This window comes from Rhodococcus sp. 05-2254-2 (genome assembly GCF_002259095.1).
Lineage (GTDB): Bacteria > Actinomycetota > Actinomycetes > Mycobacteriales > Mycobacteriaceae > Rhodococcoides.
In genome coordinates this window covers 344383-402053 of record NZ_NOZJ01000019.1, presented here as the reverse complement: position 1 = coordinate 402053, position 57671 = coordinate 344383, and the positions used below count along the sequence as shown (strand labels likewise).

Genomic DNA, 57671 nt, shown 5'->3' with positions numbered 1-57671 from the left:
ATCTCGTACATCAACAACTCCACCTCGTCGATTCACCCGGTGGCGTCGAAGATCGAGATTCGCAAGGAAGGCAAGATCGGCCGCGTCTACTACCCGGCACCGTATCTCGACAACGACAACCTGGATTTCTACCAGGACGCGTACGAGATCGGGTACGAGAAGATCATCGACACCTACGCTGCCGCAACGCAACACGTCGATCAGGGCCTGTCTCTGACGCTGTTCTTCAAGGACACGGCCACCACTCGTGACATCAACCGCGCGCAGATCTACGCATGGCGTAAGGGCATCAAGACGCTCTACTACATCCGCCTGCGCCAGTTGGCCCTCGAAGGCACCGAGGTGGAGGGTTGCGTGTCCTGCATGCTGTAGTCGACTCGGTCGGTCGGCCTGTGGCGAATACCGCGATATCGCGGTGCGCCGCGGAGCATAATCAGGCATGGACACCGAAGCGGGCGACGAGGTCGAATCCGATATCGATGTGACGATTGCTCGGAAGGACGCACGTCCTTCCGAGCAATCGTCGCGTGGTCGACACGCCCGACGGCGCGTACCCCGCCGCGGGTTGGGCGAGTGGGATCCAGCCTCACGTGGCCATGATGCGCTCGAAACGGTGCTGGCGCAGAACACCATTCGAGTGCCGGAGCTACTCCCGATCCGCTACGCCCGCATGTCCGCGTCGCCGTGGACCTACTTCCGTGGGGCCGCGGCCGTGATGGCGGCCGATCTCGCGTCGACTCCGCACACCGGCATCGAGGTCCAGTTGTGTGGCGACGCCCATGTGTTGAACTTCGGATTGTGGGCCACCCCCGAACGGAACCTGTACTTCGATCTCCGCGACTTCGACGAAACGCTGCCGGGCCCGTTCGAGTGGGATCTCCAGAGGCTGGCGACGTCTCTGGTGGTTCTCGGTCGCGAGAACGGGGTCGATGCGCGGCGCTCCGATCGGGCGGTCGCAGCGATGACAGCGGCGTACTGCAGAAAGATGAGGGCGTACGCGAAGACCCCGGAGATCGACATCTGGTACGACCGCATCGACGTCGCGGGTTTGCTCGGTCACTTCTCGTCGGGCATCGCCCGCCACGCCGAGAAACTCATCGAAACGAAAGCCGAGCGTCGTACCAGCCGTGGAGCGTCCCGCAAGTTCACCGAGACGAGGGACGGGCGTCGACGAATTCGCGAGGACCCGCCTTTTCGCACCCACGTGGGTGATTCCCAGATCGAACTGGTGCAGGCGGTCATCGCCGGTTACAGCGAGTCGGTCGACGACCATATCTGGAGTCTGCTGTCCAGGTTCCGAGTTCTCGACGTGGTTCGGCAGGTGGTCGGCGTCGGGAGCGTAGGGATGCGGGTGTATCTGGCGCTGCTGGAAGAACGGCGGACGGGCGATCCGTTCTTCCTGCAGATCAAGCAGGCGGGGCCGTCGGTGTTCGAGCGGTTTCTCGAACCGAGCAGGTACGACAATCACGGTGCGCGCGTGGTCAGCGGACAGCGAATGCTGCAGAGTGCCACCGATATGTTCGTGGGATGGACTGCAGTGGGGGACATGAACTTCTACGTTCGGCAGTTCCGTGACATGAAGGTCATTCCCGACGGCGAGATCATCGGGCCGTACCTCACCGAATTCGCAACCGCATGCGGTGAGGTGCTCGCACGAGCGCACGCCCGAAGTGGTGACGCGGAGGCGATCGCCGACTACCTCGGCCGAGGAGACAAGGTCGATCGGGCGATGGTGGCTTTCGCCCACGCCTACGCCGATCAGAACGAGCGCGATCACGCGCAGTTGGTCGACGCCATCGAAGCCGGAACCGTCCCGTGCTCGGTGGGGTGGTGACAGACCGAAGCAGGCGTAGGGGTCGTCTCTGCGGGCAACACTCGCGGCACACTTTGTAGTGCCTACCGGACTTGTCGGACACAACGGGTAGTGTTCGTGTCAGCGACTTTTCACGCAGTTCCGTCCCAGTTCTCGCTCATCGACCTGTAGGTAGGCACCCATGGTAAAGCTCATCGATCGCGTCTCCGCGATCAACTGGAATCGGGTCCAGGACGACAAGGACTCCGAAGTGTGGGAGCGCCTCACCAGTAATTTCTGGCTGCCGGAGAAGGTGCCGGTATCCAACGACATTCCGTCGTGGGCAACGCTGACCGCCGTCGAGAAGCAGTTGACGATGCGTGTGTTCACCGGATTGACACTGCTCGACACCATTCAGGGCACCGTCGGCGCCGTCAGCCTCATTCCTGATGCCATCACTCCCCACGAGGAGGCGGTGTACACCAACATCGCGTTCATGGAGTCGGTGCACGCCAAGAGCTACAGTTCCATCTTCTCCACCCTCAGCTCCACCCGCGACATCGACGACGCATTCCGCTGGTCCGAGGAGAACGTCAACCTCCAGCGCAAGGCCGAGATCGTCCTGAACTTCTACCACGGTGACGATCCGCTCAAGCGCAAGGTCGCGTCGACGCTGCTCGAATCGTTCCTGTTCTACTCCGGCTTCTACCTGCCGATGTACTGGTCCTCACGGGCCAAGCTCACCAACACCGCGGACCTGATCCGTCTGATCATCCGCGACGAGGCCGTGCACGGGTACTACATCGGGTACAAGTACCAGAAGGGTCTCGAGAAGGTCAGCGAGGCGCAGCGCGAGGAACTCAAGAACTACACCTTCGAGTTGCTGTTCGAGTTGTACGACAACGAGGTCGAGTACACCCAGGACCTCTACGACGAGATCGGCCTGACCGAGGACGTCAAGAAGTTCCTGCGCTACAACGCCAACAAAGCACTGAACAATCTCGGCTACGAGGGCCTGTTCCCCAAGGACGAGACGGACGTCAACCCGGCGATTCTGTCGGCGCTCTCACCCAACGCCGACGAGAATCACGACTTCTTCTCCGGTTCGGGTTCCTCGTACGTCATCGGCAAGGCCGTCAACACCGAAGACGAGGACTGGGACTTCTGAGCCCGTTCGCCACGCCGAGACGCTCACGAATTCGGTGGGCGTCCCGGCGGGCGAATGTCCTCGGCGTCCTTGGGCATTCGGCCCTTCTCGCTCAGAGCGCGGCGCAATAGGAACTCGATCTGAGCATTGGTGCTCCGCAACTCGTCGGAGGCCCAACGGGCGAGAGCGTCGTGCACAGCTGGGTCCAACCGCAGCTCTTCTTACGCTCGACGGCCATGGCTCACTGGTACAGCGATCCGGTGTTGACGACTGGTTGCGTGTCTCGGTCGCTGCACAGGACCACGAGCAGATTCGACACCATCGTGGCCTTGCGCTCCTCGTCGAGTTCGACGACGTGCTTTTCCTCCAGCTTCCCGAGCGCCATCTCCACCATTCCGACGGCACCTTCGACGATCTGCTGACGGGCGGCGATGACCGCACCTGCCTGTTGCCGCCGCAACATTGCCTGAGCGATCTCCGGTGAGTAGGCCAACCGGTTGATTCGGGTTTCGATCACCTCGACACCGGCCGAACGTACCCGTGCGTGCACCTCCTCCGACATGGCGGCGGTGATCTCGTCGGCGTTCTCCCGCAACGACATTCGCCCTTCGGCGTCGTACGGGTAGCTGCCGGCGATGTGCCGGACGGCGGACTCGGTCTGGACGGCGACGAACTCCTCGTAGTCATCGACCTGGAACGATGCCAGTGCGGTATCGGCAACCTGCCAGACGACGATGGCGGAGATCTCGATCGGGTTGCCGTCGGCGTCGTTGACCTTGGATTGTCCGGTCTCGTGGTTGCGGATTCGCGTCGAGATGGCCCTGGGACAGGTCAACGCGGTTCGGTCGAACTGTGTCCTCGGTGCGGTCGGGAGTCAGCGCCGGAACCACGCCGACGGCTCGTCGGCGATGGCCTTCTTGATTCGCAATCGCGAAGTGGCCGTGAGGTTTTCGGGGAGCTCGTCGAGTGCGAACCAGGCAACGTCGAGATTCTCGTCGTCGGCCACATGCGGGATGCCGCCGGTGTATCGAGCGAGGAACGTGATGTCCAGATACTGCGCGACGTCGCCGTTGGGGTAGGTGATCGGCTCCGTCACGTCGACGCTCGTCAAGCGCTCGATCGAGGCGTCCACCCCGGTTTCCTCGCCGATCTCACGCAGCGCTGCCGGGGCGGGTTCCTCGCCCGGCTCGAGAATTCCCGAGACTACGGCCCAGGTGTTGTTGTCCGCTCGCAGCGTCAGCAGCACGCGCCGGTTGTCGTCGAGAACGACTGCGCTGACACCGGACAGCCACAACGGCGACGTTCCGACGACACTGCGCAGGGCACGGACGAATTCGGGAATCGGCATCGCGTCAGGAGACGTAGGCGTTCAGGGAGGCGGACAGGTCGTCCAGAACGGCCCGTGCCGCGACGACGCCGCTCCCCGACCAAACAGTGTCGTTGACGGCGAAGACCCGACCGTCGGTGACCGAACCGAGAGCGTGCCACGCATCGGAGTCCATCACCTCGCGCCCGAAGCTCTCGCCGTCGGGGCCCGCGAATCGCACGTAGACGATGTCTCCCTCGACCGGCGTGAGGTTGTCCGACTCGACCGAGAACGTGGCGTCGCGCTGGCTCTGGGGCCGGCCGACTCCGACCTCGTCGAGTATCTGGCCCGCGAACGAGTTCGGTCCGTCCACTTCGATGGAGTCCGCCGCGAATCGGACGACGGACGCCTGGGTCTGGGTGGCGTCGATCTCACGACCTACTCGTTCGGCGTCCGCGGAGAACGAGGCGAGTGCCTCGAATGCCGCCTGGCCGCGACCGAGCGCCGCCGCGGACTGCAGAAAGGTGTCCTTCCAACCCTGCCCCGTTGCGGTGAAGACGGTCGGGGCGATGGCTGTCAGCTCGTCGTACGTAGTCGATCCGAGCGACTCGGCACCGAGGATCAGATCGGGGTCGAGGGCAGCGATGGCATCGATGTCGGGTGAACCCACCGGCCCGACGGACGGAACGGACGCCAGTCCGGTGCCCAGGTACAGCGGTTGGTCTCCGTCGCCCCGGAAATCGGGGTCGATCGTGGCCGCCCCGACGACGCGCTCCCAGATGCCGACCGCGCAGCTCGCGTCCAGGCCTGCGCCATCGAGCACGACGATGCGCTGGGGGTCGGCCGGAAGGACGCTGATGCCCTCGGCATGTCCGACGGGTCTGGTGTCACCCTCGATACCGGTCGGATCGAGTGGTGCCAGTGCGGGGCACAGACCCGCGGTGTCCCGGTTGTTGCCGACCACTCCGGCACCGGCGATGTTCGTGGTGGTGCGAACGATGGTGGATGCGTCGTCCTGCGCCTCGGAGTCGGAACAACCGACCAGCGCCACGGCGGCGGCGAGGCACACGGAGGCGACGGCGCCGATCCTGCGCGGCGCACACGAACGGGGGACTCGTGGATGGAGTGGCAACGCGGGACTTCCTTCGACGGGTCGGGTGGTCTCACACAGTATCGGAAGGCGGCCGTCGCAGAACACCCGAACGGACACCGCGGAGCGTGCGGAATCGGCAACTCCCGCGGCGTCCCCGACTGCGCCGGAAAGGCCGACAGCGCAGGCAGATCGCGCGATCCGGGCACGGCCGATCGGGCCCAATACGACACACGGTAGGACCGGTTCGGCAAGCGTCGGTCCGAAGGTCTACGATTCGAGGAGCGCACGACTAGATGACGTCGCCTCGTGGTTCGAGGTCCGACGCGCAATCAGGAGGATCTGTGACTGCCCTAGCGCCTAGGCCCGCACCTGCGGTGGATGCTGCTCGGCCGTTCCCGCCGCGGACGGGACCGAAGGGGTCGTTCCTGCACAAAGCGGTGACGACAACCGATCCCAAGGTGTTGGGAATCATGTACATCGCGACATCGTTCGCGTTCTTCCTGGTCGGTGGACTCATGGCGCTGCTGATGCGCGCCGAGTTGGCCATACCGGGAATGCAGTTCCTGTCCAACGAGCAGTACAACCAGCTGTTCACCATGCACGGCACCATCATGCTGCTGCTGTACGCGACGCCGATCGTGTTCGGATTCGCCAACTACATCCTGCCGCTGCAGATCGGTGCCCCCGATGTCGCGTTCCCACGGTTGAACGCGTTCTCGTACTGGCTCTACCTGTTCGGTGCCCTGATCACCACGGCCGGGTTCATCACTCCCGGTGGCGCAGCGGACTTCGGTTGGACCGCGTACACCCCACTGACGTCGGCTCTGCACTCGCCGGGCGTCGGCGCGGACCTGTGGATCATGGGCCTGGCGGTTGCCGGTCTCGGCACCATCCTCGGTGGCGTCAACATGATCACCACGGTGATCTGCCTGCGCGCCCCCGGTATGACGATGTTCCGTATGCCGATCTTCACCTGGAACATCCTGGTGACGTCGATCCTGATCCTGCTGGCCTTCCCGCTGCTGACGGCGGCGCTGCTCGGCCTGGCGGCCGACCGCCACCTGGGCGCGCACCTGTTCGATCCGGCCACCGGTGGCGTGTTGCTGTGGCAGCACCTGTTCTGGTTCTTCGGCCACCCCGAGGTGTACATCATCGCGCTGCCGTTCTTCGGAATCGTCTCCGAGGTGTTCCCCGTCTTCTCGCGTAAGCCGATCTTCGGCTACTCGGGTCTGATCTACGCGACGATCGCGATCGCCGCGCTCTCCATCGCCGTGTGGGCGCACCACATGTACGCCACCGGCGCTGTACTGCTGCCGTTCTTCTCCTTCATGACGTTCCTCATCGCGGTGCCCACCGGTGTGAAGATCTTCAACTGGGTCGGCACGATGTGGCGAGGCCAGGTGACACTGGAAACGCCGATGCTGTTCTCGATCGGGTTCCTGATCACCTTCGTCTTCGGTGGTCTGACCGGTGTTCTGCTGGCATCGCCGCCCATCGACTTCCAGGTCACCGACACGTACTTCGTGGTAGCCCACTTCCACTACGTGGTGTTCGGCACCGTGGTGTTCGCGACGTACGCCGGCATCTACTTCTGGTTCCCGAAGATGACGGGCCGGATGATGGACGAGGCTCTGGGCAAGTGGCATTTCTGGCTGACGTTCTTCGGATTCCACGCCACGTTCCTGGTGCAGCACTGGCTCGGAAACGAGGGCATGCCGCGTCGGTACGCCGATTACCTTCCCTCGGACGGGTTCACCGAGTTGAACGTCATCTCCACGGTCGGTGCTTTCATTCTCGGTGCCTCGACACTGCCGTTCGTGTGGAACGTGTTCAAGTCCTACCGATACGGCGAGGTCGTCACAGTCGACGATCCGTGGGGCTACGGCAACTCGTTGGAATGGGCCACCTCGTGCCCGCCGCCGCGACACAACTTCACTGAACTGCCTCGGATCCGTTCCGAGCGTCCGGCATTCGAGTTGCACTACCCGCACATGGTCGAGCGGATGCGCGCGGAAGCGCACGTCGGGCCGGGAGCACACGGCGGTAAGACCACCGCAGTACTCGAACAGGCCCGCCGGGCCCCGATCGCCACCAGCGATCACGAAGGATCCGGAGACCCGGACCCCAAGTAGTCCACAGCGCAGCGAGAGCCCCTCCCGGCTACCGGGTGGGGCTCTTCGCTTGCGACAATCTCGTGGCGTGTTCGGGCTCGCTCGTCCACGACAGGTGACACGAAGACCTATCCGGCCGCTGGGGCCGTGCACGAAAGGGAGATTCGGTGACTTCGAGCGACACCGCAGTGCTGGTGACGGTGACGGGACCCGACAAGCCGGGCGTCACATCGGTGCTGTTCGCAGCACTGTCACGGCACAACGTCAGTCTGCTCGACGTCGAGCAGGTGGTCATCCGCGGCAGATTGACACTGGGCGTTCTCCTGTCCTGCCCGCGCGATCCCGAGGCGCTCCAGGAGGAGCTCGAGGACGCGATGGCGACGGTCGGCGTTCACGTCGATGTCGAGATCGACACCGCGCGGGGCGGTGGTCAGAGCTTGGCCACCCACGTCGTCGTCGTTCTCGGACGACCCGTGACAGCGCGTGCTTTCAGCACCATCTCCCGTGAACTCGCCCGCCAGGGCGCGAACATCGATTCCATACGCGGAATTGCCGACTATCCCGTCACCGGCCTCGAACTGCAGGTGACCGCGACCGACACGTCGCCGGATGCCGACCTGCAGTTGCGCACGGGGCTCGCGGCCATCGCAGCCGGAATCGGCGTCGACATCGCCGTGCAGCGCGGCGGAATCGCACGGCGATCCAAGCGACTGATCGTGTTCGACGTCGACTCCACGCTCGTCCAGGGTGAGGTCATCGAAATGTTGGCTGCCCGCGCGGGACGCGAGGACGAGGTACGTGCGGTCACCGAAGCTGCCATGCGCGGTGAGATCGACTTCGCGGAGTCGCTCGAACAGCGGGTCGCCGTGTTGGCGGGACTCGACGAATCCGTCATCGACGAAGTGGGCGAAAGTCTGGAACTGACCGCGGGGGCCAGAACCACCATCCGCACCCTCCGGCGTCTCGGCTTCGCCTGCGGCGTCGTGTCCGGGGGATTCCGACAGGTCATCGAGGGCCTCGCTCACGAACTCGAACTCGATTACGTCAAGGCGAACACTCTCGAGATCGTCGACGGCAAGCTCACCGGACGGGTCATCGGGGAAGTGGTCGATCGTGCTGCGAAAGCGACCGCACTCCGTGAATTCGCGGCGCAGTCGGGAGTGCCGATGGAGCAGACCGTCGCCGTGGGCGACGGAGCGAACGACATCGACATGCTCACCGCAGCAGGCCTCGGGGTTGCCTTCAACGCCAAGCCTGCGTTGCGAGAGATCGCCGACACCGCCATCTCCCATCCGTACCTCGACGCGGTCCTGTTCATCCTCGGCGTCACCCGCAACGAGATCGAAGCCGCGGACGCAGTGGACGGGGGAGTCCGCCGCGTCCCGATCCCGTGACCGGCGATCCCGTGACCGGCGATCCCACGACCGGCGACACATCGGATGATGTGGTGGCCGAGACTGCAGTCGAGGAATTCTCACCGGAGAACACGTTCGTCTCGCGCCACGCCGAGCTCGCTGGTGGGTACGGCGGAGCGGAGGACCCGGCAGATCCGGCACAGGTTCTGGCGATGCCGTTGGTGCTGCACATCCCCAAGATCGATCCGCCCCTGCGCAGCGAGTTGCTCGAGGCGGCTGCACGAGCAACCGTTGCGTTGTGCCTGGACCCACGAGTGGGCGTGGACGCGTCCTGGAACGAGGCCTTCACCGAGTGGACGTCGGCCCGCATCCGGAAGGTTGCCCGACGTGCACGCGGTGCGCAGTGGCGTGCGGCGCAGGACGTTCCTGGTGTCACGGTCGACGTCGGGGGAGCGTCGGCACGTGCATTCGTGCCCGGTCGGGTCGGAGATCTGGATCCTCGGATCAAGCGGCTGCAGATCGGCGGAACCGACGTGTCGGCCGACGACGAACCTTCGGTCTCGGCCGGACCGGTGCTGTGGGTCGACGCCTCCCTGTCGATGACGGTGGGCAAGGCAGCCGCTCAGGTGGGACACGCGTCCATGCTGCTGGCGGGTGCGATGAGCACAGCGCAATGCCGCGAGTGGGCTGCGTCGGGCTTCGAATGTTCGGTCCGATCCGCGAACCCGGAACAATGGACGCGTGCACTGGGCGAGGTTCGTGCCGGTCGCGCCGTCGCGGTGCGGGATGCAGGCTTCACCGAAGTGACACCCGGTTCGACAACCGTCATCGCTGTTCCGTAGCTCTGGGGTCCACTGTCGTACAAGTGGCTATGCCGAACATATCCAGTAGCCCCGAGACTGGAAGCATGTTCACCTCACCACGTCGTCTACTAGCCGGTCGCCGACTCCCTGCTCGGTTGGCTGCCCTCTACGTGGGGCTGTGGCTGTACGGGGCGTCGATGTCGTTCATGATCGCCGGTGGACTGGGCGTCAACCCGTGGGACGTCTTTCATCAGGGGCTCGAAAGCCACCTGTCGCTCAGCTTCGGAACCATCACCGCGATCACCGGCGCGGCCGTACTGCTGATGTGGATCCCGCTACGGCAACGTCCTGGCCTGGGCACCGTGAGCAACGTGGTGGTGATCGCAGTTGCGGTGGACACGACGTCGGCGATGTTGCCGGACCTGGACGGGCTCCCGGTGAGGACCCTGGCCATGGTGTCGGGCATCGTGGTCAACGCGTTCGCCACCGCGCTGTACATCGGTGCCGGGATGGGTCCGGGGCCGCGAGACGGACTGATGACCGGTCTGGTGGCCAGGACCGGATGGTCGATTCGCCTCACCCGCACCGGAATCGAGTGCACGGTGGTGCTCACCGGTTGGTTGCTCGGCGGGACGCTCGGCGTCGGGACGGTTCTCTATGCGCTCGGAGTCGGTCCGCTCGTGCAATTGTTCATGACTCACCTGCCTGCGCTGCGCAGCACGAGGACCGTCGATCCGGTCACCGATATCGTCGAACCCGGTTCCAGCGCAGTGGTATCGGAGGGCACACCGTCCACACTCGAGGAATCGAGAACCGGAACGAACCGGGACGACGACCAACTCGGGCACGCCAGAACGATATCGGCTGGCCCTCCGGAATGGAGAACGAGGAGCGAGCTGGCATCGTCGACCTGCCCGCCGTCGGAGGCGAAGGAGCGGACGTCGGAACCGTCCACCCAGGCCTGAATGGTGCGCACCGAATCGTCGTTCCATCGGTCCGTGTCGAATTCGACTCCGGCGGAATCGAACCACACCAGATCGGGTCGGCCGGTCGGTGTCGCGCGGCCGGTGAAGAACTCCTGCTGACGCAGTGTCGGAGCGCTCGCTCGGACACGAAGGAGTCGACCCACGAAGCGAATCATGTTCTGATCGGCACTGTCCCAGTCGATGGCCCAGGCATCGGCCGCCGGTGCATCCTCGGCGATGCAATACGCGTTGTTGTTGCCTCCCTGACTGTGTCCCAGTTCGTCGCCGGCAAGGAGCATCGGTGTTCCGGTCGAGAGCGTCAGGGTTGCCAGAAGTGCCCGGACATGGCGTCCCCTGGCCTCGGCGACGGATGGATCCTCGCTCGGACCCTCCACTCCGTGGTTGACCGACGAGTTGTTGTCGGTACCGTCCCTGTTCTCTTCGCCGTTGGCCTCGTTGTGCTTTCGGTCGTACGACACCAGATCTCGGGCGGTGAACCCGTCGTGCGCGGTGACGAAGTTGATAGACGCCCATGGCAAGCGTCCACTGCTCGCGAAGAGGTCCTCCGAACCGGCCAGGCGCGAGGCCAATTCGCGGACGCCGTGCTGGCCCGCCCAGAAGCGTCGGACCGTGTCACGGTAGCGATCGTTCCATTCCGACCAGGCCACTCCGAAGTTGCCGACCTGATAGCCGGCACCGGTGGCATCCCACGGCTCGGCGATCAATTTGACCCGAGCCAGGACGGGATCGGTGGTGATGGCGGTCAACAACGGTGCGCGAGAATCGAATCGCCAACCGCCGGGTCGGCCGAGAGTGCTGGCGAGGTCGAATCGGAACCCGTCCACGCCCATGTCCTCGACCCAGTACCGAAGGCTGTCGCACACCATCCGCACGACCGCGGGCGACGCGGAATCGAGAGTGTTGCCACAGCCGGTCAGATCGACGTCCGATCCGCGTCCGTCCAGCAGGTAGTAGCCGGGCGCATCGAGCCCACGCCAGCTGATGGAGGGGCCGTCGATCGCGGATTCGCACGTGTGGTTGTAGACGACGTCGAGGATCACCTCGATTCCGGCAGCGTGCAGCGCGTCGACCATGGTGCGAAATTCGTCCACCTCGTCACCGGGAACGGCGGCGAAGCGCGGATCCGGTGCGAAGTACGCACCCGTCGAGTACCCCCAGTGGTTTCGCATCCCCCTGGCACGGACGCCGGGTTCGGTGAATGTGGTGTGTACGGGCAGCAATTCGACCGACGTGATGCCGATGCGCGCGAGATGTTCGAGGACGGCCGGCTCGGCCAGGCCGAGGTACGTACCGCGAAGATGCTCGGGGACAGCAGGATTGCGGGCCGTGAACGATCCCACGTGCAGCTCGTACAGGACGGTTCTGTCCCACGGAACCTCGGGACGAGCGGGACGGCCGACGCGATCGGGGGCTGCGCGGACGACGCCGAGCGGGAGGTGGCCGAGCGAGTCGCGAGAACTGGGCGCACCGAACGGGTCGTCCTCGTAGGCGAGCAACGCCGACGGGTCTCCGAATGCTCCGATCACCTGGCGTGCCGCGGGATCGAGCAGAATCTTCGCACCGTTGAACCGGCGCCCGGAGTGCGGATCCCATCTTCCGTGGGCACGGAAGCCGTATCGATCACCGGGCCGCACTCCCGGGACGAAGGCGTGTCGAACTCCGAATGTCCGGGTGTTCAGTTCCACCCGTCGTTCGCCGCCGTCCGGATCGATCAGGCATACCTCGACTCCATCGGCCTCGGGTGCGTGGACTGCAAATTGCGTGCCAGTCGGCAACGCGGTGGCACCCAGTGGGAACGGTGATCCGGGCGGGTTCGAGGCGGACTCGTCGCCGGTGGTCCGGTGGGAGCTACGAGGCAGATCGTCATTGGGCGACACGCGTGCACATCCTGCCGTGAATGCGCGGTCGATGTGCGGGAAGATAGGCGTCGTGTCTGAACCGGATCCCGACCTGCTCGTAGATTTCACCGACGTAGTCGTCCGCCGCGGCGGTGCGACCCTGGTGGGACCCGTCACCTGGAAGGTGGAACTGGACGAACGGTGGGTTGTCCTCGGCCCGAACGGTGCCGGAAAGACGTCCCTGCTGCGTATCGCAGCGGCCGAAATTCATCCCACGTCCGGTGTCGCCCACGTTCTCGGCGAGGTCATGGGCAAGGCCGACGTCTCCGAACTCCGACCGCGGATCGGTCTGTCGTCCTCCTCGCTGGCGCAGCGCATTCCGGCCGACGAACTCGTATCCGATCTGGTGGTGTCCGCCGGCTACTCGGTGTTGGGGCGCTGGCGTGAGAAATACGACGCGGTCGACACCGAGCGTGCAGTGGAAATGCTCGAGAGCCTCGGTGCCGAGCATCTCGCCACCCGCACCTACGGCACGCTGTCGGAAGGCGAACGAAAGCGCGTTCTCATCGCCCGCGCTCTGATGACCGATCCCGAACTGCTGTTGCTGGACGAGCCTGCGGCAGGTCTCGACCTCGGTGGACGCGAGGAACTGGTGGCGCGGCTGACCGACCTCGCTGCAGATCCCGACGCCCCCGCGACCGTCCTGATCACCCATCACGTGGAAGAGATTCCGCCGGGATTCAGTCACGCGTTGCTGCTCAAGGAAGGCGGGGTGGTGGCGCAGGGACTGGTCGACGACGTCATCACCGCAGAGAATCTGACCGAGGCGTTCAGTCAGTCGATCGCACTCGATCGCGTCGACGGTCGCTTCTTCGCGCGGCGGACCCGCGCTGCCGGGGCGCACCGCCGATAGAGCGGACCGATCGACTCCGCTGCACAGTGCAGCGGTACGTTCCCTTTCATGAGCTCGAACAGTGCTGCCGATCACGTACAGGCCCGGGACGCCTCGACGGTCATCTTGATTCGTGACGGCCTGTCACGACCCGACATCGAGGTGTTCCTGCTCGAACGTGTCGGTGGCATGGCCTTCGCGGGTGGCATGACGGTGTTTCCCGGTGGCGGCGTCGACCCCTCGGACGCGGCAGCGGACGTCCGCTGGGCAGGACCGCCGCCGTCGTGGTGGGCCGAGCGCTTCGGAACCGACGAGGGCAAGGCGCAGGCCCTTGTGTGTGCCGCGGCGCGCGAGACGTTCGAGGAGTGCGGTGTGCTGCTGGCCGGCTCGACACCGGATTCGATCGTTGCCGACACCGCTCCGTTCGCGCTGGAGCGGGGTCGGCTCGAGCGCCGTGAGGTGTCGTTCGCCGAATTCCTCACCGCCCACGACCTCGTTCTGCGATCGGATCTGCTCCGGCCGTGGTCGCACTGGATCACCCCGGTGGGCGAAGCTCGACGGTACGACACCCGGTTTTTCGTCGCAGTGCTGCCGGAGGGACAGAATGCGGACGGCGAGACCAGCGAGGCGGCGTCGGTGAGTTGGCGGTCCACCGGTGACGCACTGGCGGACTGGCGGTCGGGGAACACCATCCTCCTTCCGCCCACCTGGAGCCAACTCGACGCACTGTCTCGGTTCGACACCGTCGCACAGGTCGTCGACCACGACCGCGAGATCGCCCCGGTTCTACCGATCCTCACCCGCGACGAGGGGACGGTCCGGGTGCTCTTCGACGGCGACGACGCGTACTACGCCGGAACGCGCCATCCCTGGTCGGATCGCTAGTCCTCGGCCCGGTAGCCTTTCGGCCCATGGCTGAGTTCGTGAATCTCGAAGTGTCCGACGGCATCGGCACCATCCGCCTCGACCGTCCGCCGATGAATGCGCTCGATCGGCAGATGCAGGACGAGATCCGAGCGGCGGCACGCGAGGCCACGGTGAATGCCGACGTCAAGGCCGTCGTCGTCTACGGCGGCGAGAAGGTCTTCGCCGCCGGTGCCGACATCAAGGAGATGGTGGCGCTGTCCGCGTCGGAGATGGCCGCGATCGCCGGAGATCTGCAGTCGGCCCTCGGCTCGCTCGGTACCATTCCCAAGCCCGTGGTCGCGGCCGTGACCGGGTACGCACTCGGTGGTGGGCTGGAGGTTGCACTGGGTGCGGACCGTCGGATCGCCGGCGACAACGCCAAGTTCGGTGTCCCCGAGGTGCTGCTCGGTGTCATCCCCGGCGGCGGCGGAACGCAGCGGCTGGCTCGGCTGATCGGCCCGAGCCGTGCGAAGGACATGGTCTTCACCGGCCGCTTCGTCGGTGCCGAGGAAGCGTTGCGTATCGGATTGGTGGACGAGGTGGTGGCACCGGACGAGGTGTACAACGCAGCGCGCGCCTGGGCCATGCAGTTCACCACGGGTGCATCGCGAGCGCTCGCAGCGGCGAAGGCGTCGATCGATCAGGGGCTCGACGTCGATCTCACCACCGGTCTTCGGATCGAGGCTCAGCAGTTCGCGGCGCTGTTCGCCACCGAGGATCGCACGATCGGGATGACGTCCTTCGTGGCCGACGGCCCTGGTAAAGCAACCTTCACCGGACGGTGAAGCAACGGTCCCGCAGAGCAGAGTTGTTCCACAGCTACCGGATAGTAGGCTCGCCTGATGACTGCAAGCCCCCACGACGGTGTCAATCGATCGATCTCGAACGCGGTGCCTTCGGCGTCGTCCGAGACCGATGACCGCCAGGTCGATCCAGCCCCGAACCCGCACGCCACTGCCGAGCAGGTCGAGGCCGCACGGTCGGACACCAAACTGGCTCAGGTGCTCTATCACGACTGGGAAGCCGAAACCTACGACGACAAGTGGTCGATCTCCTACGACGAGCGATGCATCGACTACGCGCGCGGCAGATTCGATCAGGCGGTGTCCGGTGACGCGTCGGCGCACTCCGCACTGCCGTACGGCCGCGCCCTCGAGCTGGGCTGCGGTACCGGGTTCTTCCTGCTCAACCTGATGCAGGCCGGCATCGCAGACAAGGGCTCGGTCACCGACCTCTCGCCCGGCATGGTCAAGGTCGCTCTTCGCAACGCTGAGCACCTCGGCCTGGACGTCGACGGCCGGGTCGCCGATGCGGAGACGATTCCGTACGACGACAACACGTTCGATCTCGTCGTCGGGCACGCCGTCCTCCATCACATCCCGGACGTCGAACAGTCCCTGCGCGAGGTGCTGCGGGTACTCAAGCCGGGCGGTCGCTTCGTTTTCGCGGGCGAACCCACCACGGTCGGCAACTTCTACGCGCGGTGGCTCGGACGCATCACGTGGGAGGCGACCACCCGCGCGACCAAACTTCCGTTCCTGGCGAGCTGGCGCAAGCCGCAGCAAGAGCTCGACGAATCCTCGCGAGCGGCGGCACTGGAGGCCGTCGTCGACCTGCACACGTTCGATCCCACCGATCTCGAGCACATCGCGCTGTCGGCCGGTGCCGAGTCCGTGCAGGCGAACACCGAGGAGTTCGCCGCCGCTCTGCTCGGGTGGCCGGTACGGACCTTCGAGGCCGCAGTACCCGAGGGCAAGCTGGGATGGAACTGGGCGAAATTCGCCTTCGGCGGTTGGAAGACACTGAGCTGGGTGGACGAGAACGTGCTGCAGCACGTGGTCCCGCGCGGACTGTTCTACAACGTGATGATCACCGGCATCAAGCCCGCCCCTCGCGCTTGATCGGCTCGGACCGCCGCAGGCTCTGCACTCGAGTCCGCTAGTGGGCTACGAATTCACCGGCACCGACCTCGACTTCCTTTCGAGCGAGGCCGGTGCCGGAGCTCTTGCTGCGGTCGACGATCTCGAGCTCAGCGCTCGAACGTCGGTGCGCGACACGGCCTCGGTGCGCGCTCGCTTCCCGGACCACGCGAGTGCACTGATCGAAACCGTCACGGTCCGGCGCAAGGCCCGAGTGAAGTTGGTCGACTCCGATCGGTGGCTGGTGACCGACGAGGCGGTCCAGCAGGCCACGCCGACGCTCGTCGCGCGGAGGCGGGCCGCTCGACTCGCGGGCCGACGGGTGCACGATGTCACGTGTTCGATCGGCAGTGAATTGTCCGTCCTCGTCGCTACGGCGGAGTTGGCGGTGGGCAGCGACCTCGACCCGATTCGGCTTCGGATGGCCGCACACAACGTCCCTGAGGCCACTCTGCTGTGCGCCGACGCACTGACCCCGACGACGCGTGAGACCGTCGTCGTTGCCGATCCCGGCCGCCGAGCAGGTGGGCGGCGACGCCACGACCCGGCGGCTCTGCAGCCGCCGCTCCCGGATCTGTTCGACGCCTATCGAGGCCGAGACCTGGTCGTCAAGTGTGCGCCCGGCCTGGATTTCGACGCGCTCGACTGGGCCGGCGAGATCGAGGTGGTCTCGCTCGACGGGGGAGTGAGAGAAGCGTGCCTGTGGTCGATGGGGTTGAGCGAGCGCGGTGTTCGGCGCCGGGCAGCGGTTCTTCGATCCGACGGCAGTGTTCTGGAATTCACCGATGCCGAGTCGGACGACATTCCGGTTCGGCCCCCCGGCCGCTATCTGGTCGATCCCGACGGGGCGGTGGTCAGAGCCGGCTTGGTTCGGCACTACGGAGCCAGATTCGGTCTGTGGCAACTCGATCCGAGAATCGCGTATCTGACCGGCGACACCGTTCCGGCCGGGGTTCGCGGCTTCCGAATTCTCGAGCAGTCCAAGTTCTCGGAGAAAGTGCTTCGGCAACAACTGAATCGGATGGATTGCGGCTCGGTGGAGATTCTCGTCCGCGGGGTCGACGTGGATCCGGCGATACTGCGGCCCAGGCTCAAACTGCGCGGCTCCGTGGCGTTGTCGGTGGTGATCGCCCGAGTCGAACGGTCCGCGGTGGCGTTCGTCTGCGCTCCGGGCGCTGTCGCTCAGCCCGTGTAGGTGAAGATCTCGCCGAGGTAGCTCGCGGTGACGACCTGGCCGTCCGGGCCGATGGACGTGCCGACGGTGGTGCCGACGACGTCGGGAACCGGTTGCACGTCCACCGTTTCTCCGGTGGCCGCATCGAACGTGAGCAGGGCCAGCCCGTCGTCCTCGCGTACGACGGTATGGCCGCGTCCGTCTGCGGATTGGGCTGCGCTGCCTGCCTGTTCGATGTCGTCGCGGACCCACACTCGCTCGGCCGAATCTCCGTTGTCGCGCACGCCCATGAGGGTGCCGTCTCCGCCCGACGGCACGATCGTGCCGTCGAAAGCGATCGAGGGACTGGCACCGATGCCGAGCCCGGTGCCCTCGGTCCACTTCTGTCGCCCGTCGGCGGTGTCGAACGCGGTCAACCTGCCGTCGACGTCGGCCAGGTAGACCGTCGACCCGTCCTCGGACAGCACCGGACTCGACGCGACTCCGGCGGGCAGCAGGTCCGAGGACCAGCGTTCGACGAGTCCGGGAGAGCCGTCCCGGTCGTACTGCACCGAAACGAGTTGTGGTGCAATCGAACCCGGACGCCACAGTGTCAGGTACATCGTTCCGGTCGCACTGTCCACCGCGGGTGCTGCGGGTACGGGGCATTCGGATCCACCCGAGCTGCACTGGGCGAGTCCGGTGTCCATCGGCTGAAAATCGGAGTTCGGCTCGGTCAGGAAATCCGGCGTCGGAACCAGATCCAGAATGGGCACTCGAAGTTGCCCGTTCTGCGAATCGAGAACGCTGACCTGGCCCATCTGGGTGATCGAGAGCAGGCTGCCGTCCCCGAGGAACTGGGCGGACTTGGGCACTCCGTACACCGGTGTGCGCCAACGCAGTTGTCCGTGGTCGTTGTACGAGTTCATGCCGCCGTCGTCGCCGATGTAGACGTTGATGGCCGAATCGACGGTCGGCGTGGCAGTGACGACGGACGGCCCGACTCGATTGCACCAGCGCTTGCGGGCGGAGTCGATCTCGAACGAGAAGAGGTTGCAGCCGGATTCGGTGGCGGCAGTGACGAACATCTGGCCCGTCGATCCTATGGACACCGGAGAGGTCACCGTGCCGCCCGTGGGGCGCGTCCAGTCCAGGGACAGCGGTGTCGACACCGACACGTCCGTCGAGCCGCTGTTGTGCGAGTTCGCATGCGCTGCGGGCCACGAATCAGGGGAGAGCGGTTCGATGGCCGAGGTGTCGGCGCTGCAACCGCTCACGGTCACCACGACTATCGCCGCAGCGACCGCAGTGACCCTTCTGCCGGTCCTGCCCTTGGCCGTGACGCCGCGCATCGATCGCTCCCCGTGTCTTGATTTCCGTGCCCGACGTGGTGCCGGTGCGTCCGTGTTCGTCTCGTCGACGAGCAACAGTCGACAGGCAACCCTAGCCCGCGCAAGGGTGCCGGCAGAGAGCGGGCGAACGAGAAACTAGGGTGAACGTCCATGACGAGTATGTGGAACGCGCCGCTGCGGACACGCTGGCGCGGGTCGAGACGACGCGACACCGAGCAGGCGCGGTTCCTCACGCGCTCGTCCCTCGACTGGGTGCTCGCCAACAAGGCGTACACGCCGTGGTACCTCGTGCGGTACTACCGCCTCGCGAAGTTCAAGCTCGCCAATCCGCACGTGATCCTGAGGGGCATGGTGTTTCTCGGCAAGAACGTGGAGATACATTCGACCCCGGAACTCTCTCGTCTCGAGATCGGGCGCTGGGTCCACATCGGCGACGGTAATGCCATTCGCTGCCACGAGGGCTCGCTGCGGATCGGCGACAAGGTGGTGTTCGGTAAGGACAACGTCGTCAACACCTACCTCGACATCGAGATCGGCGCATCGACGCTGGTGGCCGACTGGTGCTACATCTGCGATTTCGATCATCGGATGGACGACGTGAACATGCCCATCAAGGATCAGGGAATCGTCAAGGGCCCGGTGCGGATCGGGCCGGACACGTGGATCGCCGCCAAGGTGACGATCCTGCGCGAGACCAGGATCGGGCGGGGCTGCGTGCTCGGAGCCCACGCCGTCGTCAAGGGTGAGATCCCGGATTACAGCATCGCGGTCGGGGCCCCGGCCAAGGTCGTCCGCAATCGCAAGGACGCGTGGGAGGCCGGTGCCGCCGACCGCGCGAAATACATTGCTGCGCTGGAGGATATCGCCCGCAAGAAGGCGCTCGGACAGGCCGAGGCGGCGCGGGAGATCTGACTCCGGTGTTCTCAGGTACGGCCGGGGATCGCGCGCTCGGCGATGTGTGGGCGGGCCAGGGGATGCCGAACCTTGCGTTTGGCTTCCAGGTAGACCTGGGCCGTCGACTCGGCGACGTGCTTCCAGTCGAAATCCACGGTGAGCCTGTCGCGGGCGGCCACGGCTCGTTCCTGCGCGGCGTCCGCGTTGTCGATAACGCGCCGCACGGCGGCAGCGAGCCCACCGACGTCGCCGGGCTCGAATGACAGGCCGGTCACGCCGTCGACGATGGCTTCACCCAGACCGCCTGCGGTGGACGCGACCAGTGGGGTGCCCGCAGCCGCCGCCTCGAGCGCGATGATGCCGAACGGTTCGTATCGACTGGGTAGGACGATGGCGTCGGCTCCGTGCAGCCAGCCGAGCAGTTCGGTGTGGTCGAGATTGCCCAGAAACGACACTGCGCGCGCAACCCTGTGCGTGCGCGTCAGCCCTGCCAACCAGGCGAACTGTGTTCCCTCGCCGGCGATGTGCAGGGTGGTGCCCGGGTGGCTTCGTCGGATGCGGGGCAGGGCGGCGATGGCATCCTGGATGCCCTTCTCGTACTCGAGTCGGCCGACGTAGAGCAGTTTGGCCGGCTCCGATCGGGGCTCTCGTCGACGAAAGTGCCAGGTGGATCGGTCGATTCCGTTGCGAATCACCGTCACCGCCGACTCGGATACTCCGAACAGGGTGGTGACCTCGTCCTTCATCGACCCCGAGCAGGTGATCACTGCATCGGAATCGCTGGCGAGCCACCACTCGACGGAGTGCACCTGACGGTTGACGGGGCCGGAGATCCAGCCGCTGTGGCGGCCGGCCTCGGTGGCGTGGATGGTCGAGACGAGCGGTACGTCGTAGAACTCGGCCAGTGCGATCGACGGGTGCGCGACGAGCCAGTCGTGCGCATGCACGACGTCGGGTTGCCAGCCGTCGCCCAGACCCGGCTTTCCCAGCGCGACGCCGGCACGCACCATCGCGTGCCCCATCGCGAGGGTCCATGCGAGCATGTCCTCCCCGAAGACGAAGTGAGCCGGGTCCTCGGCTACGGCGACGACGAGCACCCCGTCCTCGATGTGGTGCGACGTCGGATGGGTGGCGGCGTCGGTTCCGGTGGGTCGACGCGACAGCACCACGACCTCGTGGCCGCATCGGACCAGTTCGGTTGCCAGGTGATGAACGTGCCGACCGAGACCGCCCACCACCACGGGTGGGTACTCCCACGACACCATCAGAACCTTCATCGACGCCCCCCTGCATCTTCTCTCTCGCCGCCGACGTGTGTACCGGGCAGTCGGCGCGCGTCCAACGCAGGAAACAGCCCGTCCGCGCGGTTCCACTGCCGAGCCAATTCGTCCGCTCGAACAGGTGACCCACCCGCGGCCGCGGCAGCGATCTCGCGCAACGCATGTGCGTGAACGTGTGCCCGTTCCCGCGCGTAGCCTGCGGCGGAATCCTTGCTGACCATGAATGCCCAGTCGCTGGCCACGGCCATCAGTGTCTCACGCAGTATCTGATCGTTGACGCGATTGCGGAGTTCGGGTCCACCGGCGCGACGCTGTGTAGCTCGGGCGGTATCGACGGCGTCGAGAGCGGTCCGAGAGACCTCGGCATTGAGCGCGACCAGGTCCGCGACGTCGTCGCCCGCCCACACCCGCCAGTCCTTGCCCGATCCCCACGACGAATCCTGCAGTTCCAGTGGCGCTCCGACGTATCCCTGCTCGCGGGCGTCGCCGAGCGTGCCGACGGTGATGCCTGCGGCGGGAAGCGCGCGCATCAGCTTGCCGAGCCACTGCGGACCCTCGTGCCACCAGTGCCCTAACAGCTCGGTGTCGAATGCCGCGACGACGAGGGCGTCGCGACCGATCCGCTCGGACTCCGAGATCAGGCGCCGACGAACCACATCGACGAAGTCGGCCACGTGACGGTCCACCGTCGCTGCCGCCCGCTCGGGATCGTAGGGAGCCTTGTCGTTCGACGCGACCGAGCGGCCGGTGACCCGGGCCGGTTTGAGACCGGTCGCGTGATCGTAGGTGTGGAAATCCCGATAGGAACCGTGGCCGGGATAGCCGGACTTCGGTGACCAGACGCGGTAGCTGACCGGCAGGTCGCGTCCGAACGCGACGACGTCGGAGTCCCATACCGGCCTGCCGAGGGAGGTGTCTCCACGCATCGCGGGCCCGTCGACCATGAAGTGCGAGACCCCGGCGGCGGCGTATTCGGTCTCCATGCCGGGGGTGAATCCGCATTCGGGTGCCCAGATGCCTCGGGGCGTGGTGCCCCACCGGGAGCGGGCGTCGAGCAGACCTTCGCTCAGTGAGAACTGCCGAAGCCGCGGATCGAGCAGCGGCTGGAAGGGATGCGCCAGCGGCCCACCCAGCAGTTCGACGGTGCCGGTGTCGACCAGCGGCCGGAGTACCGCCGAACCGCCGTGTAGCCACCGGGCCTCGAATCGATCGAGCGCCGCGGCAGAACCTCGGTGCTCACGAACGGACAGGTCGGGATCTGTTGCCTCGTGGGCCCTGAGCTGCCAGTTCCCGAGCCAGTGGTGCATTCCGGACAGGCAGTGTGGATCGTCGAGTTGAGCGGCCAGAACCGGGGTGATCCCCAGCGACAGCACGTCGGTGTGACCGTCCTCGGCCAGTTGCTCGAGCACCGCGGTGAGCGGCAGGTAGCAGTCGGCCCAGGACTGATACAGCCACTCCTCGCCTACCGGCCACCTGCCGTGATTGGCCAACCACGGCAGGTGGGAGTGCAGAACGAGAGAGAACATGCCCGGCACGGTTGCACCGGATGTCACCCGATCACCGTGCTCGAGCTCTTGCGGGCAACGGCGACCAGGTCGAGGCTGTCGTCGATGCGGTCGGCGGTGATGTCGAAATCCTCGATCGAGACAGCCGCGACGTCCTCGGTGAGTTCGGCAGGCCAGGGTTCGCCGGCCAGGGCTCGTTCGATCTGAGCGTCGATGAACGAACCGCCGTGCTTGGCATCGAGGGCGGCCAGAGTGCGTCCGTGCCTGACCCCGGTGAGTTCGTCGACTTCGAGCCGAGCGTCCACGAGTAGTTCGGTGAGTTCGGCCGCGTCGAGTTCGCGGGTGTGGAAGGGATTGAGCGGGGTGTCGCGGCCGGGCGAGAACGTGATGCGGTTCGGTGTGCTGATCAACAGAATGCCGCCGGGCGCGAGCACCCGGTGCACCTCGGCGAGGAACGCACCTTGATCCCAGAGGTGCTCGATCACCTGGAAATTGACGACGACGTCGATCGAGGAATCGGCCAACGGAAGGCGGTCGAGGTTGCCACGCAGCATGGTCACCCTCGGGTAGCGGGCATGCACGTGTGCGGCGGCCGACGCGTCGTAGTCGAGACCGAGAACGTTCGACGCGACATCGGCAATCATGTTGGCTCCGTAGCCTTCTCCGGATCCCGCTTCGAGCACCGTTCGGTCGCGGCAGCGCTCGACGAGTGCGCGGTAGACCACCTCGTGGCGGCGGAACCAGTAGTTCTCCTCGGCGATGCCGGGCACGGTGCGCTCTCCGGTGAGGGGGAGTGGTTCCGGTGCCGGTGCCTGAGCCGATGAATCGTTCACCGCCGAAAGGTTAGTGGAGGCGCGCGGGAGGTAAGCCAACGTGGTCTCCATAACAGTCGGGGTGCAGATGTATGGTCGGACAGGCAGGGAGGTAAGTTACCCACGAGTAACTACGGTGAGGTAACCTCGTCCCAGACCGTAGAACTGCACCAACCAGTACTGCACCAACCGTTAGAACACTCACGATCAGCAGAACATGACCAGGAGGTCGACGCAGACCCATGACGAACATCGTTGTTTTGATCAAGCAGGTTCCAGACACGTGGTCCGAGCGCAAGCTCACCGACGGTGACTACACCCTCGATCGCGAGGCTGCCGACGCCGTCCTCGACGAGATCAACGAGCGGGCCGTCGAAGAAGCACTGCTCATCAAGGAAGCCCAGGGCGGTGAGGTCAAGGTTCTGTCCGCAGGCCCCGACCGTGCCACCGATGCCATTCGCAAGGCCTTGTCGATGGGTGCAGACAGTGCAGTGCACCTCAACGACCCGACCCTGCACGGCTCCGACGCGATCCAGACCGGATACGCGCTGGCCGCAGCGCTCGGCAACGTCGCATTCGAGAACAACGAGCCGGCCGATCTCATCATCGCCGGCAACGAGGCCACCGACGGCCGCACCGGTGCCGTTCCCGCGATCATCGCCGAGTACCTGCAGATCCCGGCCCTGACGCAGATGCGCAAGCTCGTCGTAGCCGACGGCAAGGTCACCGGCGAGCGGGAGACCGACGAGGGCATCTTCGGCCTCGAAGCCGCGTTGCCCGCCATCGTGAGCGTCACCGAGAAGATCAACGAACCGCGATTCCCGTCCTTCAAGGGCATCATGGCCGCCAAGAAGAAGACGGTGCAGACCATCACGCTCGCCGACATCGGTGTCGAGGACGGCATCGTCGGCGTCGACAACGCGGGAACGACCGTCACGTCGTCCACCCCCAAGCCTCCCAAGACTGCAGGCGAGCGGCTCACCGACGAGGGCGACGGCGGCGACAAGATCGCCACCTACCTCGTCGGCCAGAAGATCATCTGATCCCGCCCCACCGAGCAATCGAAGACAAACGAGGAGCAAGTCATGGCAGAAGTACTCGTGCTCGTGGAGCACGTCGAGGGAACACTGAAGAAGGTCAGCACCGAGCTGATCACCGCCGCTCGTGCGCTGGGTGAGCCGTCCGCGGTCGTCACCGGCCCGGTCGGCACCACCGACAAGGTCGCCGACGCACTGACCGAAGCCGGTGCCGAGAAGATCTACGCCGCCGAATCCGACGCGGTCGACGGATTCCTCGTCACCCCGAAGGTCGACGTGCTCTCGGCACTGGCGGAGTCGGTCTCGCCGGCAGCGATCATCACCGCTGCCACGATCGAGGGCAAGGAAGTTGCGGGACGGCTCGCAGCACGCCTCGGCTCGGGCTACCACAACGACGTCGTCGCAATCAACGGCGACGGCAGTGCCGTCTACTCCATCTTCGGTGGCGCGTTCACCGTCGAGGCCAAGGCCAACGGCGACGTTCCGGTCATCTCGCTGCGCCCCGGTGCAGTCGAGGCCGAGCCGAAGGCCGGAGCGGGCACTCGCGAAACCGTCGAGGTTCCCGCGCAGGAAGAGGGGGCCGTCAAGGTCACCTCGCGTGACCCGATCGTCGGCGGCGACCGTCCGGAGCTCACCGAGGCATCGGTCGTCGTGTCCGGTGGACGTGGTGTCGGCAGCGCCGACAAGTTCACCGTCGTCGAGGATCTGGCCGACTCGCTAGGTGCCGCAGTCGGTGCCTCGCGCGCCGCTGTCGACTCCGGCTACTACCCCGGCCAGTTCCAGGTGGGTCAGACGGGCAAGACCGTCTCCCCGCAGCTGTACGTCGCGCTGGGCATCTCCGGAGCCATCCAGCACCGTGCAGGCATGCAGACCTCGAAGACGATCGTCGCGGTCAACAAGGACGAGGAAGCGCCCATCTTCGAGATCGCCGACTACGGCATCGTCGGTGACCTCTTCAACGTCGCACCGCAGCTGACCGAGGCAGTCAAGAAGCACAAGGGATAGCCTCCAGCGCTGTTCGACGACAGGCCCTCACCGCTCGCGCGGTGGGGGCCTGTCGTCTCGGGCAGCGCAACCTTGTTCACACAAACTCTTCCGACACGTTTCCCCGACGATGCCCGGTGGCCTTCCCCGCTCGTTAGACACACCTCATGACCACTTCCGTCATGAGCTCGACTGCATCGATCGTCCCGGCCACCGACCGTTATTCGCTGGTGTTGTCCACCGACCCGGAGCACCGACTCGCCGCGCAGCGTCTGCGCTACGAGGTGTTCGCTTCCGAGCCGGGGTTTTCCATTCCCACCGACACCGACGGCCTCGACGCCGATCGGTTCGACGAATTCTGTGATCATCTGCTCGTTCGTGACCAGTGGACCGACACGTTCGTCGGCTGCTACCGCATGTTGCCTCCGCAGGCCGCCGTGTCCGCCGGCGGGTACTACACGGCAACCGAATTCGATATCTCCGCGCTCGATCCAGTCGGCATGAACATCGTCGAAATGGGAAGGGCTGCAGTTCATCCCGATCACCGGTCCGGGTCCGTGCTCGGGCTGATGTGGGCCGGAATCCTGCACTACCTCGATGTGACGGGATACGAGTGGGTCATGGGGTGCGTGTCGGTGCCCATGCAGTCGGCACCAGGGGATCCGATCGGGGCCAACGTTCGCGGTGTTCGAGACCGCCTGTTGGACAGGCACGCCACGCCGCCCGACCGTCGGGTCCGGCCGTACGCTCCGGTCGTCGTCGACGGGGTGGATCTGATCGACATCGAACCCGCGAAGCGAACGTCGATGCCGCCGTTGATGAACGGCTACCTCCGGCTCGGTGCCTCCATCTGCGGTGAGCCGGCTCATGATCCGGAATTCGGTGTCGCCGATTTCGTCGCATTGCTCGGGCTGCACGAGGCCAACACTCGCTATCTCGACCGGTTGCGTTCGGCAGCAACGACGTTCGAGTCGGGTGTCCGGTGACACGACCGATCGTGCACGCGTGGATGCCGTCGTCGCCGTGCAGTGACGGCTGTCTGCCGAAGAACCCACCGACGGTGGGACGAATCGTCCTCGCGCTCCGAATCGCACTGGCGATGGTGGCCTTCGGGTTGCTGCCGGTGTTGGTCGTCCTCGGGGTTCCGTTCCCGCGGGTTCGCCGCTCGCTGACGCGGATCGGTGCTCGCACTCTGCTGTTCGCCATCGGGATCGATCTGACCGTGCTCGACGCTCGCTCCGACCGCGAACGCTCCCGCACCGCCGCAGGTGCACTGCACGTCGCCGGTCACATCTCCTGGACCGACGTCGTCGTGCTCACCGCGGTACAGCCGTCGACCTTCGTGGCGCGTGCCGACCTGATCGACTGGCCGCTGCTCGGTCGCCTGGCGCGGGCCATGAAGGTACTTCCGATCGATCGAGCTCGACTCCATCAGCTCCCCGGCGTCGTCGATCAGGTTGCCGATCGTGTCCGCGCAGGCGGGTCGGTCGTCGTCTTCCCCGAGGCCACCACCTGGTGTGGTCGTGCATACGGCTCGCTACGGCCGGCGCTGCTGCAGGCCGCGATCGATTCGGAGACCTGGGTACAACCGATTCGGCTGCGCTACGTCGACCGGACCGGCGAGCAGACCACCGCCACCTGCTTCGTGGGAGACGAAACGATCGGTGCCTCCATCGGCCGGATCTTCCGACTGCGAGGACTGCGCGCCGAGGTGGAGTTCACGGCCCCGGAGGCACCCGGCGGCGATCGACGCGACCTCGCCCGGCGGTGCGAGGTGGCGATTCGCCGGGACGACGTCTACGACCCCGCTGTGCACGAGGTCGTGGCCGAGGCCGAACGCAGCCCGGTGCCGCCGAAGGTCGCGGCGGCCTGACCGAGCATCGATCACCGTGACCGCGGACCCACCTCGCGCAGGTAGGTCCGCGGTCACGGCAGCGGGTATCGTCTAGCCTGTTATGCCTTCTGTGCGCAGTACGACTGCTCCCGTCCCGCCGCGGCCACCGGTGTACCTCGATCACGCAGCGACGACCCCGATGCTGCCGAGTGCGATCGAGGCGATGACATCTGTGTTCGCCACGGTGGGCAACGCGTCCTCGCTGCACACCTCCGGTCGTTCCGCTCGGCGTCGAGTGGAGGAATCCCGCGAGTCGATCGCTGCGGATCTGGGCGCGCGCCCGTCCGAGGTGATCTTCACCTCCGGCGGTACCGAGAGTGACAACCTCGCCGTCAAGGGCATCTTCGCGGCCCGTCGAGACTCCGATGCGGCGCTGACCAGGATCATCGCCAGCTCGGTTGAACATCACGCGGTACTCGACGCAGTGGAGTGGCTCGTCGCACACGACGGTGCGAGTGTCACGTGGCTCCCGGTCGACGCCGAGGGGCGGGTCACCCCGGATGCCCTGCGCGCCGAGCTGGCCCTGCATGCCGACGAGACCGCGTTGGTGACGATCATGTGGGCCAACAACGAAATCGGCACCGTCATGCCGATCGCCGAGCTCGCAGCCGTGGCCGCCGAATACGGGGTTCCGATGCACAGCGATGCGGTCCAGGCCGTGCCGCATCTGCCCGTCGGGTTCTCCGAGAGCGGCCTGTCCGCCCTCAGCATCGCCGCGCACAAGTTCGGCGGACCCCAGGGCGTCGGAGCGTTGTTGCTCGGCCGCCAGGTCCCGTGTGTTCCGCTCTTCCACGGCGGGGGGCACGAGCGAGACGTTCGATCGGGCACTCCGGACACTGCAGGCGTCGTCGCGATGGCGGCTGCGCTGCGTTCTACCGTCGAGGACTCCGCGCGGCACCGAGCAGAACTCGGAGCACTACGAGATCGGTTGATCGCCGGAATCCGAGACGCCGTTCCCGACGCGATCCTCAACGGTCCGGAAGGCGACGACCGGCTGGCCGGGAACGTGCATTTCACCTTTCCCGGGTGCGAGGGTGATTCGCTGTTGATGTTGCTCGACGCGGCAGGCATAGAATGCTCGACGGGCTCGGCGTGCACCGCAGGCGTCGCCAGCGCCAGCCATGTACTGATTGCGCTCGGGTGCGATCCGGCCGTCGCCCGTGGATCACTGCGGTTCTCGCTGGGAGCCGGCTCGTCCGAATCGGACGTCACCACTGTGCTTGCGGTTCTGCCGCAGGTCGTCGAACGTGCTCGCGCCGCTGGAATGGCCGGCGTCGGAGCTCGAGGAGGAAATCGCTGATGCGTGTTCTGGCTGCTATGAGCGGGGGAGTCGACTCGGCCGTGGCCGCGGCCCGTGCCGTGGACGAGGGCCACGACGTCGTCGGCGTGCACCTGGCTCTGTCGACCGCTCCGGGAGCTCTGCGCACCGGTTCGCGTGGTTGCTGTTCCAAGGAAGACGCGGGTGACGCTCGTCGCGCTGCCGACGTACTCGGAATCCCCTTCTACGTATGGGATTTCGCCGATCGCTTCAAAGAGGACGTCATCGACGATTTCGTCGCGTCCTATGCTGCGGGCGAGACCCCGAATCCGTGCCTGCGCTGCAACGAGAAGATCAAGTTCTCCGCTCTGGCGGACCGCGCTCTCGCGCTGGGCTTCGACGCCGTGGCGACCGGGCACTACGCGCAACTGCACGACGGCGTCTTGCGACGTGCCGTGGACGCGGACAAGGACCAGTCGTACGTATTGGCGGTACTGAACCAGGCACAGCTCTCGCGTGCGATGTTCCCCATCGGCGACACCCCGAAGTCCGAGATTCGCGAGGAAGCTGCCGAGCGAGGGTTGGCCGTTGCCGACAAGCCCGACAGTCACGACATCTGCTTCATCCCCTCGGGCGACACTCGCGCATTCCTGGGCGCGCGCATCGGCGTGCGCCCGGGCAAGGTCGTCGACTCCGAGACCGGAGCCGAACTGGCCGATCACGAGGGCGTGCACGGCTTCACCATCGGGCAACGCAAGGGTCTCGGTGTGGAAGGACCGGCCGCCGACGGCCGTCCCCGCTACGTGACGTCGATCGAACCCGACACTGGCACGGTCATGGTCGGCTCCGCGCAGAAGCTCGACGTCTGGGCGATCAGCGGTGACCGCGCGGTGTGGACCGAAGGTACCGCCCCGACCGGCCCCATCGAGTGCGTCGTCCAGGTTCGCGCGCACGGTGGACTGACCGAGGCCGTCGCCGAGGCAGCGGGCGACGGCATGGAGATCCAACTGCGGTCTCCACTGACCGGTGTGGCCAAGGGGCAGGCAGCGGTGCTGTACCGCAAAGACATTCACGGAGACATCGTCATCGGCAGCTCGACCATCTCGGGCACTCGATCCGAGCGCGAGTGACCCCGAGCGTTTTCGCGGGGCTCGCGACCGGTATCGGTTCGTGGCCGGGCACCGACATTCGTGAGGCCGCGGCGGTCGTCGTAGGGGAGTTCACCGAGCTTCCACACATCGTCGAACTTCCGGCCCGCGGTCTGGGCGCGGACATGATCGGGCGCACCGGAGCCATCATGGTCGACGTCGAACTCGACGTACGCACCTCCGGCTATCGCGTCGTGCCACGTCCGATGCTCGCCGGCCGTCGGGCGACCGATTTCCTGGCCGAGGACCTCGATGTGCTCGAGGAACTGTGGGAGGTCTCGGGGCTTCGCGGTAGTGGCCGCACCATCAAGGTCCAGGCCGCCGGTCCGTTCACGATGGCAGCGCAGGTCGAACTTCGGCACGGGCATCGGGCCCTGACCGATCGCGGGGCGCTGCGGCACTTCGCCGAATCTCTCGGCGAAGGGCTGCGTCTGCACTGTGCGGAGTTGACGCGTCGGCTGGGGGTCGAGGTCGTCGTTCAGCTCGACGAACCCAGTCTCGCAGCCGTTCTGGCCGGCAGCCTGACGGGGATCACCGGGCTCGATTCGGTGCGCGCAGTCCCGGAACCGGACGTTCTCGACCTGCTGGATTCACTGATCGAGACGATAGACCTTCCCGTTGCGGTGCATTGCTGCGACGGCGACGTTCCCTTCGATCTTCTTCGCCGCTCGCGTGCCGTTGCGGTTTCCGTCGACGCGACTGCGCTGCGCCGCAGCGACTTCGACGGAGTCGGCGAGCTGCTGCAATCCGGCAAGACACTGATGCTCGGGTTGATTCCGTCCGAAGCCCCCGCGCGGCCACCCCAGTGGCGCGAACTGGCCGAGCCCGGTGTCACATTGATCGACCGACTCGGTTTCGACAGGTCGGTTCTCGCCTCCCGGATTTCTGTGACGCCTGTATGTGGATTGGCGGGCAGCACACCGGAGTGGGCCCGTCGCGCAACAGGACTCGCCCACGACGTGGCCGCCGCGTTCGGAGATTCACCCGATTCGTTGTGAGATCACACAGCCGGACGGAGTGAAACACCGCGGACTCCGGAGGATCGAGCCCACTACAATTAGTACGTCGAACAGGTGTGACACTATTCACATGGCCGTTGGGGGTCTGTTGAATACGTGGGAGTTCGGAAATGGCATCAGGTGGTCGCGACTTCGACGAGGTTGCCTCCCTCCGGCGTTCCGGCAGGCACCGCCGAGGTCTCCTGGCGAAACTGGCCGCGGCCACCTCCGACTGGTACGGGGCTCCGCACGATTTCGAGTGGATCCTCAATCACAGATCGACCCGTCCGCTGACCGGGATCATTCGTGCCGTGTTCGGCACCGCCACGATGATGTACGCCGTCACGTCGATCCTGATGCTGTTCAGCGATCTCGGTCCTCAGGGCAGTGTGGCCATCGGCTGGGTTCTCTTCGTTCTCGTCACCCAGGTGTTCGTCGCCGCACGGTGCGTGTTCGGGCCGATCCCCGGGAAGAAGTTCTTCGTCGCGTTTCTGGCCTTCGGGGACATTCTCACGACATCGGTGTTGATTCTGTACGCACCTGTCGCTTCCCTGATCGGAACGGTGTTGTTCGCCGTCACGGGGGCGTTCTGCACCTACTTCCTCAGTCCGCGGCTGCTGGTGGCGCACCTGGTATGGACCGCCACGTTCATCATCGGGTTCGGTGTCCGCGTGTTCCTGGCAGTGATGAACGGCGAGGTCGGATACATCGACGGGCCTTCGGTGGCGACGGCCACCGTGGTTCTCCTTCTCGCCACCGTCGGTGTGCCGGTGTTCGCTCAGGTGGCGTGGACGACGCTGTCCAACGACGCCAAGCGATCGGTTCTCGATCCTCTGACCGGGGTGTACAACCGGCGCGGCATCGACAGCGAATTGCTGGACCTGTGGCATCAGGCCAGCAAGCGGGGCATGTCCATGGCATTCCTGGTTGTCGACATCGACAAGTTCAAGTCCGTCAACGACCGATTCGGGCACAGCCGCGGCGACGAAGTGATCGTGCGCGTCGCCGATCGGCTGCGCCGCTTGGTCCGGCATCAGGGCGGAGTGCTCGCCCGAACCGGTGGCGAGGAGTTCCTCGTCGCCATGGTCGGTGATGCGCGGGGGATGGTCGATCTCGGCTTCGACGCGGTTCGGATGCTCTGCGACCACCGCGACGACATCCCCGTCACCGTCAGCGTGGGAATGGCGTTGTTGCGCGAGGATTCGGCTCTGTGGGACGTGGGGAAGTCCGTGGTCGGCAGAGCAGCCCGTACGGCGGACGCGGCGATGTACCGGTCCAAGCAGTCCGGAGGAAACAGCTTGGTCATCGACGAGATCTGAGCCATAGCACCACGTCGCTCGATGCGCCGGTGTGCCTGGGTGGGACCTCTGCGATGATCGTGCGATGTATCGGCTATCGGATGCTCAGCGACGTGGACTGCCTGCCGGAGTGCTGTTGTCGGTGATGGCCTCCGTGCTCGGCGGAATCTACGCCGACTCCTTCGTGACCGGATTCGCCTTGACCGCCGGTGTCTGCGCGGTGGCGATCATCGCCGCGACGCTGTTGCTGGGTCTGCTGGGGCGGTAGTCGCTGCGCTGCAGCCCGTGCTTCTCTGTCGGTGGGTTCGGATAATCTTCGACACGTGCCAGAAGCGACCGAACCGCCCGCAGGAAACGACGAGACCGCAGGGACCGTCGGTGTCGAACTCGATGCCGCGTCGTCGGCGGATCGTGAGCGATGGCAGATGCTGGCCGAGGAAGTACGCGGTCATCAGTTTCGCTACTACGTGCGCGACGCCCCGATCGTGTCCGACGGCGAGTTCGACGCGTTGCTGCGTGAGCTGAACGAGCTGGAAGAAGCACACCCGGATCTGCGCACCGCGGATTCACCGACGCAACTCGTCGGGGGAGGCTTCGCAACGGAATTCACCGCCGTGGACCATCTCGAACGAATGTTGAGCTTGGACAACGTGTTCGATCACGACGAGTTGCGTGCCTGGGCCAAAAGAGTCGAGACCGAGGCAGGGCCTGATCTGGAGTACCTGTGCGAGGTCAAGATCGACGGCGTCGCCCTGAATCTGGTGTACGAGAACGGGACGCTAGTGCGCGGTGCCACCCGAGGTGACGGGCGGACCGGTGAGGACGTGACGCTCAACGCACGCACGATCGACGACATCCCGGACACTCTGACGGGTAGCGAGCAGTACCCCGTGCCGGAGTTGTTGGAAGTGCGCGGCGAGGTCTTCTTCCGGCTCGAGGATTTCCAGGCGCTCAACGCCTCGCTCGTGGCAGAGGGCAAGCCCCCGTTCGCGAATCCACGAAACTCGGCGGCGGGGTCGCTGCGACAGAAGAATCCGGCGGTCACCTCCAAGCGACGTCTGGGAATGATCTGCCACGGCTTCGGTCGCATGGTGGGTTTCACCCCGGAGTCGCAGTGGCACGCCTACGAGGCGCTTCGCTCCTGGGGGCTGCCCATTTCCACCCACACGACCCGCGTGCAGGGCGTCGACGCAGTCGTCGAGAAGGTCGTCTACTGGGACCAGCACCGTCACGACGTCGAACACGAGATCGATGGCCTGGTCGTCAAGATCGACGACATGTCGCTGCATCGTCGACTGGGGACGACGTCTCGCGCGCCGCGGTGGGCCATCGCGTACAAGTACCCACCGGAGGAAGTCACCACGACGCTGCTCGACATCCGCGTCAGCGTGGGCCGGACGGGCAGAGTGACGCCGTTCGCGTACATGACGCCGGTGCTCGTGGCCGGGTCGACAGTGTCGCTGGCGACGCTGCACAACGGTTCGGAGGTCAAGCGCAAGGGCGTTCTGATCGGTGACACCGTGACCATTCGCAAAGCGGGAGAGGTCATTCCGGAGGTTCTCGGCCCGGTCGTCGACGCCAGGACCGGCGATGAGACCGAGTTCGTCATGCCCACCGAGTGCCCGGAGTGCTCGACGCCACTTGCACCGGCCAAGGAGGGTGACGCCGACCTGCGGTGCCCCAACTCGCAGTTCTGCCCGGCGCAGCGCCGCGAGCGAGTGTTCTTCGTCGCCGAGCGGCAGCGATTCGACATCGAGGGCCTCGGGTACGAGGCCGCATCCGACCTGTTGGCCACCGGGGCCATCGAGGACGAGGGCGATCTGTTCTCGCTCACCGAGGACGACCTGATGAAGACGGCGATCTTTCGCACCAAATCCGGGTCGTTGTCCGCCACCGGTCGAAAGTTGCTCGACAACCTGGCCACCGCACGGAATCAGCCGCTGTGGCGGGTGCTGGTCAGTCTGTCCATTCGGCACGTGGGGCCGTCGGCAGCCAGGGCACTGGCAGGGGAGTTCGGCAGCCTCGAGCGGATACGGGCGGCGTCGGTCGAGGAACTCTCGGCGGTCGACGGGGTGGGCGGCACCATTGCGGCCGCAGTCTCCGAGTGGTTCGAGGTCGACTGGCACCGCGCCATCGTCGACAAGTGGCAGGCAGCAGGCGTGCGGATGGAAGACGAGCGCGATGCGTCGATCGAGCGGAACCTGGAGGGGCTCTCGATCGTGGTCACCGGGTCGCTGACGTCCTACTCGCGTGACGAGGCCAAGGAAGCGATTCTGTTGCGAGGTGGCAAGGCTGCAGGTTCGGTGTCCAAGAAGACGGCGTTCGTGGTCGTCGGCGAGGCTCCGGGGTCCAAGCACGACAAGGCAATCGAGCTCGGCGTGCCGGTACTCGACGAAGCGGGTTTCACCCTGCTGTTGACCGAGGGACCCGAGGCCGTGGCTCCGACCGAAGCAGAACCCGGATCGGCGGACTGACCGAGCCAGGACGCGTCAGTGCATCGGTGCGTCAGTTCAGTACCGTCGCGACGATGCCGGCGAGATAACCGAGGCGGGCGACCTCCGAGGGCCTGAACTCCGGGCCGCCCGGCCTGCCCAGCATCAGCACGGTGCCGGTGGTACCGAGGGGAGCAGCGGCGATCTTGGTGTCCATGTCGCGCCATACCTGGGGCACCCACTCGGCGTCGGAGTCCAGAGCAGCGGGGGCGTTCAGCGGAAACCACGGTAGCTCGGCGGCGTGAGTCTCGGGAGCACCGGAGCTGCCCACCAGCCGGAACGGGCCGTGCGCGTTGGTGGCAACGACGGTGCTCCACCCCACTCGAAGGACACGGGGCGCTCCGTCGACGAGCACCTGGAGTCGATCGTCGGACGCCGCGGCGACCCGATCGATCAGTTCCAGTTCGCGATGCGTGTCGAGGACGCCGGTGTACGGGCGGATGGAATCGACCCGGACATCGGTGAGGTTCTCGGCAGCAGTGATCAGCGTGTCCGGAAGCGAACCCGGAGCAACGTCGACCACCAGATCGTCGACCGCATAACCGTCGCCGCGTTCGATGACGTCGAGGGAGAGGATGTCCGCCCCGACCGACCCGAGCGCGACGGCCAACGATCCGAGGCTGCCCGGACGATCCGGCAGTTGGACGCGGAGCAGGTAGGACATGTCACGCTCCCTTTCGACTTCTGGCGTACTGCGGCCACCCCAGCGTCAGCGGTCGTTGCTGGCTGGCAGAAGGGAACACTGTGCACCCCGGCGCGAGCAATCCTTGCATCTTCGACCTGTCCGGTACGTCGCGCAACGCGGGCCGTGACAATTCCGACACTCGACGCAAGCCACGAGGCGTGAGTGAAGCCTGCGTAATGCTGCGCACTAGGCTGGACCGCGTTCGCGAACCCGTGAGGTTCGCTCTGCACGAATACGGGGCCGCTTCTGCGGGCTCCGCTCCTCACGTCTGAAAGGGGTCTACGCGGTGCCAGACATCTCCCGCGACGAGGTCGCTCACCTCGCCCGGCTGTCGCGCTTGGCTCTCAGCGACGCCGAACTCGACGAGTTCGCCGGTCAGTTGGATTCGATTCTTCATCACGTCAAGGCAGTGGCGGAGGTGGCGACGGACGACGTTCCGCCGACGGCCAACCCCAGTGACATCGTGAACGTCACGCGTCCCGACGTGATCGTTCCCGGCCTGACGCCGGAGCAATCGCTGTCCGGTGCACCGAACGCCGAGGAGGGCCGTTTCGCGGTGCCGCAGATTCTGGGAGAGAGCGAATGACCGACCTGACGAAGCTCGACGCGTCCGAGCTCGCGACCCGCATCCACGCGCGTGAGATCAGCGCCGTCGAGGTGACCCGGGCGCATCTCGACCGGATCTCCGAGGTCGATGGTGACCTGCACGCATTTCTGCACGTCGCGGGGTCCGAGGCACTCGCAGCAGCGACCGACGTCGATGCGGGATTGTCGGCGGGAGACGCACCTGCCTCGGCTCTGGCCGGCGTGCCGCTTGCTCTCAAGGACGTGTTCACCACGACCGACATGCCGACGACGGCCGGATCGAAGATTCTCGACGGGTGGATGTCGCCCTACGACGCAACGCTGACCACGAAGCTGCGGGCCGCGGGCATTCCGGTGCTGGGCAAGACCAACATGGACGAGTTCGCGATGGGCTCGTCCACCGAGAACTCGGCGTACGGTCCGACGAAGAACCCCTGGGACACCACTCGCATCCCCGGCGGCTCCGGCGGCGGCAGTGCTGCGGCGCTCGCGTCGTACCAGGCCCCGCTGGCCATCGGCACCGACACCGGCGGATCGATCCGTCAGCCGGCGGCTCTGACCGGCACCGTGGGAACCAAGCCGACCTACGGCAGCGTCTCGCGCTACGGACTGATCGCCTGTGCCTCGTCACTCGATCAGGGCGGCCCGTGCGGTCGGACCGTGCTCGACACCGCGTTGCTGCACGAGGTCATCGCCGGATACGACGCGCGGGACTCCACATCGGTCGACACGGCTGTTCGACCGGTCGTCGCAGCGGCACGAGAGGGTGCTCGTGGTGACCTGACGGGCGTGCGCGTCGGTGTGGTGAAGGAATTGCACTCGGACAAGTACCAGCCCGGTGTGATCTCGTCGTTCGATGCTGCGGTCGCCGCACTCACCGAACTCGGTGCCGAGGTGGTCGAGGTGTCGTGCCCCAACTTCGTGCATGCACTGGCCGCTTATTACCTGATCCTTCCGTCGGAGGTGTCGTCCAACCTGGCTCGGTTCGACGGCATGCGGTACGGATTGCGTGCGGGGGACGACGGCAAGCACAGCGCCGAGCAGGTCATGGCCACCACGCGCGCGCAGGGGTTCGGGCCGGAAGTCAAGCGTCGCATCATGATCGGGACGTACGCCCTCTCCGCGGGATATTACGACGCCTACTACGGCTCTGCTCTGAAGGTGCGCACGCTCATCGCACGTGACTTCGATGCCGCATACGAGAAGGTCGACGTGCTGGTGTCGCCGACGACCCCGACGACGGCATTCCCGTTGGGGGACAAGGTCGGCGACCCGATGGCGATGTACCTCAACGACCTCTGCACGCTGCCGACCAACCTTGCCGGTCACTGCGCGATGTCGGTTCCGTCGGGTCTTGCCACCGAGGACGGACTACCCGTGGGTCTGCAGATCATGGCTCCGGCGTTCGCGGACGAGCGGCTCTACCGCGTCGGTGCCGCATACGAGGCCGCTCGCGGCGATCTGAGGTAGTTCGAGGTGCTGCATCGGTGGGCTGCCGATCTGGCTCATCTGCCCTTGCTCTCCGGTGCAGTGCCCGTGCTCGCGTCGACGGCGGCCGTTGTCGTGACGTCGGTCCTGGCCGTCGCTGTCGTCCTGCGGGTCCGGCGAGGCCGCGCACTGGGAGCGGTGTTCGGCCCGCTGAGCGCTCTCGGTCTCGTGGCGTCGCTTCTGTTGGCGGCGACGGTGCTCACCAATCTGACCGTCACTCGATACCCGACGGTGGCCGTGGCGCTGGGCCACCGTCCGGCCGTGACCGAGGGCACCGGAAGGTTGGTCGATGTGGACGTGCCCGGCACTGTGTCGCACTTCGCCGCGCGGCCCGCCACCGTCTACGTTCCGGCGTCGTACGACGCCGGAGCGAGCGATCTACCGGTGCTGGTGCTGCTCACCGGCCAACCCGGCCACGTCGTCGACTGGATCGAGGGTGGTCGTCTGGCGCAGACGATGGACGCCTTCGCGGCGCGGCACGGCGGTGCGGCTCCGATCGTCGTGGTGGCCGACGGTCTGGGTGACACCGAGGCGAATCCGATGTGCATGGATTCGAATCTCGGAAATGCCGCGACGTACTTGTCGGTCGATGTGCCGCACTGGATTCGGTCGAATTTTCGGGTGTCCTCGGATCCGAGGGCCTGGGCGGTCGGCGGGTATTCCTACGGGGGAACGTGCGCGCTGCAGCTGGCGGTGACAGCACCGTCGGTGTACCCCACCTTTCTCGACATCTCGGGTGAGGACGAGCAACGTCGGGGCACGAGAAGCGAGTCCGTTGCAGCGGCATACGGCACGGACACCCCGGCGAACGAGGCGCGGTTCGAGCGCATGACGCCGCTGAACATACTCTCGCGCAACAGCTTTCCCGATTCGGCCGGTGCCTTCGTCGTGGGAGCCGACGACGAAGAGTTCCGGCCGCAGACCGAGCGAACATACAGGGCCGCAGAGTCCGCGGGTCTCGACGTGCACTACAGCGAGCTGCCCGGCGGGCATTCGATGCAGGTCTGGGCCCCGGCGCTGGAACAGGAGATGGACTGGCTCGGCGAGCGTGTGGGTCTGCTCGACTGACGCACGGCCTCGCCTCGACGAAGTGAGCACCGAACGGTACCGACGCGCGCAGCATCCCACGCCCGATTAGGCTGACGTCCGTCACCGGGTCCGCTTCACGGACCTGCGAGCAGAGAGGCGAAAATCGATGCGCATCGGAGTTCTGACCGGAGGCGGCGATTGCCCAGGGCTCAATGCGGTGATCCGCGCAGTCGTACGCACCGCGGACGCCCGGTACGGCTCCACCGTCGTCGGTTTCCAGGACGGATGGCGCGGTCTTCTCGAAGACCGTCGAGTGCAACTGCGTAACGACGACCGCAACGACCGGTTGCTCACCAAGGGCGGCACGATGCTCGGCACCGCCCGCACCAATCCGGATGTGTTGCGCGCCGGACTCGATCGGGTCAAGCAGACTCTCGAGGACAACGGCATCGACGTGTTGATCCCGATCGGCGGCGAAGGAACCCTCACCGCTGCCGCGTGGTTGTCGGAAGAGGGTGTGCCGGTGGTCGGTGTGCCCAAGACGATCGACAACGACATCGATTGCACCGACGTCACATTCGGCTTCGACACGGCTCTGACCATCGCCACCGATGCGATCGACCGACTGCACAGCACCGCAGAATCCCATCAGCGCGTGATGCTCGTCGAGGTGATGGGACGGCACGCGGGGTGGATCGCTCTGCACGCCGGCCTGGCGTCCGGTTCGCACATGACGCTCATTCCCGAGCAGCCGTTCGACGTCGAAGAGGTGTGCACGTTGGTGCGCAAGCGTTTTCAGCGCGGAGACTCGCACTTCATCTGTGTCGTCGCCGAGGGTGCCAAGCCGATCGAGGGCTCGATGCAGCTTCTCGACGGCGGAATCGACGAGTTCGGCCACGTTCGATTCACCGGAGTTGCCCACCAGCTCGGCGTCGAGATCGAGCGCCGTATCAACAAGGAAGTACGCACCACGGTGCTGGGCCATGTCCAGCGCGGTGGAACGCCGACGCCGTACGACCGTGTTCTCGCAACACGATTCGGCGTCAACGCGACCGATGCGGCGCATTCGGGAGACTTCGGCAAGATGGTCTCGTTGCGCGGCACCGAGATCGGCCTGGTGTCTCTGGCCGAGGCCACCAAGCAACTCAAGCGGGTACCGCAGACCCGATACGACGATGCCGCCGCATTCTTCGGCTGAATTCGGTGTGGCGTCGTGAGCCGTCAGATGCGACCGGCTGCCTCCTGGATTTCGGCCTCGCGTTCCTCGGTCTCGCGGCGTAGTTCGCGCCGTCGCCGCGCTGCCTCGAAGCGCTGAGCACCGACTTCGGTGGTCGGCGTCAACTGGGGCAATGTCTTCGGCTTGCCGTCGTCGCCGATCGCGACCATGGTGAAGTAGCAGCTGTTGGTGTGGCGCAATTCACCGCGCTGAATGTTCTCGGTTTCCACGCGGATACCGACCTCCATGGAGGTGCGGCCGGTGTAGTTGACCGACGCAGAGAACGTGACCAGTTCTCCGACGTGGATGGGTTCGCGAAACACGACGCGATCGACCGACAGAGTCACGACATAGGCCCCCGCGTAGCGGCTGGCGCAGGCGTACGCCACCTGGTCCAGGAACTTGAGAATCGTGCCGCCGTGGACGTTGCCCGAGAAGTTGGCCATGTCGGGTGTCATCAGCACGGTCATGGACAGTGTCTGCTTCTCTGGGGGAGTCACCCGTGCACGGTAACGAGTGCACGTGGTTACTCGCGCGTCGTACGGGAGTGGAGCCTGCAGGAACGACCCAGGTAGTCGGTGCATAAACTACTGACCATGACTGCTGCAACCGTCGATCTGATCGATTACGACGATGTGCTCGCCAAGTTCGACCCCGTGTTGGGCATGGAGGTCCACGTGGAGTTGGGCACGGCGACCAAGATGTTCTGCGGCTGCCCCACCGAATTCGGTGCCGAGCCGAACACCCAGGTGTGCCCGGTGTGCCTGAGCCTTCCCGGCGCGCTTCCGGTGGTGAATTCGGCTGCGGTGGAGTCGGCGATTCGGATCGGGCTGGCGCTCAATTGCTCGATCACCCCGTGGGGACGGTTCGCTCGCAAGAACTACTTCTACCCGGATCAGCCGAAGAACTATCAGATCTCGCAGTACGACGAGCCCATCGCCACCGAGGGCTACCTCGATGTGTTGCTCGACGACGGCAGTACGTTTCGAGTCGAGATCGAGCGCGCGCACATGGAGGAGGACACCGGTAAGTCGACGCATGTGGGCGGTGCGACCGGCCGTATCGAGGGGGCGTCGCATTCGCTGCTCGATTACAACCGTGCCGGGGTTCCGTTGGTGGAGATCGTGACCAAGACCATCACCGGAACCGGTGCCCGTGCGCCCGAGGTCGCCCGGGCGTACGTCACCGCGTTGCGCGACCTGTTGAAGTCGCTGAACGTGTCCGATGTGCGGATGGATCAGGGCTCGTTGCGCTGCGATGCCAACGTGTCTCTGATGGAGAAGACGGCAACCGAATTCGGCACGCGCACCGAGACGAAGAACGTCAACTCGCTCAAGAGCGTCGAGGTTGCCGTTCGGTACGAGATGCGGCGTCAGGCAGCGGTTCTCGAATCGGGCGGAGAGGTGACGCAGGAGACTCGGCACTTCCAGGAGTCGGACGGAACCACCACCGCCGGCCGCAAGAAGGAGACCGCCGAGGACTACCGCTACTTCCCCGAGCCCGATCTTGCGCCCGTCGCTCCCGACGCGGCCTGGATCGAGGAGCTTCGGACGACGTTGCCCGAGCTGCCGTGGTTGCGCCGCGGTCGGATTCAGAAGGAGTGGGGTGTCTCCGACGAGGAGATGCGCGATCTGGTGAATTCCGGTGCGCTCGAGCTCGTCGCGGCGACGGTCGAGGCGGGTGCGTCGGCGCAGGCGGCGCGGTCGTGGTGGGTGTCGTACCTGGCGCAGCAGGCCAACATCGCCGGAGTCGAACTGACCGATCTGTCCATCACCCCGGCTCAGGTCGCCGAGGTGGCGGCGTTGGTCGCGGACGGCAAGCTCAACAACAACGGTGCCCGTCAGGTCGTGGACGGGGTGCTGGCGGGCGAGGGTGAGCCTGCAGAGGTCATGGCTGCGCGCAATCTCGTACTGGAGAAGGACGACACCAAGTTGCAGGCCGCCGTGGACGAGGCGCTCGCAGCGAATCCCGGTGTGGTGGAGAAGATCCGCAGCGGCAAGGTTCAGGCCGCCGGGGCCATCGTCGGTGCGGTGATGAAGGCGACACGCGGCCAAGCCGATGCCGCTCGCGTCAAGGAACTCGTACTAGAGGCCTGCGGCCAGCCCTGATCACGACGGAAAACGACCGAGGCCGAGCGCAATCGAGCGCTCGGCCTCGGTCGTTTCTCGTTCAGTCGAAACCGCCTCCGCCGCCGCCGGGGAACGGCACTTTGACGACGCGGTCGTCGGTGGGTCCGGGCTCCGCACCGTTCTTGTTGACGGTGCCCACCAGAATCTGTCCATCGGCCGAGCTCGTCGCGCCGTTCAACTGGCCGTACTCGTCCTGGATCAGCAGTGTCGGTTCGGCCGAGACAGCTCCGGTGTTCGCGTCCGTGGTCAGTGCTGCAACAGCTTTGGCCGTTGTGAGTGCAACCGCCACGCCACCTTCTCCCGCTGCGCATCCGGCAACACCCGGACGGTCCGGCCACGTCCACACAGGGTTGAACACTGCGCCCAGTGAGTCGATGCGCTGCAGGCGATCCTCGAGCGCGGTGCGGTCGGTGACGTAGATGTTTCCGGTGCCGTCGGTGCAGACGTCGCCCGCCGTACCGATACCGCTGAGCGCGATCTGCGGCCGCGGCGGGTTCGTTGTCGGCGACAGTGAGGTCACCCGTAACAACTTGCCGGACAATGAGTTCGGGCTGGCAGCCGCACCCGGATCGCCGTTGTCGCCGGTGAGGACGAGCAATTCGTTCGGCGTGTAGAAGTCGATCGCCCCGCGATTGCCCGTCGAGCCGCGGGGGATACCGGTCAGGATGTCCTTGGGTACATCGCCCTGAGCCAGGCGGACCACCCTGGTGTCTGCGGATGTGGTGATGAGGGCGTAGAGCAACCCGTCCTCGATGTACGTCGGAGACAACGCGATGTCGAGAAGGCCGCCGTCGCCGGTGCCGTCGACATCGATTCGCGCCACCTCGACCGGCGTCCGGCCGGCGGTGACCTCCATGATGCGACCGGTGCGACGCTCGGCAACCAGCGCCGACTGTCCGTCGGGGAGCGCTACCAGCCCGCCCGTGGTGTCCAGGCATGTCGCGATGACCGCCGGATCGGGGTCGACACACGGACCGGACGGCGGTGGCGGTGCATCGGGATCGGACGGCGGCGTCGTCTCGCTGGGGGTCGTCGGCTCCAGTTCGGCCGCGCCCACCTCCGGCGCAGGAGTGAACGGCGACGCATTCGAGTCGTCGAATCGGGCGCACCCGGCGAGCAGGGCAGCGGTCATCGACAGGGCGACGACGGCAGCGGTTGCAGTTCGTGGCGACGCTCCGACCGGCTTCATACTTCGAACGGTACGGAACGTCGGGGGAGACTCGCCACGCGGCCGTGAGCGTCAACGTCGGTGAGGAGCACTCATCGGCTCTAGTGTGGAGAGGTGACCGATACACCGCGCGACCCCAACCGGCCGGATACGCCGTACGAACCGGCCGAGAGCCCGTACGACAACCCCACGGAGAAGATTCCACCCTCGCGTTCCACCTCCGAGACGCCGGCGTCCGACCGCACCGACACCTCGGGTGCGCCGACCACGGCGTTCGGCGCTCAGCGTTCGGACCGACTGCCACGAACCGACGACGAACTCGACTTTCCGCACTCGTCCTCGTCCGATGCACGCTCGTCCGATGCACGCTCGGCCGATGCACAGCCGACGGAGAAGATGCAGGCATATCGCCCGTCCGCCTTCGCCGATTCGCCGACCGACCGCCCATCGGCCTCCGACAACACGTCGTCGAGTGCCTATTCCGATCGCTCCACCGAGTATCTGGGCACCACCGCAGCCGCGGCTCCGGCAGCAGCAGTCGCGTCAGAGCCGGAGATTCGTACGGAGACCGTCGAGGTTCCCGCGCGCCGCGGCAGCACCGACCTGGGCCTGTTCATCCTTCGCGTCACCATCGGCGCGGTGTTTCTCGGTCACGGACTGCAGAAGCTCGTGGGACTGTGGAACGGCCCCGGCCTCGACGGATTTCAGAACCTGCTGGAGACTTCCGGATTCCGCTACTCGGAGATCCTCGCGATCGCGGCCGCGGCAGGCGAGACTCTCGGTGGAGCGCTGCTGATACTCGGTCTGGCAACGCCACTGGCGGGTGCCGCTGTGCTGGCCACGATCATCAACGCCTGGTGCTTCAAGCAAGCCGTCGAGCCCGGACTGCAGTTCTCGGGCACCGGCGGCGTGGAGTACGAGACGGTTCTCGGCTTCGCCGCTGCCGCGATCATTCTCACGGGCCCGGGCAAGATCGCATTCGACGGCCGACGCGGATGGGCCACCCGGCCGCGGATCGGTTCGTTCCTCGCACTCGTCGTCGGTATCGCCGCGGGCGTGTGCATCTGGATCTTCCTCAACGGGGCCAACCCAGTCGTCCGCTGACTCCGGATACGGTCCAGACCACGTGAGCGGAACTTCGTAGCCTGCTACGACGTTCCGCTCACGTGCGTTTCACCCTCAGGGGACGTAGCGAACTGCACCCTTGTCCGCCGATGTCGCCAACGCGGCGTACGCGCGCAGAGCGGTGGTGACCGTGCGCTGGCGGTCGACCGGCTGCCAGGGGCGCTCGGACGCGTTCATCTTCGCGCGTCGCGTCTCGAGGGTCTCCTCGTCGACGAGGATCTCGAGGGTGCGGGTCGCGACGTCGATCCGGACCTGGTCGCCGTTCTCCACGAGTCCGATCACACCGCCGGCCGCGGCCTCGGGGGAAATGTGTCCGATGGACAGTCCCGACGTTCCGCCGGAGAAGCGGCCATCGGTGATCAGTGCGCAGACCTTGCCCAGACCGGCACCCTTGAGGAAAGCCGTCGGGTGCAGCATCTCCTGCATGCCCGGACCGCCCTTAGGGCCCTCGTAGCGAACGACCAGCACGTCACCGGGCTGAATCTTCTTCTGCAGGATGGCCGAGACGGCTTCTTCCTGCGACTCGACGACCAGTGCCGGACCCTGGAAGGAGAACAGGTCCTCGTCGATGCCTGCGGTCTTGAGGATCGCACCGTCGACGGCGATGTTGCCGCGCAGTACCACCAGGCCACCCTCGACCGTGTAGGCATGTTCGAGATCGCGGATGCAGCCGCCTGCGGCGTCGGTGTCGAGCGAGGACCAGCGGTTTCCCGTGGAGAACGGTTCGACGGTGCGCACACCACCCGGGGCGGCGTGGAACAACTCGACGGCCTCGGCGGACGCCTTGCCGGATCGGATGTCCCACGTGTCGAGCCATTCGTCGAAGCTCTTCGTGTGCACGGTCGAGACGTCGGTTTCGAGCAGGTTCGCGCGCCGCAGTTCGCCGAGGAGAGCCGGGATTCCGCCGGCGCGGTGCACGTCTTCCATGTGGTAATCGGAATTGGGGGAGACCTTCGACAGGCACGGGACCTTACGGCTGATGGCGTCGATGGTGTCGAGGTCGAAGTCGACCTCGCCCTCCTGTGCGGCGGCGAGGGTGTGCAGCACCGTGTTGGTTGACCCTCCCATCGCCACGTCGAGAGCCATCGCGTTGCGGAACGCGGCCGGAGTGGCGATGTTGCGAGGGAGTACGGATTCGTCCTCGTCGCGGTAGTACTTCAGAGCGGCCTCGACGATGGTGGTGCCGGCACGCGTGAACAGTGCTCGACGGGCCTGGTGAGTGGCCAGGGTGGAGCCGTTGCCGGGCAGTGCCAGGCCGAGCGCCTCGGTGAGGCAGTTCATCGAGTTCGCCGTGAACATGCCCGAGCACGAGCCGCACGTGGGGCACGCGCTGCGCTCGACCTCGTCGAGCCCTGCCTCGGACACGGCGTCGTTGGCGCTGGCGGAGATCGCGGTGATCAGGTCGGTCGGTGCCTGCGCGACGCCGTCGACGACCACGGCCTTGCCCGCCTCCATCGGTCCACCGGAGACGAACACGGCCGGGATGTTCAGGCGCATTGCAGCATTGAGCATGCCGGGAGTGATCTTGTCGCAGTTGGATATACAGACGAGCGCGTCGGCGGTGTGCGCATTGGCCATGTACTCGACGGAGTCGGCGATGATCTCGCGGCTGGGCAGCGAGTACAGCATGCCGCCGTGGCCCATGGCGATCCCGTCGTCGACGGCGATGGTGTGGAACTCCCGGGGAACTCCGCCTGCCGCTCGGACGGCGTCGGCGACGATCTCACCGACGTTCTTCAGGTGCACGTGGCCGGGGACGAACTGGGTGTACGAGTTCGCGATGGCGACGATGGGCTTTCCGAAATCCGAATCGGTCATTCCGGTGGCGCGCCACAGCGAGCGCGCGCCCGCGGCATTGCGTCCGACAGTGGTGACCCGTGAGCGTAGCGGCGGCATAGTGCGTTGTCCTCGTTCGTTGCGGCGGTTTCTCGCAGCGACGAGGTTACTCGCCGCCGACTACTGCTCCTTCGCTGCCTGTTCGTCGCCGTTCTCGCGGTCCTCGCCGTCCTCGAGGTCTCGAGCTTCGGCCTCGGCTGCGGCTGCGGCTGCGGCAGCGGCATAGGGGTCGGTGATCCGGCCGCCGCTGGCCGCGGCGAGTTGGGGGAGCAGATCGAATCGCACCAGCGGCAACGACTTCTCGCTCTTGTCGGTCAGGACCACCCGCGCCCAGCGGCGATCCGGGAAGTGCAGACCCGCCACCGATTCCCACGCGATCACATCCGAACCGACGAACCGTCGAGCCGTGATCGCCTCGGGAGAGATGACCGTGCGCACTCGAAACACCCAGATGCCCGCGACGATCGGCAGGATCAGCAGCCATCCCATGGCCGCGGGCCAGCTGGCGGCAGTCAGTCCGGTGCCGAACAACAGCAGGCCGACGCCGAGGAGCGCGAGGCGCGGGACTCGAATGACCTGGGTTCTCGATGGTTGCGCTCCCTCGGCACCGTTCGGTGACTCGGATGCGGTGTGGGATGATGGCCGAGGTGGTTCGGACTGCTGCGAAGACGACACCCATTCATCTTCGCATTGCATCTACGCGATCTCACATAATGGGATTGCGTCGTGACGAGTTTGACTCTTCCCTGTGCGCGCGCCTACCGTCGAGCGCGTGAAGCGGAATTGGATACTCGTAATCGGCCGGCGCGTCAACGCCTGAGCCGGTTGTTCAAACTCGCATCGACGCGCCACCCTCGTACAGCTCAGGCTGACGGGGGTTTTTTCTTGCCCAGAGATCGCCCAGCAATTTCACATTCCTGAGGAAGCAATCAGTGAGCGCACCAACCGCACGCCCAGGGCCCACGACCCGTAAGTCGGGGACAGCCTCCAGCCCGTCGACCAGCCCGTCCGCAGAAGCGGCGACCAACGGTTCGCGACGCCACGTCGCACCGGAGAAGGTCACCGGCGCACAGTCGGTCGTCCGAGCCCTCGAAGAACTCGACGTCGACACCGTATTCGGCATTCCCGGTGGCGCGGTTCTCCCGGTCTACGACCCGCTCTTCGACTCCGTGAAGGTGCGCCACATTCTGGTGCGCCACGAGCAGGGTGCGGGCCACGCCGCGACGGGCTACGCCCAGGCGACCGGCAAGGTCGGCGTCTGCATGGCGACGTCCGGTCCCGGCGCGACCAACCTCGTGACCCCATTGGCCGACGCTCAGATGGATTCGGTTCCGGTCGTCGCGATCACCGGTCAGGTCGCCCGCAGTCTGATCGGAACGGACGGCTTCCAGGAAGCCGACATCTCGGGTATCACGATGCCGGTCACCAAGCACAACTTCCTCATCACCGACGGTGCCGACATCCCGCGCATCATGGCCGAGGCGTTCTACATCGCCTCCTCCGGCCGTCCCGGTGCCGTGCTCGTCGACATCCCCAAGGATGTGCTGCAGGCGCAGACCACGTTCTCGTGGCCGCCGGAGATGCGTCTGCCCGGATACCGTCCGGTCACCAAGCCGCACGGCAAGCAGGTCCGCGAAGCGGCCCGCTACATCGCCGACGCCAAGCAGCCGGTGCTGTACGTGGGCGGCGGCGTCATCAAGGCCGACGCCTCGGCGGAACTGCTCGAGCTCGCCGAACTGACCGGAATCCCGGTCGTGACCACTCTGATGGCTCGCGGCGCGTTCCCCGACTCGCACAATCAGAACCTCGGAATGCCGGGTATGCACGGCACCGTCGCCGCGGTGGCCGCGTTGCAGCGGAGCGATCTGCTGATCACGCTCGGTGCCCGGTTCGACGACCGAGTCACCGGTCAGCTCTCGTCCTTCGCCCCCGATGCCAAGGTCATCCACGCCGACATCGACCCGGCCGAGATCGGCAAGAACCGCTACGCGGACGTGCCGATCGTCGGCGACTGCCGTGAGGTCATCACCGAACTCATCGAGGCGCTGCGGGCGGACCGCGCGACCGGAACCACGCTCGACCTCGAGCAGTGGTGGGTCTACCTGAACGGCATCCGCAAGACCTACCCGCTGAGCTACGACCGCCCGGCCGACGGATCGATGTCCCCGGAGTTCGTCATCAGCTCGGTCGGCAAGTTCGCCGGACCCGACGCGATCTACTGCGCCGGCGTCGGTCAGCACCAGATGTGGGCCGCGCAGTTCATCAACTACGAGAAGCCGCGCACGTGGCTCAACTCGGGTGGCCTCGGCACGATGGGGTACGCGGTCCCGGCCGCAATGGGTGCCAAGAGGGGCCTCCCCGACGCCGAGGTGTGGGCCATCGACGGTGACGGATGCTTCCAGATGACCAACCAGGAACTCGCGACCTGTGCGGTCGAGGGCATCCCGATCAAGGTCGCCCTCATCAACAACGGCAACCTCGGCATGGTCCGCCAGTGGCAGACGCTGTTCTACGAGGAGCGCTACTCCAACACCAACCTCGGTACCCACGGTGCCGTCCGCATCCCCGATTTCGTGAAGCTCGCCGAGGCGCTCGGTTGCGTCGGGCTGCGGTGCGAGCGGGAAGAGGACGTCGATGCGGTGATCGCGCAGGCACGAGCGATCAACGATCGTCCGGTCGTCATCGACTTCATCGTCGGAGCCGACGCGCAGGTGTGGCCGATGGTCGCTGCCGGAACGGGCAACGACGAGATCATGGCCGCCCGCGGAATCCGTCCGCTGTTCGACGAGGACGAGACCGTGGGCAGCGAGCCAGGCCTCGACGAGGCCATGGAGCGCGAGCAGGCCCCGCACCCGCAGATCGACGACGTGAAAGGCACCGACAAGTGAGCACGAGCCATACCCTCAGCGTCCTCGTCGAGGACAAGCCAGGTGTGCTGGCCCGCGTCGCCGCGCTGTTCTCGCGCCGTGGATTCAACATCTCCTCGCTTGCCGTCGGCGGCACCGAGATTCCCGAGATCTCGCGGATGACGATCGTGGTGACCGTCGACGAATTCCCGCTCGAACAGGTGACCAAGCAGCTCAACAAGCTCATCAACGTCATCAAGATCGTCGAGCAGGACGACGACTCCTCGGTGGCTCGCGAGTTGGTGCTGATCAAGGTCCGCGCCGACGCCAGTGTGCGCAGTGAGGTCATCGAAACGGTGAACCTGTTCCGCGCCAAGGTGATCGACGTGTCTCCCGAGGCCGTGACGGTCGAGGCGACGGGCACCCGCTCGAAGCTCGATGCGTTGTTGAAGATGTTGGACCCCTATGGAATTCGAGAAATAGTTCAGTCGGGAGTCGTTGCCGTCGGACGTGGACCGAAATCGATCACAGCGTCGCGCTGAGCGGCGGACGTGATTTTCAGCGAAATCGAAGAGGAAAGGTTACAAACAGTGGCAGTCGAGATGTTCTACGACGACGATGCTGATCTGTCGATCATTCAGGGCCGCAAGGTCGCTGTGATCGGTTACGGAAGCCAGGGCCACGCGCACTCGCTGAGCCTGCGCGACTCCGGTGTCGATGTGCGCATCGGCCTGGCAGCGGGCTCGAAGTCCCGCGCCAAGGCGGAGGAGCAGGGCCTGAAGGTCGGCACTCCCGCCGAGGTGTCCGAATGGGCCGACGTGATCATGGTGCTCGCACCGGACACCGCACAGGCCAAGATCTTCTCCGAGGAGATCGAGCCCAACCTGAAGGACGGCGACGCGCTGTTCTTCGGCCACGGTCTCAACATCCACTTCGACCTGATCAAGGCTCCGGAGTTCGTCACCGTCGGCATGGTCGCACCCAAGGGCCCCGGCCACCTCGTGCGTCGCCAGTTCGTCGACGGCAAGGGTGTTCCCGCGCTCATCGCCATCGACCAGGACCCCAAGGGCGAAGGTCAGGCACTGGCCCTGTCCTGGGCCAAGGGTATCGGTGGAACGCGCGCAGGCGTCATCAAGACCACGTTCAAAGAAGAGACCGAGACCGACCTCTTCGGCGAGCAGGCCGTGCTGTGCGGTGGCACCGAGGAGCTCGTCAAGACGGGCTTCGAGGTCATGGTCGAAGCCGGCTACGCGCCCGAGATGGCGTACTTCGAGGTGCTGCACGAGCTCAAGCTCATCGTCGACCTCATGTACGAGGGCGGCATCGCTCGGATGAACTACTCGGTGTCCGACACCGCGGAGTTCGGTGGCTACCTCTCGGGCCCGCGCGTGATCGACGCAGGCACCAAGGAGCGCATGAAGGCCATCCTGGCCGACATCCAGTCGGGTGAGTTCACCCGTCGCCTGGTCGCCAACGTCGAGAACGGCAACACCGAGCTCGAAGGCCTGCGCAAGGCAAACGCCGAGCACCCCATCGAGGTCACCGGCAAGAAGCTGCGCGACCTGATGAGCTGGGTCGATCGCCCGATCACCGAAACGGCTTGATTCTCATCGAATCACGTTCGCACGCATGCTGATCGAAGGGCACCCCTGCATCGGTAGGGGTGCCCTTCGGTGCGTGCACCAGGTGGCGTCGCAGCTCGACGTCTCCGGCCTCTAAACTGTTTCTGCTGCACCAGCTCCGAATTTTCATCGACAACAGTCTCGAACCGACATAGGGAGTTTTTCACGTGAGCCAGCCAGGCCGTCCTGTCGTTCTGATCGCCGACAAACTTGCGCCGTCCACCGTCGAGGCATTGGGCGACGGCGTCGAGGTCCGTTGGGTCGACGGCCCGGATCGCCCCGCGCTGCTCGCCGCGGTTCCCGAGGCCGACGCGATCCTGGTGCGTTCCGCGACCACGGTCGACGCCGAGGTTCTGGCCGCCGGAACCAAGCTCAAGATCGTCGCCCGCGCCGGTGTCGGCCTGGACAACGTCGACGTACCTGCAGCCACCGAGCGCGGTGTCCTCGTCGTCAACGCCCCGACGTCCAACATCCACACCGCTGCTGAGCACGCGGTGACGCTGTTGCTCTCCGCCGCGCGCCAGATTCCCGCTGCCGACGCCACCCTGCGTCAGCACGAGTGGAAGCGCAGCAAGTTCAACGGTGTCGAGATCTTCGGCAAGACCGTCGGCGTCGTCGGACTCGGCCGCATCGGTCAGCTGTTCGCGCAGCGTCTCGCTGCATTCGAGACCCACATCATCGCCTACGACCCCTACGTCTCGGCCGCGCGTGCCGCCCAGCTCGGCATCGAGCTGGTGAGCCTGGACGAGCTGCTCGAGCGCGCCGACATGTTCTCGGTTCACCTGCCGAAGACCCCGGAGACCAAGGGAATCATCGGCAAGGAAGCCCTCGCCAAGACCAAGCCCGGTGTCATCGTCGTCAACGCCGCTCGCGGTGGACTGGTCGACGAGCAGGCCCTGGCCGACGCCATCACCAGTGGCCACGTCTTCGCCGCGGGAATCGACGTGTACGCCTCCGAGCCGTGCACCGACAGCCCGCTGTTCGAGCTGCCTCAGGTCGTCGTCACCCCGCACCTCGGCGCGTCGACGACCGAGGCCCAGGACCGCGCGGGCACCGACGTCGCCAAGTCCGTATTGCTTGCTCTCGCAGGCGAATTCGTGCCCGACGCCGTCAACGTCAAGGGTGGTGCCGTGGGCGAGGAGGTCTCCCCGTGGCTCGAGATCGTGCGCAAGCAGGGTGTGCTGCTCGGCGCTCTGTCCACCGAACTTCCCACCTCGCTGTCGGTCGACGTTCGCGGCGAACTCGCCACCGAGGACGTCGAGATCCTCAAGCTCTCGGCGCTGCGCGGACTCTTCTCCGCCGTCATCGAGGACGCGGTCACGTTCGTCAACGCCCCCTCGCTCGCCGAGGAGCGTGGCGTCACCGCCGAGGTCACCACAGCCTCCGAGAGCGAGAACCACCGCAGCGTCGTCGACATTCGCGCCGTCTACGGCGACGGTTCGGTGCTCAACGTCGCGGGCACGCTGACCGGCACCACGCAGGTCGAGAAGATCGTCAACATCAACGGTCGCAACTTCGACCTCCGTGCCGAGGGCAAGAACCTGATCGTCAACTACGCGGATCAGCCCGGCAGCCTCGGCCGGATCGGCACCCTGCTCGGCGATGCCGGCATCGACATCCAGGCCGCCGCCCTGAGCCAGGACTCCGAGGGCGACGGTGCAACGATTCTGCTGCGCGTCGACAAGGACGTTCCGGACGAGCTGAGCGCGAGCATCGCATCGGCGGTCGGCGCGTCCACCATCGAGCTGGTCGACCTGTCCTGAGCATCGCTCGCAGTCGATCGAACGAAGTCGAACAATCACGAGGAGTGAGATGAAGCTGGCCGTCATCGCCGGGGACGGAATCGGACCCGAGGTCGTCACCGAGGCGCTCGCCGTGCTCGACGTGGTTGCACCCGGAGCCGAGAAGACCGAGTACGACCTCGGTGCTCGTCGCTACAACGCCACCGGAGAACTGCTGCCGGACTCGGTGTTGGCGGAACTGCGTGAGCACGACGCAATTCTGTTGGGAGCCATCGGAGATCCGTCGGTGCCCAGCGGCGTGCTCGAGCGTGGACTGTTGTTGCGAGCTCGGTTCGAGCTCGATCACCACATCAATCTGCGTCCGGCCAAGCTGTACCCCGGAGTGGTCGGGCCGTTGGCCGGTGACAAGCAGATCGACGTCGTGGTCGTGCGTGAGGGCACCGAAGGTCCGTACACCGGAAACGGTGGAGCGCTTCGCGTCGGCACGCCGCACGAGGTGGCCACCGAGGTCAGTGTCAACACCCGCTACGGCGTCGAGCGGGTGGTGCGCAACGGGTTCGAGCGGGCTCTGACACGGCGCAAGCACCTGACGCTGCTGCACAAGACCAACGTGCTCACGTTCGCCGGCAGCCTCTGGGCTCGCACGGTGAACGAGGTCGCGACGGAGTTCCCGGACGTCGAGGTCGCGTACCAACACATCGATGCCGCGATGATTCACCTCGTGACCGACCCGGGCCGGTTCGACGTCATCGTCACCGACAATCTGTTCGGCGACATCGTGACCGACCTCTCGGCGGCGGTGACCGGTGGAATCGGTTTGGCCGCAAGCGGAAACATCGATGCGACCGGTACCAATCCGAGCATGTTCGAGCCCGTGCACGGCAGCGCTCCCGACATCGCAGGGCAGCAGAAGGCCGATCCGACGGCGGCCATCCTGTCGGTGTCGTTGCTACTCGATCATCTCGGCGATGCGGCGGGAGCGGCGCGAGTGGAAGCCGCTGTCGCCTCGGACCTCGCGCAGCGAGGAACCACGACTGCGTCGACGAAAGAGATCGGCGCACGAATCGCCGCTCGCCTCTAGCCGAACCGACACGAATGCCACGGTAGGCCGACCGGCCACCGTGGCATTTCGTGTTTCCGGACATCCCCACCGTGCTGGATCAGCCGGCGCGATCGGAATTCTTTTCGGGACTGTCGGCCTTCTGGTCGGGACTTTCGGGACGTGGATCGTCGGGGACGATCGGTACGGAGAGTGCGGGGAAGACCGCCGACACCAGGAATGCGACGGGAAAGCTGACCGCCGCGAGGGCCCCGAACACCGGCGGCACGGCCGACGCGAACACGTATTGACTCGTGTTCTGCACGCCGAGGGCGCGTCCGCTCCAATACGGTCCTGATATCTCGGCAACAGCGGTGAAGGCAAGACCGTTCGGGGCAACGGTGGCGACCGACGCGACGACGAGCATGACGATCGCGACGGGGGAGTCGAACCAGTCGGCCACTCCGAGTCCGAGCATGCTGATTGCGGCGGTCACCGCGACCCATCGGAGGGGCCGCATGCGGCTGCCGACTCGATCGGACAACGCGCCGACGCTCATCCGGCCCAGTGCGCCGAGAATTTGCGTCACCGTGACGAGGACGCCCGCCGCCGCTGCCGTCCATCCTCGGTCGGTCATCAGCCATACGAGCGCATACGTCCAGACCACGTACTGCGGCACCACCAACAGGATCGAGGTGGCGTGAATGCGCCACAGCTGCCTGCTGCCCCGGTACGGATTGTCGAGCAGACCCTGCTCCGCTGCATCGATGCGATTGGGACGCGGGGGGTCGACGACTGCCAGACACATCACTGCGGCTGTTGCGCACACGGCCGCGGGTACGAGCAGTGCCGCTCCGACGCCGTGGTCCCGGGCGATGGGTGGGATGGTCAGGGCTGCGATGGCGACGCCCAGAGGGACCGACATCTGTCTGATTCCCATGGCCAATCCACGACGCTGCGGCGGAAACCAGCCGACCACCACACGTCCGCTGGCGCTGTTCGCACTCGCCGCTGCCATTCCGCCGAGCAGGAGCAGGATTGCCAGCAGAGCAACGGAGGTGGTGAACACGGCGGCTGCAGCGGCGAGCGCCGTCAGGCCGAGCCCGACTGCGAGAACCAGTCTTTCGCCGATCCGATCGACCAACACACCCCAGGCGATCAGGGTGAACATGATGCCCACGGTGGGCATGGCGACGACGAGTCCGGCGGCGGGCAGGCTCAGGCCGCGGTCGTCGTGCAGGGCGGGAATGAGAAACGCTGCGCCGTTGATGAACACCGCGCCTGCGGTCTGCGCGAGCATGCCGAGGGCAAGCATGAACCATCGCCTGAACTCGCCGATGTCGGACAGCTGCGCGGTGGCGTCCATCAATTCTCCATCTCAATATATGGACGTTGTTTCTTGCGATATGGAACCGGAGTTCGACCCTACACCTGACCGAACCGCGCTGAACGGACGGTGGCGGAGTGCACACCACGCTTGTCGATAGACTTCCGACATGCGTCTCGGTCGAATTGCAAGTCCTGATGGTGTGGCATTCGTGAGTATCGAAGGTGAGGGTGACTCGCAGACTGCGAAGGAAATCGCCGAACATCCTTTCGGCACACCCACGTTCACGGGTCGGTCGTGGCCACTGGCCGATGTGCGACTGCTCGCGCCCATCCTCGCCAGCAAGGTCATCGCCATCGGTAAGAACTACGCCGCGCACGTGGCCGAGATGGGCGGTGAAGCACCGAAGGACCCCGTGATCTTCATCAAGCCGAACACCTCCATCGTCGGCCCCGGTGCGTCCATCGTGTTGCCGCCGTCCTCGAACGAAGTGCACTTCGAGGGGGAACTGGCGATCGTCATCGGCCGTCCGTGCAAGGACGTCCCCGCCGCCAAGGCGTACGAGGTGGTGCTGGGATACACCGTCGCCAACGACGTCTCGGCCCGCGATCACCAGAAGCACGACGGACAGTGGACGCGCGCCAAGGGACACGACACCTTCTGTCCACTCGGGCCGTGGATCGAGACCTCCCTCGACCCGACCGATCTCGAGATCAAGACCGAGGTCGACGGCGTGGTCAAACAACGGAGCCGCACTTCGCTTCTGCTGCATGACATTCCGAAGATCATCGAGTGGGTGTCCGCGGTGATGACGTTGCTCCCCGGAGACGTCATCCTCACCGGAACCCCCGAGGGAGTCGGACCCATCACCGACGGAGACAGCGTGTCGATCACCGTCGAGGGAATCGGTACCCTCACCAACCCCGTCGCAGCGAAGAAGTAGGGCGAACATGACCACACCAACAGATGTCCGCGTTCGGTTCTGCCCGTCGCCCACCGGTACCCCGCACGTCGGCCTGGTCCGCACCGCACTGTTCAACTGGGCGTTCGCCAGGCATCACGGCGGCACCTTCGTCTTTCGCATCGAGGACACCGACGCCGCACGCGACTCCGAGGAGTCCTACGCCGCCCTGCTCGACGCGTTGCGCTGGCTGGGCCTCGAATGGGACGAGGGTCCCGAAGTGGGTGGCCCGTACGAGCCGTACCGTCAGTCGCTGCGTCGCGACCAGCACCTCGCCGTCGTGCAGCAGTTGCTCGACGCCGGGGAGGCCTACGAGTCCTTCTCCACGCCGGAGGAAGTGGAGGCCCGTCACAAGGCAGCCGGACGCGACCCCAAACTCGGCTACGACAACTTCGACCGCGACCTGACGCCGGAGCAGCGACAGGGATTTCTCGACGAGGGGCGCGGAGCCGTCGTGCGACTGCGGATGCCCGATCACGATCTGACGTGGAACGACCTCGTGCGCGGGGAGACCACGTTCAAGGCGGGGACGGTGCCGGACTTCGCCTTGACCCGCGGTAACGGAGTTCCGTTGTACACGTTGGTCAATCCGGTCGACGACGCATTGATGAAGATCACCCACGTCCTGCGCGGCGAGGATCTGCTGTCGTCGACGCCTCGTCAGCTCGCTCTCTACGAGGCATTGATCCGGATCGGTGTCGCAGAACGCACCCCCGAATTCGGGCACCTGCCGTTCGTCATGGGCCAGGGCAACAAGAAGCTGTCCAAGCGTGACCCCGAGTCCAACCTCTTCATCCACCGTGATCGTGGTTTCGTGCCGGAGGGATTGCTGAACTACCTCGCGCTTCTCGGATGGGGTATCTCGGACGATCACGACGTGTTCACGCTCGACGAGATGGTGGCGGCGTTCGAGATCTCGTCCGTCAATTCCAATCCGGCGCGCTTCGATAATAAGAAAGCCGACGCGATCAACGCCGAGCACATCAGGATGCTGGCAGCGGAGGATTTCGCGGCGCGTTTGCGCGAATACCTCGTCGCTCAGGGCCATCTCACCGAGCCGGTCGACGAGAAGGTCTTCGCTGTCGCGGCCGATCTGGTGCAGACCCGCATCGTCGTCCTGTCGGACGCATGGGGACTGTTGAAGTTCCTGTTCGTCGACGAGGCGGACTTCGAGATCGACCCCGCAGCCGCGGCCAAGAACCTCGGTGCCGATGCCGCACCCGTTCTCGACGCCACTGTCGAGGCACTGACGGCGTTGCAGACCTGGACCACGGCCGACCTGGAGGCGACTCTCAAGGACGTGTTGATCGAGAAGCTGGAGCTCAAGCCGCGCAAGGCTTTCGCCCCGATCCGGGTGGGAGTGACCGGGTCGCACATCAGCCCACCGCTGTACGAGTCCATGGAATTGCTCGGACGCGAGAAGACCTTGGCGCGCCTGGCTGCGGCACGCGCCCAGGTGGCGTGAGGGCGCACGGCCGCCGGCGCACCCCGGTCCTCGGGGAGAGCCTCGAATGAGTTTTTCCGATCGACTGGATCGACTCCAGCGCAGGCGGCCGGTTCTCGGATACCCCATTGCGGTGGTGTACAAGTTCGTCGACGATCAGGGTGGCTACCTCGCTGCCCTGATCACCTACTACGCCTTCGTCTCGCTGTTTCCCGCACTGTTGCTGTTCTCGACGGTTCTGGGAATCGTATTGGCCGGTAGCCCGGAACTGCAGCAACAGATCCTGAACTCGGCACTCGGTCAGATCCCGGTGATCGGGGACGAACTGGGCAGGCCCGACCGCATCGGTGGAGGCACCGTGGGTCTGGTGGTGGGTGTCCTGGGTTCCCTGTACGGCGGGCTCGGGGTAGCCGTGGCGCTCCAGAACGCGATGAACACGGCGTGGACGGTGCCGAAGAACCTACGGCCCGATCCCATCCGCGCCCGCGTGCGCGGCTTGGGTCTGCTGAGCACGGTCGGTCTGGCCGTCCTGGCCATCACCGCACTCAATGTGCTCAGTGCCGCAGGATATTTCGGTCCGGAATCGGGCCTCGTGGTGTTCGTGGTCGGCACGTTCTTCTACGTCGGTGTGTTCGTCGTGGCGTTCAGGCTCGCCACCGCGAGGTCGGTGTTGATCCCACAGGTTCTTCCCGGGGCCGTCGTTGCCGGTCTGATCTGGCAGCTGCTGCAGACCTTCGGCAGTGTGTACGTGAAGTACGTCGTCAGCAACGCGACCGTCACCAACGGTGTGTTCGCTGTCGTTCTGGGACTGCTGGCGTTTCTGTACGTGACGTCGGTGTCCATCGTGATGTGCATCGAGATCAACGTGGTTCGCGTCGATCGGCTCTTCCCGCGCGCGCTGCTGGCCCCGTTCACCGACGACGTCGAACTGACCCAGGGCGACAAGCTCACGTACACCGGGCAGGCAGAAGCGCAACGCAGCAAGCCGTTCGAGGACATCGACGTGACGTTCGTCGACCCGCCGCGAGCTCAGTCCGAATCCAGCTCGGAACCGGCAGCGGAGGCACCGTAGAAGCGGTCGACTCTGGTTTCCATCGGAAACCGGACGGCCGTGTCACCGAACATCAGCCGGGTGGCCGACAACGCCGATTCTGCAACAGCTTCGGCGACACGACC

The 57671-nt window shown here is 65.8% G+C and carries 51 protein-coding genes and 2 pseudogenes (2 of these 53 only partly in view); 37 read left to right on the top strand and 16 right to left on the bottom strand.

All coding sequences use genetic code 11. The features are described from left to right. The 3 genes from nrdE to nrdF all read left to right on the top strand — a co-directional run. On the top strand, positions 1–372 hold the end of the coding sequence (gene nrdE, locus CH283_RS21575) for a class 1b ribonucleoside-diphosphate reductase subunit alpha (RefSeq protein ID WP_068045844.1). It extends 1794 nt beyond the left edge of the window; the window shows 372 of its 2166 coding nt (coding positions 1795–2166); its start codon lies off the left edge, out of view; it ends in the stop codon at positions 370–372. Between the two features lie 67 nt (positions 373–439). Further along, the gene (locus CH283_RS21570; protein ID WP_094642275.1) at positions 440–1834 is read left to right on the top strand and encodes a DUF2252 domain-containing protein; all 1395 of its coding nucleotides are present in this window, start codon (positions 440–442) and stop codon (positions 1832–1834) included. Between the two features lie 160 nt (positions 1835–1994). Continuing rightward, positions 1995–2960, top strand: a complete 966-nt coding sequence (nrdF, locus tag CH283_RS21565) for a class 1b ribonucleoside-diphosphate reductase subunit beta (protein ID WP_008717549.1) — start codon at positions 1995–1997, stop codon at positions 2958–2960. Between the two features lie 23 nt (positions 2961–2983). On the opposite strand, the gene CH283_RS28430 is transcribed toward nrdF, so the two are convergent. The 4 genes and pseudogenes from CH283_RS28430 to CH283_RS21550 form a co-directional block, all read right to left on the bottom strand. Beyond that, positions 2984–3136, bottom strand: a complete 153-nt coding sequence (locus tag CH283_RS28430; RefSeq protein ID WP_176460491.1) for a hypothetical protein — start codon at positions 3134–3136, stop codon at positions 2984–2986. A 44-nt stretch (positions 3137–3180) separates the two neighbouring features. Continuing rightward, a pseudogene (locus tag CH283_RS21560) lies at positions 3181–3774 on the bottom strand (SPFH domain-containing protein); the annotation flags it as partial. A 39-nt stretch (positions 3775–3813) separates the two neighbouring features. Next, on the bottom strand, positions 3814–4287 hold the full coding sequence (locus tag CH283_RS21555; RefSeq protein WP_094642274.1) for an NUDIX hydrolase: 474 nt from the start codon (positions 4285–4287) through the stop codon (positions 3814–3816). A gap of 4 nt (positions 4288–4291) precedes the next feature. After that, positions 4292–5314 carry an ABC transporter substrate-binding protein gene (locus CH283_RS21550; RefSeq protein WP_255183287.1) on the bottom strand — a complete coding sequence of 341 codons (1023 nt, stop codon included), beginning with the start codon at positions 5312–5314 and terminating at the stop codon, positions 4292–4294. Between the two features lie 365 nt (positions 5315–5679). Here CH283_RS21550 and ctaD point away from each other — a divergent pair, with 365 nt between their 5' ends. The 4 genes and pseudogenes from ctaD to yczE all read left to right on the top strand — a co-directional run. Then, on the top strand, positions 5680–7470 hold the full coding sequence (ctaD, locus tag CH283_RS21545) for an aa3-type cytochrome oxidase subunit I (RefSeq protein WP_068045815.1): 1791 nt from the start codon (positions 5680–5682) through the stop codon (positions 7468–7470). A gap of 146 nt (positions 7471–7616) precedes the next feature. Beyond that, positions 7617–8843, top strand: coding sequence for a phosphoserine phosphatase SerB (gene serB / locus CH283_RS21540; RefSeq protein ID WP_068045812.1), 1227 nt, complete (start codon positions 7617–7619; stop codon positions 8841–8843). Then, complete coding sequence (locus tag CH283_RS21535) at positions 8840–9646, top strand: peptidyl-tRNA hydrolase (protein ID WP_176460490.1); 807 nt, start codon at positions 8840–8842, stop codon at positions 9644–9646. The genes serB and CH283_RS21535 overlap by 4 nt, the downstream gene beginning before the upstream one ends. 65 nt (positions 9647–9711) lie before the next feature. After that, a pseudogene (yczE, locus tag CH283_RS28850) lies at positions 9712–10314 on the top strand (membrane protein YczE); the annotation flags it as partial. On the opposite strand, the gene glgX reads toward yczE, so the two are convergent. Continuing rightward, entirely contained in the window at positions 10305–12470 is a 2166-nt protein-coding gene (glgX, locus tag CH283_RS21525) for a glycogen debranching protein GlgX (protein ID WP_176460488.1), read from the bottom strand. The pseudogene yczE and the gene glgX overlap by 10 nt on opposite strands. Positions 12471–12501: 31 nt before the next feature. Here glgX and CH283_RS21520 point away from each other — a divergent pair, with 31 nt between their 5' ends. From CH283_RS21520 to CH283_RS21500, 5 genes are read left to right on the top strand one after another with little or no spacing between them, the layout of a single operon-like run. Then, on the top strand, positions 12502–13344 hold the full coding sequence (locus tag CH283_RS21520) for an ABC transporter ATP-binding protein (RefSeq protein ID WP_068045832.1): 843 nt from the start codon (positions 12502–12504) through the stop codon (positions 13342–13344). Positions 13345–13392: 48 nt separating this feature from the next. Continuing rightward, on the top strand, positions 13393–14208 hold the full coding sequence (locus CH283_RS21515) for an NUDIX hydrolase (RefSeq protein ID WP_094642273.1): 816 nt from the start codon (positions 13393–13395) through the stop codon (positions 14206–14208). A 26-nt stretch (positions 14209–14234) separates the two neighbouring features. Next, positions 14235–15014, top strand: a complete 780-nt coding sequence (locus CH283_RS21510) for an enoyl-CoA hydratase/isomerase family protein (protein ID WP_094642272.1) — start codon at positions 14235–14237, stop codon at positions 15012–15014. Positions 15015–15071: 57 nt separating this feature from the next. Beyond that, positions 15072–16130: a class I SAM-dependent methyltransferase gene (locus CH283_RS21505; RefSeq protein ID WP_094642271.1), complete on the top strand. Its 1059-nt coding sequence runs from the start codon at positions 15072–15074 to the stop codon at positions 16128–16130. Between the two features lie 40 nt (positions 16131–16170). Continuing rightward, positions 16171–17343 carry a THUMP-like domain-containing protein gene (locus CH283_RS21500; RefSeq protein ID WP_094642270.1) on the top strand — a complete coding sequence of 391 codons (1173 nt, stop codon included), beginning with the start codon at positions 16171–16173 and terminating at the stop codon, positions 17341–17343. On the opposite strand, the gene CH283_RS21495 is transcribed toward CH283_RS21500, so the two are convergent. Further along, positions 17331–18653, bottom strand: coding sequence for an outer membrane protein assembly factor BamB family protein (locus CH283_RS21495; protein WP_094642269.1), 1323 nt, complete (start codon positions 18651–18653; stop codon positions 17331–17333). The two genes, CH283_RS21500 and CH283_RS21495, sit on opposite strands and share 13 nt — an antisense overlap. Positions 18654–18803: 150 nt before the next feature. Here CH283_RS21495 and CH283_RS21490 point away from each other — a divergent pair, with 150 nt between their 5' ends. Next, positions 18804–19565: an acyltransferase gene (locus CH283_RS21490; protein ID WP_094642268.1), complete on the top strand. Its 762-nt coding sequence runs from the start codon at positions 18804–18806 to the stop codon at positions 19563–19565. Positions 19566–19576: 11 nt separating this feature from the next. Here CH283_RS21490 and CH283_RS21485 read toward each other — a convergent pair whose 3' ends face one another. Genes CH283_RS21485 through CH283_RS21475 form a run of 3 tightly spaced genes read right to left on the bottom strand, consistent with a single transcriptional unit; the run spans position 19577 to position 23216 of the window. Continuing rightward, positions 19577–20824 carry a glycosyltransferase family 4 protein gene (locus CH283_RS21485; RefSeq protein WP_094642267.1) on the bottom strand — a complete coding sequence of 416 codons (1248 nt, stop codon included), beginning with the start codon at positions 20822–20824 and terminating at the stop codon, positions 19577–19579. After that, positions 20821–22353, bottom strand: coding sequence for a 1,4-alpha-glucan branching protein domain-containing protein (locus CH283_RS21480; RefSeq protein ID WP_094642453.1), 1533 nt, complete (start codon positions 22351–22353; stop codon positions 20821–20823). The genes CH283_RS21485 and CH283_RS21480 overlap by 4 nt, the downstream gene beginning before the upstream one ends. 23 nt (positions 22354–22376) lie before the next feature. Further along, complete coding sequence (locus CH283_RS21475) at positions 22377–23216, bottom strand: class I SAM-dependent methyltransferase (RefSeq protein WP_094642266.1); 840 nt, start codon at positions 23214–23216, stop codon at positions 22377–22379. Positions 23217–23386: 170 nt separating this feature from the next. Here CH283_RS21475 and CH283_RS21470 point away from each other — a divergent pair, with 170 nt between their 5' ends. The 10 genes from CH283_RS21470 to ligA all read left to right on the top strand — a co-directional run bounded on the left by CH283_RS21470 (position 23387) and on the right by ligA (position 34235). Beyond that, a complete protein-coding gene (locus tag CH283_RS21470) occupies positions 23387–24187 on the top strand; it encodes an electron transfer flavoprotein subunit beta/FixA family protein (RefSeq protein WP_094642265.1) in 801 nt (266 codons plus the stop codon). 42 nt (positions 24188–24229) lie between these two features. Then, complete coding sequence (locus CH283_RS21465) at positions 24230–25186, top strand: electron transfer flavoprotein subunit alpha/FixB family protein (protein WP_094642264.1); 957 nt, start codon at positions 24230–24232, stop codon at positions 25184–25186. A 146-nt stretch (positions 25187–25332) separates the two neighbouring features. Continuing rightward, positions 25333–26151 carry a GNAT family N-acetyltransferase gene (locus CH283_RS21460; protein ID WP_068045781.1) on the top strand — a complete coding sequence of 273 codons (819 nt, stop codon included), beginning with the start codon at positions 25333–25335 and terminating at the stop codon, positions 26149–26151. Continuing rightward, entirely contained in the window at positions 26148–27038 is an 891-nt protein-coding gene (locus CH283_RS21455; RefSeq protein ID WP_255183285.1) for a lysophospholipid acyltransferase family protein, read from the top strand. Before CH283_RS21460 ends, CH283_RS21455 begins: the two co-directional genes overlap by 4 nt. Positions 27039–27120: 82 nt before the next feature. Continuing rightward, entirely contained in the window at positions 27121–28359 is a 1239-nt protein-coding gene (locus tag CH283_RS21450; protein ID WP_068045777.1) for a cysteine desulfurase family protein, read from the top strand. Beyond that, positions 28359–29447 carry a tRNA 2-thiouridine(34) synthase MnmA gene (gene mnmA / locus CH283_RS21445; protein ID WP_094642263.1) on the top strand — a complete coding sequence of 363 codons (1089 nt, stop codon included), beginning with the start codon at positions 28359–28361 and terminating at the stop codon, positions 29445–29447. Before CH283_RS21450 ends, mnmA begins: the two co-directional genes overlap by 1 nt. Next, a complete protein-coding gene (locus CH283_RS21440) occupies positions 29444–30463 on the top strand; it encodes a methionine synthase (RefSeq protein ID WP_094642262.1) in 1020 nt (339 codons plus the stop codon). Before mnmA ends, CH283_RS21440 begins: the two co-directional genes overlap by 4 nt. A 131-nt stretch (positions 30464–30594) precedes the next feature. Beyond that, positions 30595–31782 carry a GGDEF domain-containing protein gene (locus CH283_RS21435; protein WP_082898580.1) on the top strand — a complete coding sequence of 396 codons (1188 nt, stop codon included), beginning with the start codon at positions 30595–30597 and terminating at the stop codon, positions 31780–31782. Positions 31783–31846: 64 nt separating this feature from the next. Further along, positions 31847–32029 (top strand): hypothetical protein, encoded by a 183-nt coding sequence (locus CH283_RS21430; RefSeq protein ID WP_068045768.1) that lies wholly within the window; start codon positions 31847–31849, stop codon positions 32027–32029. A 157-nt stretch (positions 32030–32186) separates the two neighbouring features. Beyond that, positions 32187–34235, top strand: a complete 2049-nt coding sequence (gene ligA, locus CH283_RS21425) for an NAD-dependent DNA ligase LigA (RefSeq protein ID WP_094642450.1) — start codon at positions 32187–32189, stop codon at positions 34233–34235. A gap of 31 nt (positions 34236–34266) precedes the next feature. On the opposite strand, the gene CH283_RS21420 is transcribed toward ligA, so the two are convergent. Further along, the gene (locus CH283_RS21420) at positions 34267–34917 is read right to left on the bottom strand and encodes an amino acid-binding protein (protein ID WP_068045765.1); all 651 of its coding nucleotides are present in this window, start codon (positions 34915–34917) and stop codon (positions 34267–34269) included. Positions 34918–35224: 307 nt separating this feature from the next. Here CH283_RS21420 and gatC point away from each other — a divergent pair, with 307 nt between their 5' ends. The 4 genes from gatC (at position 35225) to CH283_RS21400 (ending at position 39238) form a co-directional block, all read left to right on the top strand. Then, a complete protein-coding gene (gene gatC, locus CH283_RS21415) occupies positions 35225–35524 on the top strand; it encodes an Asp-tRNA(Asn)/Glu-tRNA(Gln) amidotransferase subunit GatC (protein WP_068045762.1) in 300 nt (99 codons plus the stop codon). Next, positions 35521–36993, top strand: coding sequence for an Asp-tRNA(Asn)/Glu-tRNA(Gln) amidotransferase subunit GatA (gene gatA, locus CH283_RS21410; RefSeq protein WP_094642261.1), 1473 nt, complete (start codon positions 35521–35523; stop codon positions 36991–36993). Before gatC ends, gatA begins: the two co-directional genes overlap by 4 nt. A 6-nt stretch (positions 36994–36999) precedes the next feature. Beyond that, positions 37000–38079 carry an alpha/beta hydrolase gene (locus tag CH283_RS21405; RefSeq protein WP_255183283.1) on the top strand — a complete coding sequence of 360 codons (1080 nt, stop codon included), beginning with the start codon at positions 37000–37002 and terminating at the stop codon, positions 38077–38079. A 127-nt stretch (positions 38080–38206) separates the two neighbouring features. Further along, the gene (locus CH283_RS21400; protein WP_094642260.1) at positions 38207–39238 is read left to right on the top strand and encodes an ATP-dependent 6-phosphofructokinase; all 1032 of its coding nucleotides are present in this window, start codon (positions 38207–38209) and stop codon (positions 39236–39238) included. 23 nt (positions 39239–39261) lie between these two features. On the opposite strand, the gene CH283_RS21395 is transcribed toward CH283_RS21400, so the two are convergent. Beyond that, positions 39262–39726 (bottom strand): acyl-CoA thioesterase, encoded by a 465-nt coding sequence (locus CH283_RS21395; protein WP_255183300.1) that lies wholly within the window; start codon positions 39724–39726, stop codon positions 39262–39264. Positions 39727–39852: 126 nt separating this feature from the next. On the opposite strand from CH283_RS21395, the gene gatB reads away from it, so the two are divergent. Then, positions 39853–41364 carry an Asp-tRNA(Asn)/Glu-tRNA(Gln) amidotransferase subunit GatB gene (gene gatB, locus CH283_RS21390; RefSeq protein WP_094642258.1) on the top strand — a complete coding sequence of 504 codons (1512 nt, stop codon included), beginning with the start codon at positions 39853–39855 and terminating at the stop codon, positions 41362–41364. Positions 41365–41425: 61 nt separating this feature from the next. Here gatB and CH283_RS21385 read toward each other — a convergent pair whose 3' ends face one another. Then, positions 41426–42574 carry a PQQ-dependent sugar dehydrogenase gene (locus CH283_RS21385; RefSeq protein ID WP_094642257.1) on the bottom strand — a complete coding sequence of 383 codons (1149 nt, stop codon included), beginning with the start codon at positions 42572–42574 and terminating at the stop codon, positions 41426–41428. 93 nt (positions 42575–42667) lie between these two features. Between CH283_RS21385 and CH283_RS21380 the strand changes: the two genes are divergently transcribed. Continuing rightward, positions 42668–43657 carry a DoxX family protein gene (locus CH283_RS21380; protein ID WP_094642256.1) on the top strand — a complete coding sequence of 330 codons (990 nt, stop codon included), beginning with the start codon at positions 42668–42670 and terminating at the stop codon, positions 43655–43657. A 75-nt stretch (positions 43658–43732) separates the two neighbouring features. On the opposite strand, the gene ilvD is transcribed toward CH283_RS21380, so the two are convergent. Then, positions 43733–45574, bottom strand: a complete 1842-nt coding sequence (gene ilvD, locus CH283_RS21375; protein ID WP_094642255.1) for a dihydroxy-acid dehydratase — start codon at positions 45572–45574, stop codon at positions 43733–43735. A 60-nt stretch (positions 45575–45634) separates the two neighbouring features. After that, positions 45635–46189: a PH domain-containing protein gene (locus CH283_RS28420; RefSeq protein WP_255183282.1), complete on the bottom strand. Its 555-nt coding sequence runs from the start codon at positions 46187–46189 to the stop codon at positions 45635–45637. 257 nt (positions 46190–46446) lie between these two features. On the opposite strand from CH283_RS28420, the gene CH283_RS21365 reads away from it, so the two are divergent. From CH283_RS21365 to CH283_RS21345, 5 genes are all read left to right on the top strand, one after another. After that, entirely contained in the window at positions 46447–48402 is a 1956-nt protein-coding gene (locus CH283_RS21365) for an acetolactate synthase large subunit (RefSeq protein WP_068049511.1), read from the top strand. Then, positions 48399–48902 (top strand): acetolactate synthase small subunit, encoded by a 504-nt coding sequence (ilvN, locus tag CH283_RS21360; protein WP_032397758.1) that lies wholly within the window; start codon positions 48399–48401, stop codon positions 48900–48902. Before CH283_RS21365 ends, ilvN begins: the two co-directional genes overlap by 4 nt. 60 nt (positions 48903–48962) lie before the next feature. Then, positions 48963–49964, top strand: coding sequence for a ketol-acid reductoisomerase (ilvC, locus tag CH283_RS21355; protein WP_170944858.1), 1002 nt, complete (start codon positions 48963–48965; stop codon positions 49962–49964). A 185-nt stretch (positions 49965–50149) separates the two neighbouring features. Beyond that, on the top strand, positions 50150–51745 hold the full coding sequence (serA, locus tag CH283_RS21350) for a phosphoglycerate dehydrogenase (RefSeq protein WP_094642254.1): 1596 nt from the start codon (positions 50150–50152) through the stop codon (positions 51743–51745). Positions 51746–51794: 49 nt separating this feature from the next. Beyond that, on the top strand, positions 51795–52805 hold the full coding sequence (locus tag CH283_RS21345) for a 3-isopropylmalate dehydrogenase (RefSeq protein WP_094642253.1): 1011 nt from the start codon (positions 51795–51797) through the stop codon (positions 52803–52805). A gap of 79 nt (positions 52806–52884) precedes the next feature. On the opposite strand, the gene CH283_RS21340 is transcribed toward CH283_RS21345, so the two are convergent. After that, on the bottom strand, positions 52885–54129 hold the full coding sequence (locus CH283_RS21340; protein WP_217901128.1) for an MFS transporter: 1245 nt from the start codon (positions 54127–54129) through the stop codon (positions 52885–52887). A gap of 130 nt (positions 54130–54259) precedes the next feature. On the opposite strand from CH283_RS21340, the gene CH283_RS21335 reads away from it, so the two are divergent. From CH283_RS21335 to CH283_RS21325, 3 genes are read left to right on the top strand one after another with little or no spacing between them, the layout of a single operon-like run. Next, positions 54260–55033 carry a fumarylacetoacetate hydrolase family protein gene (locus CH283_RS21335; protein WP_094642252.1) on the top strand — a complete coding sequence of 258 codons (774 nt, stop codon included), beginning with the start codon at positions 54260–54262 and terminating at the stop codon, positions 55031–55033. A gap of 7 nt (positions 55034–55040) precedes the next feature. After that, entirely contained in the window at positions 55041–56516 is a 1476-nt protein-coding gene (gene gltX / locus CH283_RS21330; RefSeq protein ID WP_094642251.1) for a glutamate--tRNA ligase, read from the top strand. A 46-nt stretch (positions 56517–56562) separates the two neighbouring features. Further along, positions 56563–57567, top strand: a complete 1005-nt coding sequence (locus tag CH283_RS21325) for a YihY/virulence factor BrkB family protein (protein WP_176460485.1) — start codon at positions 56563–56565, stop codon at positions 57565–57567. On the opposite strand, the gene CH283_RS21320 is transcribed toward CH283_RS21325, so the two are convergent. Continuing rightward, positions 57525–57671: the end of a bifunctional 3'-5' exonuclease/DNA polymerase gene (locus CH283_RS21320; protein WP_094642250.1), read on the bottom strand. It continues 1518 nt past the right edge of the window; 147 of the gene's 1665 nt are visible here — the last part of the coding sequence; its start codon lies off the right edge, out of view; the stop codon is at positions 57525–57527. The two genes, CH283_RS21325 and CH283_RS21320, sit on opposite strands and share 43 nt — an antisense overlap.

What these genes read in the sequence shown, in the direction of transcription:
- CH283_RS21345 (WP_094642253.1), top strand. Translation starts at nt 51,795, where the DNA reads ATGAAGCTGGCCGTCATCGCCGGGGACGGAATCGGACCCGAGGTCGTC.
- CH283_RS21420 (WP_068045765.1), bottom strand. Translation starts at nt 34,917, where the DNA reads ATGTCCTACCTGCTCCGCGTCCAACTGCCGGATCGTCCGGGCAGCCTC.
- CH283_RS21495 (WP_094642269.1), bottom strand. Translation starts at nt 18,653, where the DNA reads ATGCGCGGCGTCACGGCCAAGGGCAGGACCGGCAGAAGGGTCACTGCG.
- mnmA (WP_094642263.1), top strand. Translation starts at nt 28,359, where the DNA reads ATGCGTGTTCTGGCTGCTATGAGCGGGGGAGTCGACTCGGCCGTGGCC.
- CH283_RS21460 (WP_068045781.1), top strand. Translation starts at nt 25,333, where the DNA reads ATGACCACTTCCGTCATGAGCTCGACTGCATCGATCGTCCCGGCCACC.
- CH283_RS21395 (WP_255183300.1), bottom strand. Translation starts at nt 39,726, where the DNA reads ATGACCGTGCTGATGACACCCGACATGGCCAACTTCTCGGGCAACGTC.
- CH283_RS21470 (WP_094642265.1), top strand. Translation starts at nt 23,387, where the DNA reads ATGACGAACATCGTTGTTTTGATCAAGCAGGTTCCAGACACGTGGTCC.
- CH283_RS21490 (WP_094642268.1), top strand. Translation starts at nt 18,804, where the DNA reads ATGACGAGTATGTGGAACGCGCCGCTGCGGACACGCTGGCGCGGGTCG.
- CH283_RS21475 (WP_094642266.1), bottom strand. Translation starts at nt 23,216, where the DNA reads ATGGAGACCACGTTGGCTTACCTCCCGCGCGCCTCCACTAACCTTTCG.
- CH283_RS21555 (WP_094642274.1), bottom strand. Translation starts at nt 4,287, where the DNA reads ATGCCGATTCCCGAATTCGTCCGTGCCCTGCGCAGTGTCGTCGGAACG.
- CH283_RS21570 (WP_094642275.1), top strand. Translation starts at nt 440, where the DNA reads ATGGACACCGAAGCGGGCGACGAGGTCGAATCCGATATCGATGTGACG.
- CH283_RS21505 (WP_094642271.1), top strand. Translation starts at nt 15,072, where the DNA reads ATGACTGCAAGCCCCCACGACGGTGTCAATCGATCGATCTCGAACGCG.
- CH283_RS21510 (WP_094642272.1), top strand. Translation starts at nt 14,235, where the DNA reads ATGGCTGAGTTCGTGAATCTCGAAGTGTCCGACGGCATCGGCACCATC.
- CH283_RS21485 (WP_094642267.1), bottom strand. Translation starts at nt 20,824, where the DNA reads ATGAAGGTTCTGATGGTGTCGTGGGAGTACCCACCCGTGGTGGTGGGC.
- CH283_RS21515 (WP_094642273.1), top strand. Translation starts at nt 13,393, where the DNA reads ATGAGCTCGAACAGTGCTGCCGATCACGTACAGGCCCGGGACGCCTCG.
- CH283_RS21325 (WP_176460485.1), top strand. Translation starts at nt 56,563, where the DNA reads ATGAGTTTTTCCGATCGACTGGATCGACTCCAGCGCAGGCGGCCGGTT.
- gatB (WP_094642258.1), top strand. Translation starts at nt 39,853, where the DNA reads ATGACTGCTGCAACCGTCGATCTGATCGATTACGACGATGTGCTCGCC.
- CH283_RS21450 (WP_068045777.1), top strand. Translation starts at nt 27,121, where the DNA reads ATGCCTTCTGTGCGCAGTACGACTGCTCCCGTCCCGCCGCGGCCACCG.
- CH283_RS21335 (WP_094642252.1), top strand. Translation starts at nt 54,260, where the DNA reads ATGCGTCTCGGTCGAATTGCAAGTCCTGATGGTGTGGCATTCGTGAGT.
- CH283_RS21340 (WP_217901128.1), bottom strand. Translation starts at nt 54,129, where the DNA reads ATGGACGCCACCGCGCAGCTGTCCGACATCGGCGAGTTCAGGCGATGG.
- gltX (WP_094642251.1), top strand. Translation starts at nt 55,041, where the DNA reads ATGACCACACCAACAGATGTCCGCGTTCGGTTCTGCCCGTCGCCCACC.
- CH283_RS21430 (WP_068045768.1), top strand. Translation starts at nt 31,847, where the DNA reads ATGTATCGGCTATCGGATGCTCAGCGACGTGGACTGCCTGCCGGAGTG.
- ilvC (WP_170944858.1), top strand. Translation starts at nt 48,963, where the DNA reads ATGTTCTACGACGACGATGCTGATCTGTCGATCATTCAGGGCCGCAAG.
- CH283_RS21435 (WP_082898580.1), top strand. Translation starts at nt 30,595, where the DNA reads ATGGCATCAGGTGGTCGCGACTTCGACGAGGTTGCCTCCCTCCGGCGT.
- ilvD (WP_094642255.1), bottom strand. Translation starts at nt 45,574, where the DNA reads ATGCCGCCGCTACGCTCACGGGTCACCACTGTCGGACGCAATGCCGCG.
- CH283_RS21465 (WP_094642264.1), top strand. Translation starts at nt 24,230, where the DNA reads ATGGCAGAAGTACTCGTGCTCGTGGAGCACGTCGAGGGAACACTGAAG.
- CH283_RS21400 (WP_094642260.1), top strand. Translation starts at nt 38,207, where the DNA reads ATGCGCATCGGAGTTCTGACCGGAGGCGGCGATTGCCCAGGGCTCAAT.
- CH283_RS21520 (WP_068045832.1), top strand. Translation starts at nt 12,502, where the DNA reads ATGTGCGGGAAGATAGGCGTCGTGTCTGAACCGGATCCCGACCTGCTC.
- nrdF (WP_008717549.1), top strand. Translation starts at nt 1,995, where the DNA reads ATGGTAAAGCTCATCGATCGCGTCTCCGCGATCAACTGGAATCGGGTC.
- CH283_RS21385 (WP_094642257.1), bottom strand. Translation starts at nt 42,574, where the DNA reads ATGAAGCCGGTCGGAGCGTCGCCACGAACTGCAACCGCTGCCGTCGTC.
- ligA (WP_094642450.1), top strand. Translation starts at nt 32,187, where the DNA reads ATGCTGGCCGAGGAAGTACGCGGTCATCAGTTTCGCTACTACGTGCGC.
- gatA (WP_094642261.1), top strand. Translation starts at nt 35,521, where the DNA reads ATGACCGACCTGACGAAGCTCGACGCGTCCGAGCTCGCGACCCGCATC.
- CH283_RS21480 (WP_094642453.1), bottom strand. Translation starts at nt 22,353, where the DNA reads ATGTTCTCTCTCGTTCTGCACTCCCACCTGCCGTGGTTGGCCAATCAC.